Below are 56,689 nucleotides of genomic sequence, written 5' to 3'. Positions count from 1 at the left end.
GCGAGGCCGCCCACGACGCGCCCGACCTGCCCTACCTCGCACGCCGCCTGGAGACGAGCGTGAGCCGCAACGCCTCCCAGTATCCGGAGGTCCCGGGCTCGGACATCGCCGAACGTTTCATCACCGCGCTGCTCGCCGAGGTCCCGGATGATGAACCGGTCCTCCGGACCGTCACCTGCGGCCACCCGTCCCCGCTGCTGCTGCACCGCGGCGAGGTCCGGGAGTTGCAGCCCGCCGCTCCCTCGCCGCCGCTCAACCTGGGCAACATGGTGAGCGACGGATACCACGTCGACCTCGCGCCCTTCCACCCCGGAGACCAGCTCCTGCTGTACACCGACGGGGTCACGGAGACTCGCGATCGCTCCGGCGTGTTCTACCCCCTCGCCGAACGCATCCGCTCATGGGGCGACGAGGCGCCCCACCAGCTCCTCGACCATCTCCACCGCGACCTGATCGCCTACAGCGGCGGCGAACTCGACGATGACGTCGCTGCCCTCGTCGCGCGACGGCGCCCGAGCCTCGGAGCCTGAGACGAGTCTCTGACCAACGCAGGTTTCAAAGGACAGGGGCGCCATGCGGCCGTCCTGGTCCTGCCATTGCGCCTCCGACACCGGGCTGCTGAACCTCCTCGCCACCGGTATCACGGACGAGGCGGCAGCCAAACGGCTCGGAGTCTCCCTGCGCACGGTCCGACGCCACGGAGCAAAGGCCGCGAAAGAGCAGGGGGCCCTCACGAAGTACGGGGCCGGGACGGCTACGGCCGCGGGAAAACGTGCGTGCGTACGAGTCCTCAGCCGTGCCAGGATGCCGTCGGGAAGCGAGGTCTCGTGGACGGGTTGAGGCGATTCCGCCAGGCGCTGGTCGCGTGGGCGGCCGGTGGAGCGGAGGCCGGTGCGGCCGCCGCGGTGGCGCGGGAGCTGGCCGACGGCGGTGTGCGGACGATCGTGCTCGTCGAGGGGAGCAGTGATCAGGTCGCGCTCGAAGCACTGGCCACGCGCTACGGGCGCGACCTCGGTGCAGAGGGCGTCGCGGTAGTCCCGCTCGGAGGTGCGACGAACATCGGGCGTTTCCTGGACGTGTGCGGTCCTGACGGGCTCGGCCTCCCGCTGGCAGGCCTCTGCGACATCGGCGAGGAGCGGCATTTCCGGCGTCATCTTGGGCGGGTCGGGCTCGGGTCGAGTCTCACGCACGCCGAACTGGAGACATTCGGGTTCCATGTGTGCGTCGCCGACCTGGAGGACGAGTTGATCCGCGCCGTGGGGGCCGAAGGCGTGCAGCAGGTGATCAAGGCCCAGGGCGAGATGCGCCCCTTCCACACCTTCCAGGGCCAGCCGGCGCAGCGGGAACGGCCCGTGGAACACCAACTGCGGCGCTTCATGGGCACGCACAGCGGTCGCAAGGCGCTCTATGCGCAGGCGCTGGTCGCGCACTTGGACCTGGAGCGCGTTCCTCGGCCGCTGGAGCGCCTTCTCACGCACGTCTGACGCGGCGAGCGCCGGCGGGAACACAGCGCGCAGCCGGCCGGATGACGGTTGCTGCGCAGGCATCCCCGTACCTCCCCCTGTTCTCCTCTCAAAAGCGCGAGCGCACTTCTGTGCCGTCATGATCTCAAAGGGCCCAAAATCTCAGAATTGGCTGCATGTGAAGGGCGTGATGGGCTTCAATCGAGCCATGAGCTTCAGAGCAGGGCCTGGGCGAGGGGCAAGATCCTTCTTGTTGAGGCTGGGACTCGCTGCCTTCATCGGCATTCTCGCGTTCGTGACGGTATGGACCATCGAGGTGGGGCAGGGGTCGAAGGATCCCTCACTCATGGCATCACTCTGGAGCATCTTCCTGAGCGTGGCAGCAATTGTTATCACTCTGATTCAAATGCTCATTGCAGCTCGACCGGACCTCAGTGCCGAGGGCGTGAAACGTGCCGCAGACAACCTGGCCGCACAAGTAGGAAGGCTGGAAGGCGAACAACGATCACGTTGGCTCGGTGGAGATGTCATCCCCATCGACGTAGAATTCGTTCTGGCCCATGATATGGGCCGTCGGCTCAGCGATGCGGGCCCTTCTGGAACACTGGAAACCATCTACACGTACTATCGGAATCTGACTCCTCGGCGGATGCTCATCACAGGTGCCGGCGGCTCAGGAAAGACAGTCCTCGCTGTTGACCTCCTTCTCCTGATGCTCGACGAGCGGGCCGCAGAGGGTGCGGTACCGGTGCGATTCTCCCTGTCGGACTGGTACGGGACAGAAGCTTTGGGCGATTGGATCTCCAGCAGAATATCCAGCGATTTCAAGATCAATCTATCCGTTGCAAAGAAACTCGTCGAGATGGGCCTGATTCTGCCCATTCTGGACGGTCTGGACGAGATGTCTTCGGAAGGCGCCGAATCAACTCGGGCAGTGTCCGCGATCACTTCTATCAATAGGTTCAGGATCGGACGACAGAGTGCGCCTCTTGTAGTCACCTGTCGCAAGGATTTTCTCGACGAGTTGGCGTCGAATTACGGAGTGCACATCCTGGATGTTGCGCCGGTTGTCGTGCAGCCGCTGACCGCGAGCCAGGCCGCAAGCTACCTCCACCGGAGATTCAATCACTGCCTGGGAAAATGGCACGGTGTGATCCAGCGCCTGACGACCGACCCTCACGGCGTCCTGACCCAGTCCCTCTCCACCCCATGGCGACTCACCCTGGCGTCGACGGCATACACAGAGAGTGCCGACAAGAACCCCGATGAATTGCTTTGGGAGACAACGGATGAAGACATAGGGCGCCATCTGATGGCCCGCTACGTCGACGCTGTCACCAGCATCCACGAAAGAAGCAAGGGAATCACTTACCAGCCCCGCAAAGTGATCACGTGGCTGGGGAACATTGCGGTGCATCTCAACAACACAGGCACCTCCGACATCAGGCTGCACGAATTATGGAAGATCACCGGTCGCCGGGCACCACTCGCGGCCGAATCCGTAATCGTTTCCGTTCCAACTATCGCCCTGACATACCTGGCCTGCGTAATTTTTGAAATCGCTGTGCCGATCTGGGGGGTTCTCCTGGCCTGCGCGGGATTGATCACCCTGACGTACAGGTCAATGGATTCCAGCACGATCGAGCCGCAGCATGCCACCTGGAGACAGTTGCGACACCGATACGGAAGTCGACAAGCTTCACTGATTGCAGCCGCGATATTCCTTCTCTTTTTCGCAGCAGAACTCTTACTGACCAAGAATATGGCATCTTTCCCTTTCACGGCAGGCATCAAATACCAGCCCTACGACCTGCTTGCCTGCGCCACGATCCTGGCGCTTCTCGTTGCGGCATTGACGCCTCTGTTCTATGCCGCCTTCACAGATGAGTGGAACGTCGAGGTCGCGGATCCCACGGCTCCGATCAAGGCAGAGCTTCGACAAAACCTCTTGATCGGGTTCATGGCGGGTGCCTACGCTGCTCTATTCCTAAGATTGCCGCACGATTTCGTGCGGACCTTGATCGAGATTTCCGGTCGGCTCAAACAGGACCACGCCAAGAATCTTCATGCCAGCAACTACACGCCCAAAGGACTCGCCTCGGTGATCGAGGAGCGAAGTGCATACTTCCTCGACAAGTACGCCATTCCACACCTCTCTCGCTTTCCGGGTGGATTTCCCTCACGATGGCCAGGAATTGCGATCTGGTTCATTCTCGCAGGAATCATTACAGCATTTCTCGTCACTTACGCCGGCCGCCGCTATGTTGCCATGCGCCTGGTGGGGTGGAGGATTCTTCCCACCCGACTCTCACCATTTCTCTCGTGGAGCTATGACGCTGGGCTACTACGTAGAGCAGGTGGCGCGTTTCAGTTCAGGCATCGGGAGCTTCAGGAGTGGTTCGCGCACCAGTCTCACAACCCCTGTCGTTGAGCGAGAGGACGAGAAGACGTGGATGTGTATGAGGCCGTGGACAGTCGCCGGGCCGTGCGGGCGTTCAGCGACGAACCGGTGCCCAGAGAGATCCTCGAACGAGTGCTGGCGGCAGCGACGCGGGCTCCGTCGAGTGGGAACCTCCAGCCGTGGCATGCGTACGTCGTGACCGGCGAGCCCTTGGCCGAACTGAAGAGGCGCGCAACGGCCAGGGCGCTGGCGGGAGATCCGGGTGATGAGCGGGAGTATCCGATGTACCCGGCCGAACTGTCCTCGCCGTATCTGGACCGCTTTTCCGCCGCGGCCGCCCAGCGCTACAAAGCGCTGGGAATCGAGCGCGACGACCTCGAACGGCCCAGAAAGATCGCTGCCTTGAACTCGGAGGCGTTCGGTGCGCCGGTCGTACTGTTCTGCTACCTCGACCGGGCGATGGGGCCCGGACAGTGGGGGGATGCGGGGATGTACTTGCAGACGGTCATGCTGTTGCTCAGGGCAGAAGGGCTGCACAGCTGCCCCCAGGTGATGTGGACGATGTATCGCAGGACTGTCAGCCGGATGGTCGGTGCCGATGACGGGCTCGTCCTCTTCTGCGGTGTCGCGGTGGGATTCGAGAAGGAAGGCGTGCCACGGCTGCGTACCGGGCGGGCGGACATGACAGAAACAGTGAGCTTCATCGGAATGTGACCGCACGAGCGCACCACGTCCCCTGCTCGCGAGGCGACGGTGCGACGGTGCGCACCGAGTTTTGAGACACGCTTTACGCGACGCATGCAACTGCGGCCCCCACTCTCACTGTCTGACAGAGAGTCGGGCCCGTCAGGGCCGGGGAACGAGAGAGCGGGGCAGGGCGTGGGACGGCGCAACGGCAGCATAGGGATCGCACTGGTCACGGGTGCGATGCTGGTGGGCGCGAGTGCCTGCGGCGCGGGCGGCAGTGACAAGGCGAGCGGGGACGACTCAAAGGCGTCGGGCAAGCCGAGTGCGAACGCCTCTCCGTCACCGACGAAGCCCGCGGGCCCGCCGATGCTGCTGGAGACGATCACCCCGCAGACGGGAACCACGGTCGGCGTGGCCATGCCGATCTCGGTGGTCTTCACGAACCCGGTGTCGGCAAAGGCACGGGCCACGGTGGAGAAGCACATGAAGGTGAGCGCCTCGCAGCCGGTGGCCGGCGCCTGGCACTGGTTCGGCGACAGGCGCGCCGACTGGCGACCGAAGGCGTACTGGCCCTCCGGCACGACGGTGAAGATCGACGCTGACATGAAGGGCGTCAGCAACGGCAACGGGCGCTACGGCGTGCGCACTTACACGCACACCTTCAAGGTCGGCGACGACGTGCGCGCGGATGTCTCGGTGACCGGCCACACCATGAAGGTGACCCGCAACGGCAAGCAGTTGCGCACCCTGTCGATCAATGCGGGCAGCCCTCAGTATCCGACGTGGAACGGCACGATGGCCGTCATCGACAAGCAGGAGAAGGTCCATATGACCTCCTGCAGCGTTGGCATCAGCTGCGACAAGGGCAGCCCCAACTACTACGACCTGACGCTGCCCTGGGACGTCCATCTGACCCAGTCCGGCACGTACGTGCACTATTCGACCGGCGACCCCAATCCGGGCAGCGGCAGCGCCCGCGGCTCGCACGGCTGCGTCCACCTGTCCATGTCGGACGCCAAGTGGTTCTACGGCCAGGTCAAGCAGGGCGACCCCGTCACCATCACCGGTTCGTCCCGTGCCAAGGCCCCGGCCGACAACGGCTACGCCGACTTCAACCTGGGCTGGGACGAGTGGCTCGCGGGCAGCGCGTCCGGGGAGGGGACGACCGCGACACTGTGATGCGGTGCGGTGGCAGCGCGGGTCAGCACTCGATGTCGTCGACCGCGAGGCCACCGTCGTACGCACCCTTCGGGCTGATCGGAAACGGTTGGCCCTCCGGCGCGCGCCGCTCGTCCAACCGCTGGTCGAGGTCGGCGAACAGGGCACTGAACTCCCGCATGAGCGCCACCGGCTCGCGTGGCCGGTCCGCTACTGGCCGGCGGCAATTCCCGTGAGGATGAGATCGATGCCGGCGAGGAACTCTGCTCGGTCGTCGTGCTTGCGCAGTTGTTCGGCGACACTTCGGGTGAACGCGTACTGGTCGGGATCGAGTTCTGTCCATGCGGTCGCCACGGCGTCGAGGAACTCGGTCCGGTTCGTGTCCGGCTGGTGCGCTCGGGCGTTGGCGGCGTTCTGGCCCGCCACTCCGAGGATGTAGCTCATCAGCGCCGACGCCGCAGTGAACTGGGCGGCTTCGGGCACTTGAAGTGCCTGGACCTGGCGACCGATGCCTTCGAAGACTTGGAGCATCGGCGACTGCGAGGGCGCGCGGGCGAGCTGGGTGCCGACCCATGGGTGGGCGTCGATCGCGTCGAACAGGCCCAACGCGAGCCCACGAATCGCTTCCTGCGGCGTCGCGTCGGTGTCGGCGGCGGCGATGGAGGTGGTGACAACAGCGTCGGTGGCCGCAGCAAGCAGTTCGGTCTTGCCCGTGACGTGCCAGTAGATCGCCCCTGGGCCGGTCGCGAGCCGTTCGGCCAGTGCGCGGAACGTGAGACCGCCCTCGCCCACCGTGTCGAGGAGTTCCACCGCAGCGCGGACGATGCGCTCCCGGGAGAGCGGTTCCTGCCGTCGTTCCGGACGACGCGCCCTGGTTGCCATGCCTCCATCCTAGCCATCCTGGAACATCGTTCCGGCTTGACAATACGTGGAACGCCGTTCCAGTCTAGGCACTGGAACGATGTTCCAGGATGGCTAGGATTCCCTGCCGGGTGTCCGCCCAGCGGTCCGCGATCAGGAAGGAAGCACCATGACCACTCCGGTCACGATCATCGGCGCGGGGCTCGGAGGACTGACGCTCGCCCGTGTCCTCCACGTCCACGGCATCCCTGCGACGGTGTACGAAGCGGAGACATCGCCGACGACTCGCACCCAGGGCGGCCTGCTCGACATCCACGACTCCAACGGGCAGCTCGCGCTCAAGGCGGCAGGGCTGTTCGAGGAGTTCCTCGGCATCGTCCACGAGGGCGCCGAGGCGTCGCGGGTACTCGACAAGGACGGAACCGTCCTGCTGGACGAGCCCGACGACGGCACCGGCGGGCGTCCGGAGGTGCCCCGCGGCGCTCTGCGGCAGATCCTGCTCGACTCGCTGCCCACCGACACGATCCAGTGGGGACGCAAGGTCACCACGGTCCGGCCCCTCGGGGGCGGCCGGCACGAGGTGTCGTTCGCGGACGGAGCGACCGTGACGAGCAGCCTGCTGGTCGGCGCGGACGGAGCATGGTCGCGGGTCCGTCCGCTGCTGTCCGACGCCAAGCCCGAGTACGTCGGCACGTCCCTGATCGAGACCTACCTGTTCGACTGCGAGACCCGCCACCCGGCCAGCGCCCGAGCCGTCGGCGACGGCTCGCTCTTCGCGCTCGCCCCCGGCAAGGGGATCTCCGCCCACCGCGAGCCGGACGGCGTCCTGCACACCTATGTGACACTCAGCAAACCGCAGGAGTGGATGGACGCCATCGACTTCAGCGACGTCGGCGCGGCCACGGCCCGCGTCGCAGCGGAATTCCACGGCTGGGCCCCGGAACTCACCGCCCTGATCACGGACGGCGAGACCGCCCCGGTCCCGCGCACCATCAACGCCCTGCCGATCGAGCACCGTTGGGACCGCCTGCCAGGCGTGACGCTGCTCGGCGACGCCGCCCACCTGATGGCCCCGTCCGGTGAGGGAGCCAATCTCGCCATGTACGACGGCGCCGAACTCGGCAACGCCCTCGCCGCGCAACCGGACGACATCGAGGCCGCGCTCACCGCGTACGAGGAGGCTCTCTTCCCGCGCAGTGCCGCCGCTGCCGCCCAGGCTCTCCAGGTCCACAAGCTGTGTCTCGACGACAATGCCCCGCACAGCCTCGTCGGTTTCTTCACCAACTACGGGCAGGCTGGGTGAGCCACGGCCACTCCTGCACGGGCCGATCAACCGGGCCGGACGCCCGCAGCACGCCAGGGTGCCCTCCCGGGCAGCGGCCACAAGGTAATTCGCAGGCAATGGGCCCGACACCCGATCTATCGTGTCCGCTGCCGTCCATGCCGGGACGGGTTCGACAGGAGGAGCAACGGAGTGCCGGACGTGTACAAGATCATGCTGGATGCCGAGTTGAACAAGGCATTCGACGTGTGGTCCGGCTATCTCGACGCCCGCACCGGCGAGGATCCTCAGGCTCGTGCCCGGCTTCGCTCCACCCTGGAGGCGGCCCGCGCGGCCGTCGCTGAAGGCGATCCCGCGTCCGCACGCGCCTTGGTCGCGGACATGTACGACGACGCCCGAGAAGTCGGCCTTCCCTGGGCACCCATGGCGCCGAGCCCCTGCGAGGCGGACAAGCAGGCGCGCGACTATGCCAGGACGAACTTCGGCGGGTGCTTCCCGCGCACGTGCGCGAGGAACTCGAGACCATCGCGATCTTCCTGAGAGTCACCGGCCGCCGCCGCCAGTCCGCCCCCGGGCTCGACTGCAGCACCCGCCAGGACATCCTCTACACCACCGCCCGCGCCGGGATGGCCCTCGATCTCGCACACCCGACCGCAGCGCGACGCGAACTCGAATGCCTTGAGGCCATTGCACAACGCTGGGGCGTTGAACGTTGAGAACCGGGTGACAGCGCCGTCGCGCACAAGGGCAACTGCATAGCGGCATAGGACCGGTTAGGAGCAGCAGCGGGCATCGCCTTGTGCACGGCTCGGGTCAGGGCAGCGATGGCCGGCAGCCCTGCTCGACGAGGCTCCAGACTTCCTCGGGGGTTTCGCGGGTGAGGGCGATGGTGGCCAGGGAGGCGCAGGTGTCGTGGTGGAGGCGGCGGATGCGGGCCCGGACCTCGTCGAGGGCTGCGGGGGCGACCGAGAGGCTGTCGCAGCCGATGCCGATGAGGAGGGGTGTCACGAGGGGGTGTGCGGCGGCGTCACCGCAGACGGAGACCTGACGACCGTGGCGGTGGGCGGCGGTGACGACGCGGGCGATGGCGTCGAGGACGGCGGGGTGTGCCGCCATGGCGGGGGTGGCTGTGGGGTCGCGCCGGTCCAGGCCCAGGATCTGGCAGGTGAGGTCGTTGCTGCCGATGGAGAGGAAGGCGGCTTCGCGAGCGAGGTCGTCGGCCGCGGCAACGGCTTCGGGGAGTTCCACCATGATGCCCAGGGGTGGCATCGGGACGCCGGCTTCGGTGGCTGCTGCCTTGAGGAGGCGTCGGCAGGCGTGCAGTTCGTCGACGCTTGCGACCATGGGGATCATGATGCGCAGGTCGGTGTCGGCTCCGGCGTTCAGCAGGCTGCGGAACTGGTCGGCGAAGGCGTCCGGTTGGGCGAGCATGAGGGGGAGGCCGCGGCCGATCCGTGCGCCCTGGCGGCGGGCGAGGAACGGCGGGAGCTTGTCGTCGGCGAAGTCGAGCGTACGGGCCGTGACGACCTGCCCGGTGAGAGCGCGCAGGACGGGGACGAGGGTGGCCGCGTGCTGATCGCGGGTGGGCCAGGCGCGATGGTTGAGGAAGGGCAGCTCGGTGCGGAGCAGGCCGATGCCTTCGGCGCCCGTGGTCAGGGCCGCGCGGGCCTCGGCCGGGGTGGCCACGTTGGCCCGCAGAACGATGCGGTGCCGGTCGAGTGTCTCGGCGGGCAGATGACGCTCTTCGGCGAGGGCGAGTCTGCGCGCTCGGGCGGTCTCCATTGCGTGCAGGGCCCTGGCGCGTTCGTCGTCGCCGGGGTGGGCGACCGCGCTGCCCTGATCGGCGTCGAGCAGGATCTCCTGCCCGTCCGGCAGTTCGAGCAGCTGGGGGTCCACGGCCAGGAGGAAGGGTATGCCGAGCGAGCGGGCGACGATCGCGGCGTGGGAGTTCGGGCCGCCGGTCACGGAGATGGCCGCTGTCACCGTCTGGCCGGGTTCCAGCAGGTCGGCGGCGCCGACCTCATGGGCGATCAGGACGAGGGGCTGGTCGGGGGCGGGGCTGGTGTCGCCGTGGAGGTGGGCCAGGACGCGGCGGCCGACCTGCCGGACGTCTGCGGCGCGTTCGGCGAGGGTGGGGTCGTCCAGGGCGGCGATGGTTCCTGCGTACGCGTCGATGGCCTGCCGCACGGCGACGGGTACCGGGTGGCCTCCGTCCGCTCGTTTGACGGCCTGGTCGCGCAGATCCTGGTCCTGGGCGATGTAGCTGTTGACCTCCATGATGTCGGCCTGCTCGTCCTTGCCCTGTTCGCGCAGCGAGGCGGACAGGTCGAGCAGACGGGTGGCGACGGCGTCGAAGGCGTCGGTGATCTGCCGCGTGGGGTTGCCGCTGGTGCGGTGGGGCAGCGCCGTTCTGGCGGGCGGCCGGTCGGTGCGGTGGACGAAGCCCAGGGCTGTGCCGGGTGCGGCGGCGTGCCCGGTGTAGGTGCGACGGCCGGTCATCGGTCCCCCAGCGTCTCGGCGAGGGCGCGGAAGACGAGGGCGGTGGAGGCGGCGCCCGGGTCCTGGTGGCCGATGCTGCGGGCGCCGAGGTAGGAGGCACGGCCCTTGCGGGCCTGCATCGGGGTGGTGGCGCGCATGCCCTCTTCGGCGGCTTCGGCGGCGGCCAGGGCCGCGGCGGCCATCCCGGCTCCGGCGTCGGCCTGTTGCTGGAAGGCGGCCAGTGCGGGGGCGTAGGCGTCGATCATGGTCTTGTCGCCGGGCGCGGCCGCGCCGAGCTTCTGGATGCTCGCAAGGCCGGCAGCCAGTGCGGCGGCCAACTGCCGTGTGTCGGCGGCGGGGAGGTCCAGGGCCTTGCCCATGGCGCGGAAAGCGCCGCCGTAGAGCGGCCCGGAGGCGCCACCGACGGTGGAGATGAGGGTGGTACCGGCCTTGACCAGTACGGCCCCGACGGTGTCCGGCTCGTAGTCGGCCAAGGCCGTGACGGCGGCGGAGAAGCCGCGGTGCATGTTGGTGCCGTGGTCGGCGTCGCCGATGGCCGAGTCGAGCTGGGTGAGGTGGTCCTTGTGCTTGTCCACGGCGGCTGCGATGGCCTGCACCCACGTGCGGGCGAGGTCGGTGTCCACGGAGTCTCCGTTCGTGGTCGGTACGGGGTGGGTCGGCGGTGAAGTGAGCCGGGGGCGGGGCAAGGGCGCGAGGGGTGCGGTCCGGGCGGGCGGTCGGCAGCGGGAACGCTCCGGCCCGGCCCTCGCGTGTGGCGCGGCCCCTCCCCCGGCTCGGTTCAGATGCCCCAGCGCAGGGCCGGGGTGTTCACGGGAGCGTCCCACAGGGACAGCATGTCGGCATCGGCCTTGCACACGGTGAGGGAAACGCCCGCCATGTCCAGGCTGGTCACATAGTTGCCGACGAGAGTACGGGCAACGAGCACACCCTTGTCGGCGAGCGTGGCGGCAACCTCGTTGAAGACCACGTACAACTCGATGAGCGGGGTGCCGCCCAGGCCGTTGACCATGACGATGGTCTCGTCGCCGGCCGTCAGTGGCTGATCGGTGAGAATCGCGTCCACCGCGGTCGCCACGATCTCCTTGGCGGACCGGAACTTCTCGCGGCGGCGGCCGGGTTCGCCGTGGATGCCGACACCGACCTCCATCTCGTCCTCGGGCAGGTCGAAACCGGGCTTGCCGGAGGCCGGGGTGGTGCAGGCGGTCAGTGCGACGGCGAAGGACCGGGAGGCGGCGTTCACCCGCTTGGCCATCTCCGCCACGGCGGCGAGGTCGGCGCCCTGTTCGGCGAGCGCTCCGGCGATCTTCTCGACGAAGACGGTGGCTCCGGTGCCTCGGCGCCCGGCGGTCCAGGTGGAGTCCTGGACGGCGACGTCGTCGTCGACCAGGACGGTCTCCACGGTGATGCCTTCCTCGGCGGCCAGTTCGGCGGCCATCTGGAAGTTGAGGACGTCGCCGGTGTAGTTCTTCACGACGAACAGCACGCCCGCGCCACCGTCGACGGCCTGGGCCGCCGCCACCATCTGGCCGGGCACGGGCGAGGTGAAGACCTCGCCGGGGCAGGCGGCGTCGAGCATGCCCAGCCCGACGAAGCCGCCGTGCAGGGGTTCGTGTCCGGAACCGCCGCCGGAGACCAGGGCGACCTTGCCCGGCTTGGTACCCACGGCGCGGGAGATCACCTTGTTCTCCGCGTCGACCTTGAGTCCTGGGTGGGCGGCGGCGATCCCGGACAGCGCCTCGGCCAGCACCGCCTCGGGGGCGTTGATGAACTTCTTCATGACAGGGCTCCTCAAGCGGCTGCGACCGGCTCGGTCGTTGCCTCGGTGACGGTGGCGACGCCGCGGCGGGCGTTCAGGGCGACGTACAGGGAGCCGGCGGCAACCGCGCCGAGCACTTCGGCGGCCAGGTAGACCGGCAGTTGGTCCCAGTGGACCGTGCCCCCGAACAGCTGGCCGGTGATCATCGGACCGAGCGTCCTGGCAGGGTTGATGGACGCCGCCGTGGCCGGGGCCACCGGGATGATGATCGCGAACACGCCGAGGCCGATGGCCAGACCGGCGAAGCCGCCTGACGCGCGGCGGTCGATGGCCCCGAAGACGATGAAGGCGAGCATGAAGGTGCCTACGGCTTCGGCGAAGAACGCTTGGCCGGCGCCGACTCCACTGCCGTAGGCGGCGATGCCGAGGCCGACGTCGACCGCCTTCTTCCCCAGCACCCCGACGATGGCCAGCGCGCCCAGCACCGCGCCGGCCACCTGGGCCGCGACGTAGCCGGGTACGTCCCGCCAGGGCATCTTCCTTGTCGCGGCCAGTGCCAGGGTGATGGCCGGGTTGATCTGGCAGCCGGATACATGGCCGATCGCGTAGACCATCGCGATGACCACGGTGGCGAACGCCAGCGAGATCATGCCCAGGTCGGCGAAGGTGAACGGGGCCTTGCCGTTGACGATGAGTGTTGCGGGGACCGAACCGACGCCGATGAACACCAGCATCGCGGTGCCCAGCATCTCGGCCACAAGCTTTTGTGGGTAGGTGTTTTCTTCCATGAAAGGCGCCCAGCGCCGAAGCGGCGGCTCGGGCGTCTCACCTCCTCCGCGTGGAGCGGGCTGTGAAGGGAGGTGGCCGCCAGGTGGTCGGGGTCGGGCAGCCTGGCGGCCGCTCAGGGGGAAGCCGGGCAGCTTTGAGCATCCGGCGGCAGGTTGTTCACTGGCGGGTTGTTCGCTATGGATGAACGTTGTTCCGGAAATTAAGGGGGCGTTTCCGGCCTGTCAAGAGGTTCGGCAGGCACCGGGCGCATCAACAAAAAGAAGAAGGCCCCACGGCGGCGAGCCGAGGGGCCTCGATCAGGGGCGGCGTGCCGGACGGAGCACGACCGCCACCGGGCGAATCCGGCTGGTCAGGTCATCGTGGTGCGTGCGGCCGCGCCACGAGGGGCACCCAGGTCGCGTGAGAGGTTGCGGGCAGTCTCCCGGACGGCGACCGCAAGCTCCTGACGTGCCGATTCGGCCAGCAGCCGCTCGACGGGGCCGATGATGCCGAGAGCGCCGACCACCTCGCCGGAACGGTCGAAGACAGGGGAGGCGATGCCCGCGTCCCCGATGGCCGACTCCTGGTCCTCGATCGCATACCCGGTCCTGAGGACCTCCTTCAACTGACCCGCCAGCACCTCCGGGTCGGTGATGCTGGCGCCGGTGAGCACGGCCGGCTCGGCCGCGAGCAGTCGCTGCCGCTCGCCGGCCGGAACGAAGGCCACGATGGCCTTGCCCAGGGCACACGTGCTCCACGGAATACTGGCGCCCACCTCAAGGATCTGCACCGCGCCCTCGGGCCGGAAGGCATGGTGCACCACCAGGACGTGGTCACCGTTGATCACGGCGACCCAGACCGCCTCGTTCGCCCGGTTCGCAAGCTGGTCCGCCCAGGTCAGCGAGCGGGTGCGCAACTCCTGCGTGTCCAGGTAGGCGTTGCCGAGCTGCACCAGGTCCGGGCCGAGCTGGTACTTCGAGCTGTGCCGGTCCTGCACCACCAGCCCCTCGGCCTCCAGCGTGCGCAGCAGCGCATGCACGGTCGGCTTGGCCACGCCCAGGCGGTCCGCCAGCTCGGTCACGCCCAGCCGGGGCCCGGTGGACGCGAGCTCCCGCAGGATCTGCACCGCCCGCTGTACCGCCTGCACCATCGAAAAATTCTCCTTGATTCAGCATTGATGAACAGCGTTCCGAGATTTAAGGTAACTGTTCATGAGCGCATCTGTCGGCATCGTACTCGTGTCACACAGCGCCGAGCTCGCCTCGGGCCTTCGCCTGCTGGTGCAGCAGATCGGCTCCGACACCGTCCCCCTCGCCACGGCCGGAGGCACCGACGACGGCCGGATCGGCACCAGCTACGACCTCGTCCTCGCCGCCATCCGCAGCGTCGACCGCGGCCAGGGCGTCGTCGTCCTGCCCGACCTCGGCAGCTCCGTGCTGACCGCCCGCACCGTCCTGGAAGACCACCCCCGCCCCGACGTGCTTCTCGTCGACGCGCCCTTCGTCGAAGGAGCCGTCGCAGCCGTCGTCACCGCCGCATCCGGTGCCGACCTGAAGACCGTCACCGAGGCCGCCAAGGAGGCCCGCCATGTCCACAAGCTCTGACTCCACCACCACCGGCGCCACGACCGCGTCCAAGCACGAGACGGCTGTCATCCTGCCCGCCAACCTCCATGCCCGACCCGCAGGCCAACTCGCCCGGGCCGCAGCCACATTCACCAGTGCCATACAGCTGGAGTATGCCGACCGGACGGTCAATCCGACCGGTGTCCTCGCCGTCATGGGTCTGGGCGCCACGGTCGGCAGCACCGTGACCGTCCGCGCCGAAGGCCACGACGCCGAACAGGCCGTCACGGCATTGGCCGAGATCCTCGCCGGCGCCGAGTGACCCGACGCCACCAACGGCACAAAACCCGCCGCCGCTTGCGACATGAGAAGCAAAGACCAGTGGAGGTGGCCGAGAGTGAGCGCCTCTGCGACGAGCACCCCTGACGCCCATGCAGCCCTGCCCTTGCGGGTCGAGCACCTCTGCGCGCTGCCGCACATCCCTGAGGCCGTCTCCGCAGCACGCCGCCGGGCACGCACTGTCCTCGCCCAGTGGCGCGTGCCCACCCCGACAGTCGACGACGCCCTCCTGGTGATCTCGGAGCTGACCACCAACGCGATCGCCCACGCACTGCCACCGGCAGTACTGCGGTTGTCCCTGCCAGGGGCCGGCAGCCGCCGCGCCCTCCGGATCGAGGTCACCGACGCGGGGCCGGTACCTCAACGACCCCCACCACACGACGATCCTCACCCCGCCGAGCGCAGGGAAAACGGTCGCGGGGCCGACATCGTCGCGGCCCTCTCCGCACAACACGGAATATCACGCCACCCCGAGAGGACTACTCGATGGGCGGATCTCGCCTTGGGAACTTGACGGCCTGGGCAGACCTGCCGCGCTCGCAGGCCGCCCATACTCTCGCCACGGATCTCAAGGACGCCGGCCGATGGGCGCGGTTCCCGGCGCCGCACTCTTCTTGGGGTGGTGCCGGGGCACCACGTCCTGGGGGAAGGTGAGCTGCCGGCTCATCCACTGCAGGGTGCCGGGCATCTCCCGTACCCAGGTCGGGAAGTTGTGACTGCCCTGGTCGGGCTGGATCGACGCGACGCGCATGGGTGCCTTGACGGCCTTGATGAAGGCCAGCGTCTGCGGGTAACCCCGCTCGCCGTGTTTGCTCTCGGCGACCAGGACGGAGACCTGCGGTGCGGGCAGGTGCTTCAGCCGCCACAGCAGATCGTGCTCGTTGACCCGGTTGACGCGACCCGGCCCGCTGCCGAAGAGGTTGCCGGTCGTGGGGTCGTCCTTGACCTTGTAGTCGGGCGACAGGGCGCCGGCCGTTGTGTACACGCCGGGATTGCGCATCGTCAGCTGCAGGGCGCAACTGCCGCCGGACGAATAGCCCATGACGCCCCAGGCACTGGCGTCGTGGCCGACCCGGTAGGCGGACTTCAGGGCCTCCGGGAGGTCCTTGGCCAGGAAGGTCTCGGTCTGCGGTCCGCCCGGCACATCCACGCACTCCGTGTCGCGCGGCGGAGCGATCGTCGGCCGGATCATCACCATGATCGTCGGCTGCATCCGGCCGCTCTTCTGCAGCTCCCCGGCGGTCTGTGACACCCGCAGGTGTTCGGCGAGATTGAAGATGCTGCCGGGATAGCCGCTGAGCGTCACGATCACCGGGAAGCGTTGCCTGGCGTACGCCTTCTGAAAGTACTGAGGTGGCAGGTAGACGAACGCGGGGTCGACCACGCCCGTGCGGCGGCCGATGACCTTCACGGACTCAACCCGGCCGTTCACCGCGGCAGGACCGGAGGGCAGTCCGCTGACCCGGTTCAACTGCTCGCTGGTGGCGGGCTGCACCAGCGCACCCTTCGCCGTGGGGCCGTTCCCCGTGCCGTGGCCGATGGACGCCTGCGTCACGCCGACGGGTGCGGTCTCGGTGTCGCCGAAGAGCTCGCCCCACGATCCGAAGAACTGGTACGACGAGTTCAGCCAGCATGCGAAGGCCGCGATGATCGCCGCCTGAGTCACTCCGATGGCCGCCAGTCGTCCGAGCACGTGCCGCAGCCCGCGACTGGCAAGCTGTGGCCACAGCCAGACCAGCAGAGCCACACAGACGGCGGCCACGGCCGCCGTGACGTACACGGTCGCTTCGCTGGTCAAACCCATGCCACTCGATCCCTGGTGTTCTTGCCTGTGCAGTTTCCTTCACCCAGAAGGAGGGCTACAGACACGTCCACGTTCCTCAACGAGGGCAAAGCTCTGCGGTTCCATGCGGAAGCCCTATTGCCCGTCAAACCCCCTGAGAGAGTGGAGCGGCGACAAAGACCATGTTGCGCCGGTCCTCGCCGCCCTCACGGTGACGTCTGCGCTCAGTAGCAGCCGAACCGAAACGGGCCGGCATGTGACCATGGTCTCCGTTTCACCGGGAACCGAAATCAGCAATGACTCGTCCGCAGGTCCGAAGCTCGGCACCTGAATGGCGAGTTGGCAAGCGGCGTCCGAATGGTGAGATACGCTGGCGTCGCATCGGCTGATGAAATGGTTCTCCGAACTGCAGGAGCGGACCCATCCGCCGCACCCCGTCGTGCCTTTTCGCATGCCGGCGATTCACATCTTCAAGCAGGAATTGATGCCCGTTCAACCATTGGCGGAGCTCATACGCTTCGCACGCCACAACTCGCCGTTCTACCAGCACCTTTACTCGCACCTCCCCGACCATGTGGCGCACCTCACGGATCTCCCGATAGTGCCTCAGGCGGATTTCTGGCGGGCCAACTCACCCCGTGACAACAGGCTGCTGACGGCTCCACTGCACGAGGCGGTCGTATTCCGCAGCGGCGGCACCACGGGGTCCCCCAAGTTCTCCTACTACACTCGCACGGAATGGCGGGAATTCACCGCCGTATTCGGGGCCGGACTCGTCAACGCGGGCCTTCGACAGGGCCACCGAGTGGCCGACCTGTTCTACGCGGGCGACCTCTACGCGAGCTTCAGCTTCGTCCTCGACTCACTGCACCGCTCCCCCGTGGCCAACGTGCGTCTGCCCCTGGGCGGCGCGGCGCCCTGGGAATCCATCGTGACCACGCTGGAGGAGTTCCGCGTTCAGGTGGTCGCCGCGACGCCGACCACACTGTGCTCGCTCGCCGAGCGCCTCACCGCCGCCGGCCTGACGCTGCCCGACGTGGAACTGCTCTTCTTCGGCGGAGAGTGTCTCTTCGGCGACCAGCTTCCGCTCCTGAGGGCCGCGTTCCCCAATGCCGAGCCCCGCTCGCTCGGCTATGCCAGCGTGGACGCGGGCCTGCTCGGCGAGGCCGTGCCCGGCGGCGACCCCCGGGTCCACCGCGCGTTCGCCCCGTACACCATCGTCGAGATCGTCGACGACGACACCGAGCTGCCCGTCGAGCGGGCCGGGGTGCCGGGTCGGCTCGTCGTCACCGATCTGCGCCGGCGGTTGATGCCCGTACTGCGCTATCCGGTCGGCGACCGGGCGGAGTGGGATGACCCCGACGCCGGAGTCTTCCGCATCCTCGGCCGTGCCGAGGAGGGAGTTCGGGTCGGTCCGGTCTCCCTCTACACCGAGGACGTCCACGCCATCGTGCGCGCCGCCGACACGGACGGCGAGGTGACTGGTCTGCAGCTCGTGGTACGCCGCCGCGACGGCCGGGACGGTCTGGTACTGCGGCTGGCAACCGGCGAACCCAAGGACGCACAGGGCGCGTTGGGGGCTGCCATCGCCGCTGCTGTGCTCGCGCAACGCCCGGCCTATGGGACTGCGGCCGCGGCGGGGCACGTCGATCCGCTCACCGTCGAATGGGTGCGGCACCGTGATCTCGCCGTCAACTCCCGTTCCGGCAAGCTGGTGCGCGTCGTCGACGAGCGGCCGTGCGCATGAACGCGACCGAGCCACGCGGCAGGCGTCTGCCGCTCGTGCTGCGCAACTCGTCGTTCGGCAGAGTCTGGACCGCTCAGCTCCTCACCCAGGCCGCCGGCCGGATGTTCCAGGTCGGCGCGGTCTGGTGGCTCGTCGGCTTCGCCGCCGAAGGCGATCAACGGGGTCTGGAATCGGGGCTGTTCCTCACGGTGAGCACACTTCCCGCCGTCGCGCTCGCCCCCGTCGTCGCCCGCGTCGTGGCCCGCCACCCGCACCGCACGGTGCTGGCCGGCGCTGCGGCCGTCGCGGGCACCGTCGCCGCGGCGGCCGCACTCGCGGCGTACGCCGGGGAACTGCCCATGGCCGCGGTGTACGCGGTGGGTCTGGCGCTGGCTTCCTGTCAGGCGCTGTTCGACCCTTGTCTGACCACATCGGTGCCCGAACTGGTCGCAGACGCCGACATCGAGGCGGCCACCGGATTCGAGCTGTCCACCCAGTCGATGGCCGGGCTCGGCGGTGGTCTGCTGGGACCGCTCGCGGTCGACGCGGGTGGGCTCGCGGGAGTCGTCGCCACTTGCGGCCTTGCCTATCTGCTCGCCGCGGTGCTGGTCGTCTCGGCCCGCTTCGCACATGCCGGAATGACCAAGGACGGCCCCGGGAGCACACGCGTCGGCCCCGGCGCGGCGCACGGCACGGCGCCCGCGCGCCGAACGCTGCGCCAGGTCCTGGCCGGTCTTCCCTTCATTCGCCGGGTGCTGGTCTGCTTCGCCGCCGCCAACCTGTTCACCACCGCCGTCTACGTCGTCATGCCCCTCTACACGCGCGGGGTACTGCACTCCACCGGCTCGACCGTCGCCGCGCTGGAGGCGGCGCTCGGCGCGGGCACGCTCGTCGGGTCCTTCACCGGAGCCCGTGTCCCCGGACGGCCGACGACCGTCGGCAGCCTCTGCCTGGCCGTGATGGCCACGGCACTGTGCCTGCCGGGCCTGGTCGCCACACACACGGTGGCCCTGGGCTCGATGACCGTCGCGGGCTGGTGCGTCGGTGTGATCGGTGTCCGGTTCGTCGGGCTGTTCCAGCGGCTCGTTCCCGCCGCCGACAAGCCGGGCTTCTTCGCCGTCATGCAGGCGCTGCTCGGCGCCACGTTCCCCGTGTCCTCTTTCGTCTTCGGCGCGCTCGGCGACCATCTGACGGCTCGTACGCTCTGCCTCATTCAGGGCGCCGGTCTGCTCCCCGTCGCGGCAGCCCTGTGGTGGCTCGGCAGCCGGACGGGACCCGACGGACGGCGCACGTCCCCCGGCATCGCGGCAGCGCACCCGGCCCCGATGGGAGAGGCGCCATGAGCGCGACCCTCGCCCCAGCCGGGGTCCGGGACATCGCAGAACTGCGGCAGCTGTACTTCGACGTGTACGGACACGGCTACCCGGTGCCGCTGGGCAGCGACCCGGCCGTGATGCGCCGGCTGCTCACCGACGGCACCGTTCACTGGCTCACCGCCCGCACGCACGGCGGGGACATCGTCGGGGCGGCCGTCGTACAGACCGACCCGGGCAGCCGTATCGGCAAACTGGTCGGACTCGCCGTACACCCCTGCCACCGGGGCGGCGGACTGGCCTCCCGGCTCACCGGCGCGGTCTGCGACGCGGCGTTCGCCGCCGGACTGCTCGACTCGGTGTTCGCCACCGTGCGCGTCGTCACCGAGGGCCCGCAGCACGTCGTCGTGCGCAACGGATTTCGGCCGCTGGGCCTGCTGCCCAACGCGGTCGAGGTCGATGGCTGCGAGAGTCTCGCGCTCTTCGCCCGGTACGCCGACGGCGTGTTGCAGCGACGGGCCCTCGTGCAGCACGTACCCGAACCTCTGACGGGGCTGCTGGCCGCCGCCTCCACCGGTATCGGCATCGACTGCGCCGGCACGGGTCGCGTTCCTGTGCGGGGCGGGTCGCGTACGACAGCGGGTGCCGGGCCGATCGAGGTGATCGCCGCCCCGGCGTTCGTACGCCGACGTTTCCTGGAACGCTTCCCCCACCCCGGCGACCGCTTCTTCCCTCTGCACACCCCCAACACGGTCCTGGTCGCCCCCGACGGCGGATTCGAGGCTTACGCCGATCTCGACCCGGTGGCGGGCAGCTGTGCCCTGGTCGCCGTCCATCCGCGTGCGTCCGCGCTGACCGGGGCTCTGGAGTCGCTGATGACCGCGGTCACCCAGGCGGGGGCGGACTACGTGGAAACCCTGCTGCCCCTGTCCGACACCGAGGCCCTGGAGATCTTCCTCGCCTCCGGATTCGTACCGAGTGCGGTCTACCCGGCGATGCGCCGCGTCCAGGAACGCCTCCACGACTATGTGGTGCTCTCCCGCACCAGCCGTCAGATCGACTTCCGGAGAGCGGTCGTCAGCCCACTGCTCCAGCCCTACCTCAGCGCCTATCTCAGCGCCTGGGCCTCCACCTATCTGCCCCTTCACGAGGTGTCCCGATGAACCCCCATCTCGCTCCCGTCGAAGTCCCCGACCCGGCGGCGCTCGGCCACGTGCAGCGGCTGTGCGACCTGCCCGAGCCGTACGCCGCCGGCACCCACGCCGACGAACTGTTCGCCGCCGCCATGGCCGAGGCCAACGCCTGGCACGCCGAGTGTTCCCCGTTCTTCGCCGCCCTCCTCCAGGACCCGCCGGAGACGCCCGCGCCCACCGTCGGGCTCGGCGTGCGCACGCCGCTGGTGCCCGCCGCCTTCTTCAAGCGCCACGAGGTGCTCTCCGTGCCCCGTGACGAGGTGTTCCTGCATCTGACCTCTTCGGGAACGACGGGACAGAAGTCGCAGATGTTCTTCGACCGGTGGACGATCCGGTCGGCCCAGCGCATGGTGGCCCGGATCTTCGATCACTACGGCTGGATCACCCCCGATCGACCGGTCAACTACCTGCTCTACAGCTACGAGCCCGCACCGTCGCTGAGACTGGGCACGTCGTTCACCGACAACTACCTGTGCGACTTCGCCCCCGCACGGCACACCACACACGCACTGCGGCACACCGGATCCGGGCACGAGTTCGACGTGCACGGCTGCATCGCGGCGCTCCAGCGCTACGCCGAGGACGACTTCCCGGTCCGCATCCTCGGCTTCCCGGCCTTCCTCCACTTCACCCTGGAGCGGATGAGGGTGATGGGGCTGCCGCCGCTGCGGCTGCCCGAGGGATCGCTGGTGGTCCTCGGCGGCGGCTGGAAGGGCCACGCGGACCGCCGGATCGGCAAGGACGACTTCCGTGCCGAAGTCACCGAACGCCTCGGCATCCCGGGCGCGCGGATCCGCGACACCTTCGGTTCCGTGGAGCACTGCGTGCCGTACGTCGAGTGCGCCCACCACCGCCTGCACGTACCCGTGTGGTCCCGCGCGGCGGTCCGCGACCCGGCCACGCTGCGCCCTCTGCCGTACGGGGAACGCGGCTTCCTGCACCTGGTCAGCCCGTACATCACCTCGGTTCCGGCGCACAGCGTCGTGATGGGCGACGTCGCCTCGCTGCATCCGGGTGAGGAATGCCCCTGCCCGCTGTCCACCGACTGGTTCACCGTGCACGGCCGTGCCGGGGTGAGCCGCAACCGCAGTTGTGCGGTCGCCGCTGCCGAGCTGATGAAGGGAATGTCGTGACCACCACCTCCCCACTCCACCTCTGGCAGGGCGAGTTCGTCGACGACGCCGAGGCCGCCCGGCGGATGGACGGGCTGTGCGAGTCGGCCGGGCGCATCCTGGCGCGCCCGCTGCCCACGGAGGTCGTACTCGGTGCCTGCGCCGCGGTCGGCGAAGAACTGGGCGACCCGGGCTCCGCCCTGTACCGCCGACTGGCCGGGCAACTGCCCGCCGACGAGGTCACGGCCACCCTCGCCGAGCTGGCGACCGCCCTCACCCGGCAGGCGCTGGAACGCAAGCTGCGCCGGGAGCTGGGCGGCCCGCGCCCGGAACGGCTGACCCGGCCCAACGCCCGCGAGACGGTCTACGAAGCCTGGGCACCCGTCGGCGTGCTGGTACACATCGCCCCCGGCAACGCCGCCTCCGTGGCCCCGCTGAGCGTCGTCGAGGGCCTGCTGGCCGGAAACCTCAACATCCTCAAGACGAGCGCCTCCGACACGGCGCTCGCCCTCGACCTGCTCGCCGCGCTCGGCGCCGCCGACCCGACCGGGCTGATCTCCGAGCGGGTCATCGCCCTGCGCTTCCCGTCGTCACGCCGGGAGTGGCTCACGACCCTGTGCGACCAGGCCGACGCGATCGCGGTCTGGGGCGGCGACGACGCCGTGAGCGCGGTGCGCGAACTCGCGCCCCCGGGCTGCCGGGTCGTCGCATGGGGGCACCGGATCTCCTTCGCCTATCTGACCCGGGACGCGGCGCAGGACGACGCTCTGCTCGACGCACTGGCAGCGGACGTCTGCCGCCTCGAACAGCAGGCCTGCTCCAGCCCGCAAGTGCTGTATCTCGACAGCGAGGACACCGACGAGACCTTCGCCTTCGCGGGCCGTTTCGCCGAGCGGCTCGCGAAGGTCTCCGGGGCCCTGCCCGCACCGCCGCCCGGCCCGGCCGAGCAGGCGGAGATCACCACCGTGCAGCGGCTCGCCGAGCTCGAACAACACCTCGGTCTCACACGTGTGTTCGCCGCCGAGGACGGTACCTGGCGCGTGCTGGCGGACGCCCGCCCCGCGCTCGACGCCTCTCCCCTGCACCGCAGCGTCTGGGTAAAACCCCTGCCCCGGCATCGGATCACCACGGTGCTGCGGCCGATGCGCCGCTATCTGCAGACCGCCGCGATCGGTGGCGACCGGGCGGACGTGGCCGCACTGTCGCGTGCGATGTTCGCCGCCGGCGTCACCCGGGTCACTCCGGTCGGTGCCATGCTGGAGGGCTACGACGGTGAGCCCCACGACGGTGTCTACGCCCTGCAGCGCTACAGCCGCCGGGTGAGCCTGCGCGCGCCGGGCACGGACTTCGGCACCGTGGCATGCGTGGACGACCTGGTCGAACCCCCGGTTCTGCCCGCGGCGCCCGGCGGGCCGTTGCTCGGCAAGGAGGAGGTGCAGCGCGCGCTCGGCTCGCTGGAGTCGCGTCACGCGCACCTGTACTTCCGCAGCGGCGGCTCCACGGGGGCGCCGGCGCTGTCCGTGTTCACCTGCGACGACTACGACAACCAGATGCGCGCCGCGGCCGACGGACTGATCGCTGCGGGCTTCGACCCGGCACGCGACCGGGCGGCCAACCTGTTCTACTGCGGCGGGATGTACGGCAGCTTCATCAGCTTCTTCTCCATCCTGGAACGGCTGAACGCCACCCAGCTCCCCATCGCGGCGGGGCCCGACCACGCCGCGGTCGCGGAGGCGCTGGTCGCCCACCGGGCCGACACCCTCTTCGGCATGCCGTCCTATCTGTGGCAGCTGTTCCACGCCGAGGGCGACCGGCTGCGTGCCTACGGAGGCATCCGGACGGTGTTCTACGGCGGTGAGCACTTCACAACCGAGCAACGCCGCGTGCTGACGCAGGAGTTCGGCGTCGAGGTGATCCGGTCCGCCGCCTACGGCAGTACCGATCTGGGCCCGTTGGGCTACCAGTGCGCCTCCTGCGACGGCTCGGTCCACCATGTGCTGACCGACCTGCACACGCTGGAGATCCTCGATCCGGACACCGACCGGCCGGTTCCGCCGGGCGAGCCGGGACGCCTGGTGTTCACCTCCCGCGCACGCGCGGGACAGCGACTGGAGCGCTATGAGATCGGCGACCTGGGACGCGCCGTGGACGGTCCCTGCGGCTGTGGCAGCCACGTGCCCCGGCTCGAACTGCTCGGACGTCACGGCGACGTCGTACGCATCGGCACGTACTTCGTCAATTACCGGCGCATTCTGCGAGCGGCCCAGGAACGCCTCGCCTACCCCGGCGAGGTCCAACTCCTCGCCGAATCCGGTGCCGACCGCGAACGGCTGACCGTCCGGCTCGACGAGCGGTACGCGCAGGACCCCGAGACGGCGAGGGAGGCTCTGGTGGCCGAGGTGCCCGAACTGGCCTCGGCACTGGCGGAGGACCTCCTGGCCTTCACCGTCCAGACCGTACCCACGGAGACGTTCGAGCGCACGGCCACCAGCGGGAAACTGCGCACGGTCATCGACCTGCGGTCGGCGTAGCCGACGAGGCGGCGGGCGGCCATACATCGCACGAGGCGCGGTGGTGGCCGCCCTCCTCATCTGGCAGCCCATCCGAAAGGACACCTCTATGGCCTGTCCGGCCGATCATGGACGTAGGCGGTCAGGCATGATGCCTCAGTGAGCATCATCGTCGAGTTCTTCGTGGCGCCGGATGACGCGTCTGCGGCTTTGGCTCTTCGGACAGGGCCAGGACGTGCCGAGTCGCTCTCCTTCGGCAACTTCGATCCCGAAGGGTCTGTGGTCGAGTGGGAGTGCCTTCTTGCAGGGGGCAGCTTCGAGGAACTCGTCGAAGCCGGCGAGCCTCGTATCGTCGCCGACCAGGACAATGACGGGTGCGTCGTCTTCGCGATCTCGCCTCGCCTGGCTGCCGCACTCGCCGATGCCGAGCGGTCCGAGTTGCTGGATGTCGCCGTCTCGTGGGCCGCGCAGCGCGCGGAGGACGGCGAGGTCATCGACACGGAGATCGCCGCAGTGATCCTGAGCGATCTGGCCGCTCTTGTCAGCAGCGCCCGACGCCAGGGCCAGAATGTCTGCTGCTGGGTCGCGTAGGCGCTCACGTTCGGAGCCGGATCGCGACAGACCGCGGTAGCAGTGCCGAGGAAGACGTAGCCGCGCTTGTCGACCGCCGCCTGCACGTGGGAGAAGCCGCAGCCGTTCTCGTACACGATGACGGCATCCGCCGTCTTCAGGTCCTCGAACTCGTCGGCCTCGTCGGCCCAGGCACGTGAGTCGTAGCCGCACAGGCGGGAGGATGTTGCCGTCACATCTCGACTCAGGCCAGGGCGCAGGCCATGTATTGACACCGGCTCCTCGGCCTGAAAGCCTCCATGCGGGAAATCTGACAACGTTGTCCCCAGACTGGTGACAACGTTGTCAAGACCCGCGCTGCTCCGCCCCGGAGCACCCCGAAGCTGCCGGCGGGCCGAACGAAGGAGTTCTGATGAGTCAAGGCCGTGGCGGGCTCCGCACCGCGGAGTCCTGCTCATGACCCAGGCACCGCCCTTGCTGGAGATGCGGGGGATCACCAAGACGTTCCCCGGTGTGAAGGCGCTCGCCGACGTCAACCTGGTCGTGCGGGAGGGCGAGATCCATGCGCTCTGCGGGGAGAACGGCGCCGGCAAGTCCACGCTGATGAAGGTGCTGAGCGGCGTGCACCCGTACGGCAGCTACACCGGCGAGATCCGCTACCGGGGTAGCGAGGTCCGCTTCCAGGACATCCGGGCCAGTGAGCAGGCCGGCATTGCGATCATCCACCAGGAGCTGGCGCTGGTGCCCGGCATGTCGATCACCGAGAACATCTTCCTCGGCAACGAGCCGCGCAGACGCGGTGCGATCGACTGGAAGGCCGCTCAGCGCCGGGCGCTGGAGCTGATGGAGCGTGTCGGGCTCCAGGAGGACCCCGACACGCTGATCAAGGACATCGGCGTCGGCAAGCAGCAACTCGTGGAAATCGCCAAGGCGTTCGCGAAGGACGTGCGACTGCTCATCCTCGACGAGCCGACCGCGGCGCTCAACGAGACCGACTCCCAGCACCTGCTCGATCTGCTGCGCGGCTTCCGGGAGCGGGGCATCACCTCGATCATCATCTCGCACAAGCTGAACGAGATCGAGGCGGTCGCCGACACCATCACGATCCTGCGCGACGGCCGCACCATCGAGAGCCTCGACGTCAAGGCCGACGGCGTCGACGAGGACCGTATCGTGCGCGGGATGGTCGGCCGTGAGCTCAGCAGCCGGTTCCCCGACCACGTGCCCGGTATCGGCGAGGTGTTCTTCGAGGTCCGCGACTGGACCGTGCGGCACCCGAGTTCGGACGACCGGCTCGTGTGCAAGGGTTCGTCCTTCAACGTCCGGCGCGGCGAGATCGTCGGCTTCGCCGGCCTGATGGGTGCGGGTCGTACCGAGCTCGCGATGAGCCTGTTCGGCCGTTCATACGGCACATACCTGTCCGGCCGGGTCTTCAAGGACGGCAAGGAGATCCAGCTGAAGTCGGTGGCGTCCGCCATCCGGCACGGCCTCGCCTATGTCAGTGAGGACCGCAAGTCGATCGGGCTCAATCTGCTGGACGACATCAAGACCTCGATGGTGTCCGCCAAGCTGTCGAAGATCGCCAGGCGCGGGGTCATCGATCCGGTGCGCGAACATCGCATCGCCGAGGAGTACCGCGGGAGTCTGAGGATCAAGACCCCCAGCATCGACGAGGGTGTCGTGAAGCTCTCCGGCGGCAACCAGCAGAAGGTCGTCCTGGCGAAGTGGATGTTCACCGATCCGGACCTGCTCATTCTCGACGAGCCGACACGCGGCATCGACGTCGGGGCCAAGTACGAGATCTACGGGATCATCCAGCGGCTCGTCGGCCAGGGAAAGGGCGTCGTCGTCATCTCCTCGGAGCTGCCGGAGCTCATCGGACTGTGCGACCGCATCTACACGGTGTTCGAAGGCACCATCACCGGCGAGGTGGACCGCCGTGATGCCGACCCGGAACTCCTGATGAAGCAGATGACCGCTACGAAGAAGAGCCCAACCTCATGAGCCGAATCAAAGAGCTGCAGAAGAACCTCTTCGGAGGCACGACCTCCAACGCCCGCCAGTTCGGGATGATCTTCACTCTCGTGGCGATCGTCCTGCTGTTCCAGATCTGGACCGCAGGCCTGACCCTGACCTCCGGCAACCTCATCGCGGTCGTCAGCCAGTACTCCTACATCCTGATCCTGGCCATCGGCATGCTGATGGTGATCGTCGCCGGGCACATCGACCTCTCGGTCGGCTCCGTTGCGGCATTCACCGGCATCGTCGTCGCCAAGGCGATGCAGGAGCACTCGCTGCCATGGCCGGTGGGCATCCTGCTCGGCCTGCTCGTCGGCGCGCTGATCGGCGCGTGGCAGGGGTTCTGGGTCGCATACGTGGGAGTGCCGGCGTTCATCGTGACCCTGGCCGGGATGATGCTGTTCCGCGGCGGCAACCAGTACATCGGCAACGCCGACACGGTGCCGGTGCCCGCCGGGTTCCGCAAGATCGGTGCCGGCTTCCTGCCCGAGGTGGGACCGGACACCGGATACAACAACCTGACGCTGCTGCTCGGTCTGGCCGCCTGTGCCGGCATGGTGTGGCGCGAGTGGAGGGCACGTCAGACCCGGCGTGAGATGAAGGCGGACGTCGCGCCGCTGTGGATCACGGTGGTCCGCCTGGCCGTGATGCTGGGTGTCATCGTCTTCGCCACGCTGCGCTTCGCCGGCGGCCGCATCGGCACCAGCCTGCCGATCTCCGGCATCATCCTCATCGTCCTGGTGCTCGCCTACTCGTACTACACCCGCAACACCATCGGCGGACGGCACATCTACGCCGTGGGCGGCAACGCCCGTGCGGCCGAGCTGTCGGGTGTGAAGCTCAAGCGGGTCAACTTCCTCGTCATGATGAACATGTCCGTCCTGGCCGCCCTGGCCGGCATGATCTTCGTCGCGCGGTCCGCGGCTTCCGGCCCGCAGGACGGTCTGAGCTGGGAACTCGACGCCATCGCGGCCGTCTTCATCGGCGGCGCGGCGGTCTCCGGCGGCCTCGGCACGATCAGCGGCTCGATCGTTGGTGGTCTCGTCATGGCCCTACTCAACAACGGTCTGCAACTGGAGGGCGTCGGCTCCGACATGGTCCAGATCATCAAGGGCCTGGTCCTCCTCCTCGCCGTCGCGTTCGACGTGTACAGCAAGCGTCAGGGACGCTTCTCGATCATTGGATCGCTCATGGGTCCGTTCCGGAAGGAGGAGCCGGCCACCCCGGTCGAACCACCGGCTCCGAGCTCCGACCCCGACAAGGCTCCGGTCGCAGGCTGACCGTCAGGCCCCGACCGAAGCCGCCGTACACCACGGCGCTCGACCTCCGCACCACTGCAAGCTCGACCTCCGCACCACTGCAAGAAGGGCTCATCTCACCATGCGCAGAATCATCACCAGAGGCATCGCCGCGGCCGGCGCCGTCGCATTGCTCGCCCTGGGCACGGCATGCTCCAACGAGCGTGAGGGCTCCGGCAGCTCCGGCGGCAATCACGCCAAGGGCTTCGCGCAGGACTCCCTCATCGGTGTCGCGCTGCCGGCCAAGACGTCGGAGAACTGGGTACTCGCCGGTGACCTGTTCACCGACGGCCTCAAGAAGGCGGGCTTCAAGACCGACGTACAGTACGCGGGCGCCTCGACCACCGTCGCCGATCAGCAGTCGCAGATCTCCTCCATGGTCACCAAGGGCGCGAAGGTGATCGTCATCGGAGCGACCGACGCCTCGCAGCTCGCCACTCAGGTCGCGCAGGCCAAGCAGGCCGGAGCGACCGTCATCGCCTACGACCGGCTCATCACCAACACCCCCGACGTCGACTACTACGTCGCGTTCGACAACTTCAAGGTCGGTCAGTTGCAGGGACAGGCCCTCGTCGACGGCATGAAGGCGAAGAAGCCGAAGGGGCCGTGGACGATCGAGATGTTCTCCGGGTCGCCGGACGACAACAACTCCAAGGTCTTCTTCGATGGTGCGATGAGCGTGCTCAAGTCCTACATCGACAAGGGCGACATCGTTGTCGGCTCGGGGCAGAAGGGCATCAAGCAGACCGCGATCCAGGGCTGGAAGGCCGAGAACGCGCAGCAGCGCATGGACTCGCTGCTGACCTCGACCTACAACGGCGGCAAGAAGCTCGACGGCGTTCTGTCGCCGAACGACACCCTCGCCCGCGCGATCATCACCTCGGTGAAGGGCGCGGGCAAGCCGGTCCCGGTCGTCACGGGTCAGGACTCCGAGGTCGAGTCGGTCAAGTCGATCATGGCCGGTGAGCAGTACTCGACCATCAACAAGGACACCCGCAAGCTCGTCGCCGAGACCGTCGGCATGGTCGAGTCCCTGCAGAAGGGCGACAAGCCGAAGATCAACGACACCAAGTCGTACAACAACGGCACCAAGGTCGTCCCGGCCTACCTCCTCCCGCCGGTCATCGTGACCAAGGAGAACGCGGCCGAAGCCTACGCCGGCGACCCCAAGTTGGCTTCCCTCACCAAGTAGAGGCAGGGCGAACACCCGCACGCGCCCCGGAGGACGAATCCGGGGCGCGGTGTCGCATGCCCCTCCTCCCCCGTCCCCCGGCAACCGACCAAGGCCGCCCGAGCCTCACTTCGTCCGGTTTCTGCCTTTGTCGACCGCCGGCCAACCCGGTTCGCTCGCTGCGGAGTCGAGTACGTCCGCACTCGGCGCGACGTCGCGCCATGAGCCGGAGGTGTTGATGCGCAGGTACGCGGTCGCCGCCATGGCTGCCCTGGCACTGCTCGCGGCCGTGCTGCTTCCCGGCCCCGCGCACGCGGGTTCCGTCGAGCCGACGCCCGGGACGAGGCTGACCGATGACCGGGGCAGAGTGCTCACCCTGCGGGGCTGGAACGTCGGGGACAAGGCACACCGCGGTGCCGACGCGCTGTCCGCGATCACCGAGCGGCACTTCCGCGACATGGCGGCGCAGGGCTTCGACTTCGCCCGGCTGCTGGTGTTCTGGGACGACCTCGAACCGGAACCCGGCCGCTACAGCCGACAGTACCTGCGCAAGATCGAGCAGCTACTGAACTGGGCCCACCGGTACCGGATCCATGTGGTGATCGATGCTCACCAAGACGTGTTCGGGCCCCGTTTCGGACATCGCGGAATCCCCGAGTGGGCGACGCGCACGGACGGGCTGCCGTTCACACCGCACCCGGACGACTGGTTCTCCGAGTACTTCGAGCCGGCAGTGCAGGCCGCGTTCCAGCACCTCTACCAAGACGCCGACCTGAGGAGGGCGCAGGCCCGTATGTGGCGGTTGCTTGCCGAACGGTTCGGCGGGCACCCTGCGGTTCTCGGCTACGACCTGATCAACGAGCCGATGGGGCGCATCAACGCGGACGAGGACCTGCCGACCGCCGCGAGGCGCATCGAGTCCCGACAGCTCACCCCGATGTACAACCGCATTGCCGACGCCGTCCGGCAGGTCGACACGGACGGCTGGCTGTTCGTGGAGCCGACGCCGATCGTGGGCGAGGGCGTGCCGACAGGTCTGGGCCGGATCGACGACCCGAAGGTGGTGTACGCCCCGCACCTGTACAACGCGGCCATGGAGGCGGGCGGGGACTACGACCCGGACAGTGGCTGGCTGGAGGCTTACGAGACCGCCGTGGTCGACTATCCGCACGAGCACGGTATCCCGGTCGTCGTCGGTGAGTGGGGGCCGTTGAACGGCGACCTGCCCCACATGGGCCGCTTCTATGACGACGCCCTGGCGTCCATGGACCGCTACAGCGGCGGCTGGGCAGGTTGGGAGTGGTGTTACGGCGGGGGGTACTGCGCGATGGACGTGAACGGCCGGCTGCGCCCCAACAAGGAGCGAACCGTCCGTCCGTACGCCCGGGCTGTTGCGGGCGAGGTCCAGGTCGACAGCTACAGCCCGGCCACACACACCTACCGGCTCAGCTACGAACCACAGCGCGGCAGCACGACCGAACTGTCCCTGCCCCCGGCTCCGGTGGGCCGGCGGGTCGTGGTCATCGGCCCGGCGACTGCCCGGCCCGCCGTCGTGCCGGCGGGGAAGGCCGCGACGGTCCGGGTCACCGCGCGGGCTGCCGACGAAAGTGGCGTGACGGTGGTTGTCACACCCATGCCGACTTCGTCGTCGTCCGAGCGTGGGCCGGGTCAGTACGCGGAGTTGACGTTGTCGATGGAACCGTAGCGCTGAGCGGCGTAGTTGGCGGCGGCGGTGATGTTCGCCACCGGGTCGGTGACGCTCTGAGCGGTGCCGGCGACGTGGTAGGCGTTGAAGGTGGGCTGGATCACCTGCAGAAGGCCCTTGGACGGGATGCCGTTCTGCGCGTTGACGTCCCAGTTGTTCTGGGCGTTGGGGTTGCCGCCGGACTCACGCATGATGTTGCGGTGCAGGCCGTCGTAGCTGCCGGGGATGCCCTTCGCCTTCATGATGGCCAGCGACTGCTTGATCCAGCCGTCGAGGTTCCCCGCGGTGCCGGTGGTGCCCTTGGGGTCGGTGTTGCTGTCGCGAGAGGGAGCCGTGACGCTGTGGGCGGCCTGCGGTGCTTCGGCGGCCTGCGCGGAGGCCGGCATCAGCGTGAGAGCGGCGGCCGCGGCGCCGGTGGTGGCGAGGCCGGTCAGGGCGAGGGTGCGCAGGCGGGCAAGGCGGCGGGGGGCGGTGATCGCGGTCATGAGAAGGGACTCTCCTGTAGGACGTCTTAGAGGCGCCGGCCGGTATCGGTCGCGGCCTGTAGGGCGTCGGGGCGAGGGCCCCGTGCTGCCGTGCGAGTGCTGGCCGGCCCGGCGATGTACATCCGGTCCGTCCCGCAGCTTGCGGCGACGACAGACATGGTTAGCGGCGGGCGGAAGCGGGCGCAAGAATGTGACGTACTACCCGACTAAGGAGAAATGTCCGAAATTGGCCATTCTGGCGGCTTTAGAGCCTGCTCATGGCAGGGCGACTCTACGATGCCGGGTAGGACGTGATCTGGGTCCTATGGGTGGCATCACGCTCCAGGCGCTCCTCCGGCACTCTCCAGGCCCCGGAAAGGGCCGACCCGACAGCGGCGACCGTGTCACGCTGCGTCACAGTGCGAGCACCCGGGTGTCGGCATCCTGGGTTCAGCCGTGCTCGGCGAAGGCTGCGGTGATTGCCTCGCGATCGGCACCGCCGGCCAGCAGGAGCCGGAGGAGGATCCGGGCCTTGTACGGGTCGAGAAGGCCGCCGTTGATGAGGCCGCGGCGTTGCAGGTCGGTCTCCGAGCCGATGGCGCCGTAGGTGTGCCGCAGAACGGATCCGCTGCCGGTGCGGGAGGTGAGCACGACGGGCATGCGTTCGGCCAGAGTTCCCAGGAGATCGGCGAGTTTGCTCGGGACATGCCCGACTCCGAAGCCGGCGATGACCAGTCCATGGCTCGCCCCGGCGATGGCGGTGAGGATGTCCGCGTCCTCGTCGAGGGTGACGGTGTGCAGCGCGACCCGAGTCTTGTCCAGCGCTTCAGGCCGCGGGTACGGCGCGCGGCGGCGTGCGGGGGCCATGAGTACTCGGGCGTGGCCTTCGATGACGTGACCGATCGGGCCGGTGTTGGGCGAGGCGAAGGTGGCGGTGCTGGTGCTGTGGGTTTTGCGCACCCAGCGGGCCGCGTGGATCTCGTCGTTGAACACGACCAGCGCTCCCAGGCCCCGGCTCGCGGAAGAGACGGCGGTGCGGGCGGCGGCGAGCAGGTTCGCCGGGCCGTCGTGTCCCGCGAGTGTCGGGTTGCGCATGGCCCCGGTCAGCACGAACGGCTCGGCGTGCGGCCAGACCAGGTCGATGAGAAACGCGGTCTCTTCCAGAGTGTCGGTCCCCTGGGTGACCACCACCCCGCAGGCCCCGGTCCGGACCGCCTGCGACGCGGATTCCACCAGGGTCAGGACGTGCGCGAACGTCAGATTCGCGCTGGGGACTGCCTCGATGTCGTGGATGTCCAGGGCCGTTCCGAGCTGGTCGAGCCCGGGCACGGCCGCGGCGAGGTCGGCTCCGTTCAACCGGCTGACCACCGGTCCGCCTTCGACGCCCGGGGTGTGACCAGTCATCGATATCGTGCCGCCGAGCGTGAACAGTGCGACGCCCATACTCCTGTGCCTTCCGCTCGCATGCGGGCAACGGCTGATTCCTGCCCTCGGCAACCTATCGGGAGGGGATCACGCTTGCCGATCTTGTGACAGAGCGTCAGGCGTTCCAGCGCCGGTGACTGTGCCGGTGTCACGGTCACCGGCCAGCCGTAGTGTCACAAGGGCCGCGATCCCGGCCGTGATGCCGAAGGTGACAGCGGCCGGGACGTCGTCGCCGAGCTTTGAGAACACATACACAGGCCCCCACACGGTGGCGGTGTCGTCCATCGTCATGTGCAGCACTTGGCTTGCCAGCAGACCCAGCACGGTTGCGCACACCGCGCCCGCCGCCATCGCCGGCACCGTGGTCCGGGTGAGCAGGCCGGGCAGCAGCCGCAGCGCCCACCACACCACGGCCAGCATGACCACGTCGGCGACCCGGTACAGCAGCCAGTCGCCGAGCGGCGTGGTCGTCGGGCCCGTCCAGCTGCCGAGCAGCAGCCACTCACGCAGCAGGTCGCCGGGCTCGGACCACAACCCTGCGCCGCTGAACGAGGTCTGGATCCAGGCCGCCACCGATTGGTACGAAAGGAACACCAGCGACACCGCGATCACACCGGTCCCCACACTCGCGGCCAGCCGGGCGGCACGCGGCGGCACACTGCGACGGGGCAGTGGCTCCTCACCCCTGGCGGCCACACTCGCCACAAGCACCGTGAGCGGGGCGGTCATCAGCGAGACGAACACCACGACCGGCCCGCTCGACGCGATCACACCCGCCAGCTGCGGCAGGAACCGATAGCTGCCGTGCCCCCGGGACGCGATCAGCCAAGGCGCGGAGACCGTCACGGCCAGTGTTCCGGCCACCGGGCCCCAGGCCCACAGCGCGAGCAGCGTGGCCGGCGTACGGCCCTGCGTCGGCGGAATCCTGCGGACCAGGAGCAGCGCGCCGGCCAGGAAGAACACGAAGACGGCCACGAATCTGATCTGCAGCGCGGTGACGTACAGACCGGCGTACTGGGTGCCGCCGCTCAGAGCCGTGCCCTCGCCCCCGCTCGTGCCCGCGTCAACAGGCCCGTCGGACAGCAGCGTCATCGGGGGGTCGTACGACCAGGGCGCAAGCCATCGCCGGAGTTCGCTCGCGGACTGCACATCGAACACGCTCGTGCTGCCGCGCAGTTGCAGTGCCAGATCACTCGCCCCCGCCCACCACAGCAACAGCGTGATGAGCAGGCCTCCGACCAGTGCCGGTATCAGCGCGCGCCGATATGCCATGTGTCTTCCCCCGCCTTGGCCCTGCATCCGTGAATGATTCGATGAGCCGAACAACCGAAGCGTAACGAGGGCCGTTGGCCGTCTGTCCGCGAGGATGAGGTCCCGACAACACACGGGCGGACAGGCGCGCCACCGGCACAACTCGCCGTCCCGCACCGAGACTGCAGAGAAGGAAGAGGGACCCTTGACCGCATACCTGTTGCGCCCGATCGGTCACGTCGAGTCGCCGCTCAAGGACCGGGCGGCCGCACCGCGCCAAGCCGACGAGGGAGCACCCGACGCCTGGCTCGTCCTAGACGACGAGTACGCCTCCGCCGTGGACGGCCTCACCCCGGGCACCGACGTACTGCTGCTCACCTGGCTCGACCGTGCCGACCGCGACACGCTCGCCGTCCGCCCGCGCGGCGACACCACCCGCCGTATCACCGGCGTCTTCGCCACCCGCTCACCCGACCGTCCCAACCCGATCGGCCTGCACACCGTCCACATCCTGTCCATTGCCGGCCCACGCATCCACGTCCGCAACCTCGAAGCCCTCGACGGGACTCCGGTCCTGGACATCAAGCCGGTTCTCACCCCCGATCGCTGACCCATCGTCCCGTCGGCTCGAACCGGAGACGATGACGCGATCCTCCCAACTGGTGCTGCGTAGCGGCTACGATCGGCCCATGACGTCACATCGGGCGGATGCCGCGTAGGTCCCCGTACAGGGTGCGGGGCACCGTGCCCGACCGGCGCAGCGAGGGTGCGGTGAGCACGCTGCTCATCAGCGCGTGTCCTGGGCCGTCGGCATGTGCCGCCGCGCACACGTACCTCTTCGTCGATGGCCTCGACGTGGTGGCGCGCAGCGACAGCTGCATGGCCGGCCGCAGCCCAGGGCGACTGCTCCGCCCGGGCGGACCGCTCTATCCGACGGACATGCCGCGGACGGTGGATGTGGCGCGCGAGGAACTGCCCGAGCCAGGGCCGGGCGGCCTGACCATCCGGATCGAGCTCCGGGGCGAGACGATCATCTGGTCCGACCTGATGTACCCGGGCCCCGACGGCAGGCCCATCGAGGAAGCTCGCTTCCGGCTGGAGCAGTACCTGGGCGAGGTCGAGCGAGCATACGCGGCGCTGAAGGACGCGTAGAACCGCCTGGCGTCCACGATCCACGGTCCCCGTGGGAAGCCTGCGAACGGGACATTCAGCACCGCGACCGACCAGCACGGATGCGCGACAGATGCTGGTGTTCCGGCGCTCTGGAGCCGGCGCCGGGGCTGTCGGTCGCACAGCGGCCGTCTCGGAACCACACTAGTCAGTGGGGCGCCCCGTTGGACGCGTGTGACTACGACGGAAGGACAGACCATGACCATGGACACGTCCCCCGGCCCCCTGCGGGTCCTGGTCTTCGGCGCGGCGCTGCGGGCCGATTCGGCCAACGCCCGCCTCGCCTCCCTCGTGGCCCGGCTCATCTCCGACACCGGCGCCACCGTCGACCTCGCCGCCATGCGCGACTTCGACATGCCCTTGTACGACGGTGACGTGGAAGCCACCGAAGGGCTGCCGCCCGGCGCCCTCGCCCTGCGCGACCGGCTCGAACAGAGCGACGCCGTCGTCATTTCCTCGCCGGAGTACAACGCCTCCTTGCCGGGAGTGCTGAAGAACGCGATCGACTGGGTCTCCCGAGTCCGGCCGCAGCCGTTCAAGACCAAGCACGCGATGCTCGTCTCCGCCTCGCCGTCCCTGGTCGGCGGGAACCGCGGGCTGTGGGCCCTGAGGATTCCCCTGGAACACCTGGGCACCCGCGTCTACCCGGACATGTTCAGCCTGGCCGACAGCTACCAGGCCTTCGCCGAGGACGGAACGCTGGCCGACCTGGGGCTGCAGCAACGTCTCAGCGAGACCGTGTCGGGATTCCTCAGCCTCGTCGAAGCGGATGTGCGCTACGTCTGCCTGGAACGCCGGTGGTACGAGTTCCTGGGAGACCGCACCGAGGCAGCCATCACCCAACGGGCAGAAGCCTGACGCCCTGCCAAGTCTCTCCCGTCCCATGTCACAGATCGCCGGGCTGTCTTGTCTCAGGAAGCGAAGGCAGACGCTTACGGCTGGAGGGTGATGGTCATGCGGGTGTTCGTGGCGGGCGGCAGCGGAGTTCTGGGGCGGCGGTTGGTGCCGCAGCTCCTGGCCCGCGGCCACCAGGTGACGGCTACGACCACGAGCGCGGCGAAGCTGGGAGAGCTGGCGCAGCTGGGCGCGGACGGTGTGGTGATGGACGGTTTGGATGCGGCATCGGTCGGTGAGGCAGTGGCCAAGGCCCGACCGGAGGTGATCGTGCACCAGATGACCGCGATCTCGATGGCGCACGCCGGCAAGCCCGATATCAAGCATCCGGACCGGTGGTTCGCCACGACCAACCGGTTGCGCACCGAGGGTACGGATCACCTGATGGCGGCGGCTGAGGCGACGGGTGTGTCCCACGTCGTCGCGCAGGGTTACGCCTCGTGGAACGGGATCCGCGAGGGCGGTTGGGTGAAGACCGAGCAGGACCCGCTGGACCTGCTTGAGGGGACTGCGGCGCACGTGGGGTTGAAGGCGTTGCTTCATGTCGAGGACGTGGTCCTCAAGGCCGGCGGTGCGGTCCTGCGCTACGGCGCCTTTTACGGGCCAGGGGCCATCGACGACCAGGTCGAGCTGGTGCGCAAGCGGCAGTACCCGCTCGTGGGGCGCGGCACCGGCTACAGCTCGTGGGTGCATCTCGATGACGCGGCGAGCGCCACTGTTCTGGCCGTGGAGCAGAAGGCGAGGGGCGTGTTCAACATCGTCGACGACGAACCGGCTCCGGCGAGCGAGTGGCTGCCCCACCTGGCGGCGTGCGCGGGGGCGAAGCGGCCGATGCGGGTCCCGGTCTGGCTGGCCCGGCTGCTGGCTGGGGATCAGGCGGTGGTGATGATGACCGAAGGGCGCGGTTTCTCCAACTCCAAGGCCAAGCACGAACTGGGCTGGCAACCGCACTACCCCTCCTGGCGCCAGGGTTTCCAGGCAGAGCTGGCGTGAACCGGGCCGAGGAGTTCCAGGAGCTGCGGCCCCTGTTGTTCTCGATCGCCTACCGAATCCTGGGCAGTGTGAGCGAGGCGGAAGACGCCGTGCAGGAAGCCTGGTTGCGCTACGAGGCTTCCCCGACGCCCCCCATCTCCGCCAAGGCGTACCTGTCCGCTGTGGTCACCCGAATCTCGATCAACACGCTGCGCTCGGCTCGCGTCCGACGCGAAGAATATGTCGGGCCGTGGTTCCCCGAGCCGCTGCTGACCGACCCGTACGAGGATCCCGAGCGCTCGGCCCAGCTCGCCGACTCGGTGTCGATGGCGGCCCTGCTCCTGCTCGAACGGCTCACCCCGCTCGAGCGCGCGGTGTTCGTGCTGCGGGAGGTGTTCGAGTTCGGCTTCCCGGACATCGCCTCGGCGGTGGGCCGCTCGCAGGCGGCTTGCCGTCAGCTGGTGGTGCGGGCGCGCCGTCACATGAACGCAGGACGACCCAGGTTCGAGGCCGACCGGCACGAGCGCGAGGAACTCGCGATGCGGTTCTTCGACGCCTTCGCCGATGGGAATGTCGAGGCGCTGCGGGAGTGGCTCGCCGCCGACGTGCGGATGGTCGCGGACAGCGGCGGCAAGGCCCCGCAGTGGGCCAGGGGCTTCTTCGGCGTCGGCCATGTGTCCCGGGTCCCGCTCCTCCCGCCGTTCGTGCGGATCGGCGGCGTGGTGGAACCACGCCAGGTGAACGGCCAGCCAGGCGCGATCTTCCGCGACCGGGACGGCAAGGTCCTCAACACCTGGACGCTGGACATCCTCGACGGGCGGATCCAGACGATCCGTACGGTCAGCAACCCCGACAAGCTCGGGCACGTGGGTCCCGTGGCGGATGCCTGGGCGGTCCTGCGCGAAACACAGCGGGCACGCATCCCGGATACGGCACAGCCAACTCGCTTACGTATCACATGACATCCGTGCAAAATCATGGGAGCGTCCAGTCGGCGATCACCGTCGAAGGGAGTCGGTCTTGCGGGTAGTCCTGTCCTTCTGGGACGGCGGGGAAGGTCATCTGGCTCGGGTGGCCCATCTGGCCACGCTCCTGCAAGAACGCGGCGACCGTTGTCTGATCATCTCCAGCAGGGCGAAGGCCGTCCGGGTGCGCGCGCTCGCTCCTGATGTCGATATCGCCGAGGTGGACAACCGGCCGGGTGGGCGGCGGCCTTCAAAGCCCCTGCCGGTGTATTCGCACGCCTTCCGGCACGCGCAGCGGCGCCTCGCTCTGGGCTTCGACGACCAGGACTTCGTCACCGCCAACACCGCCCGAGTGCTTGAGGTTCTGCGAGCGTTCCGTCCCGATGTGGTGATCAACGACTACCACGACACCCTCCGGACCGCGGCGGACGCGGCCTGCGTTCCGGTCGTCTCCCTGGCGATGGCGCACGGTCTGCGTTCAGGGCCCTCGCTCGGTGCGTGGAAGCTGCACGAGTTGGGTGACCGCCCTCTTCCGGACTGTCTGCGGAGCTTCAACCACAGCCGTGCGCAGTGGGGTCTGCCTCCCTACCAGGACGAGCGGGAGACCTTCGAGGGAGACCTCAATCTCATACCGAGCTGCCCCGTGCTGGACCCGCTTCGGCAGCGCACGAACGACGTCCATACAGGCCCCGTCATGACGCCGCCGACACCACCGAGCCGCCGAACGCGTCGTAAGCCGCTCGTCGTTTCCTACCTGGCGGAGGGGAACAACCGGCCGGAGTCGACCTACCCACGGGCACTCGCGGCGGCGGTGAGAGCCGAGCGCAACGTCGAGTTCGCCGTTCTGGGGGGTGAGCAGTACTCCCGCTACTTCCGTAGCGGTGACGCGTTCCTCGGCATGGTTCCGGCACAGCGGTATCTGGCTCTGCTCGACGAGGCGGATCTGGTGATCACACATGGGGGCACCACGTTGGTGCACGCGCTGGAGCGGTCGGTTCCCGTGTTGTGCCTGCCCTGGACGTCGTCCGAGGCCGCCTGGGCGGTACGGGCCGAACAGCACGGTGCGGGGATGCTGTACCCCGCCTACCGCCGTCCGCTCGAATGGCGGATCGACGACGCCGTCCATCCGTCGACACCGCTTGCCGGACACTGGTCCTTGCAGATCACCGCGGCGGGGCTGCTGAACAGCGTGCGGCAGATCCTGGAGGAGCCGGGGTACCGGCGCGCCGCGGCCGATCTGGGGGAGCAACTGTCGGCCGCCCGGCGCCGCTTCGATCTCGTCGACCTCGTGCGGAGCGCCGGTCGCTAGGACGAGTTGTCACAGGCCCCTCGGTCGTCGGGCCGTGGGGAAACGGGGGTGTCTCGCGTGCTTCGCTCTCGTGGGGAACTGTCTGTTCTGGCAGGGCGGCTGCGGGAGCAGGCGCACCGTCCCGTCCCTGGAGCGGAATCCTCGCTGGCCGAAATGCTGGGTGACCGGCTCCTGTTGGCACTGCGTTCGCACAACACACCATCGACCCTCTACTACGTTCACGCCGACGGCGAGACGTATGTGGTCAAGGTGGAGTTCGGGCGCGCGCAGACCATGCGGGACGAGATCCAGTGGTACCAAGACGCGGCACGAAGAGGTCTCCCGAGACGTCTGTTCATCACCGGGCACAGTGGCCCGGGCCTGTCGTTCCTGCTGCTGAAGTGCTTCGGTGACGGCTCCACGGTGGACGATCTCGCGCTGGCCGGCGCGTCGGCCGGTGAGCTCGGGCGTCACGTCACGCGCGCCCTGGACAGCGACATCGAACTGTTCCACCTCACACAACGTCACGCCGGCCCGGCGCAGGTGCACCGACTGGCTGAGCGGCGTCTTGCGCGGCGGCGACGGCAGGCAGGGGCGTTTCCGTTTCTGCGGACGCTGTTGGACGCGGCTGTCGTCACGATCAACGGGGAGGCAATGCCTGGTGTGGCACGGTGTCTGAGCCGCGTCTTCGAAGATCCTCGCCTGGTGGCCCACTTGACGCCCGACCGGGTCGGGGTGACGTTCGGAGATCTGCACTGTGGCAACATCCTCGTCGATGGCGGATCCACCGAGGTGGTCGATCCCCGAGGCGGCCCCCTGCTGCCGATCACCTATGACTACGGCAAGCTCGTGCAGTCCCTCGAAGGAAAGTACGGCGCTGTCATGGCGGGCCGGTACGTGCTGCGCCGGACAGGCGAAACGGAGTACGAGTTCGCCACGGAGGACGTGCCGGGTTACACGGATCTCGGTGTGCTGCTGGCGGCGCGCTGCGATGAGCGCCTGTATCTGCAGTCCCTGTATCAGGCTGCATTGCACTTCGTGGCCATGCTGCCCCACCACTCCTCGGCGCAGGAGGAGACCACGGCCCTGTACCTGTGTGGCGTCTCGCTGTTCGACAAGTTGCTCGCGCAACTTGCGTAGTACACAGTCGGACTGGAGCTCCTCATGCCTGTTCTTCGCGCTGCCGCAGCCGGTCCAGTGCGGTGCGGACCGACCGGGTGTCGGGGTGGTTGTCTCCCAACACCCGGGACCGGCCGGCCGCCGCGCTCTCCAGCGCTGACACCGCTCCGGCGACATCACCCGCCTCCGCTCGCCACCGGCCCAGTTCCGCATAACTGACGAGGGTGTGCGGATGCTCCGTGCCCAGCACACGCAGCCGGTCCGCCAGCACGGCCGCCAATCCTGTCAGGGCTGCCTCCAGGTCACCGGCCTCCGCCTGCCAACGGGCGAGCTCATGGCGGGTCGCGAGGGTGTCGGGGTGATCGGCGCCGAGGATACGGATACGGTCCGGCAACACGTCTTCGAGGCCCCGCACCGCCGCCTCGGGATCTCCTCCGTGTCCGCTCCACCTCGCGACCTCGTGCCTCGTGGTGAGCGTATCCGGATGCTCCGGACCGAGGACCCTCAGCCGGTCGATGAGAAGCGCCTTGAACCCGGCAGCCGTGTCGATCGTTGCGTCGGCCTCGCCGCTCCAACGCGCCAGGTTCGCCCGGGTGTCGAGCACGTCCGGGTGATCGGGCCCGAGCACCTTGATCCGGTCGCGCAACAGGTCGCTGAACGCTGCGGCGGCACCCCTGGCGTCCCCGGCCTTGCCCCGCCAGTACGCGAGGTTGCTCCGGGTGGCGAGGGTGTGCGGATGATCGGCACCCAGGATCCGGGTCCGGTCGACGAGGAGCTGATCGAGGGCTCGTGCCGCGCCCGCGCTGTCGCCCGCTTCCCCCCGCCAGTAGGCCACGTTGTTACGGGTGTTGAGCGTATCGGGATGGTCCGGGCCGAGGACCCTGAGACGATCCTCCAGAAGTGCCTCCAGCGCCTGTGCCGCCCCCGCCGCGTCTCCGGCCTCTCCACGCCAGTAGCCGAGGTTGTTGCGGGCCTTGAGCGTGGCGGGATGATCGGCACCCAGCGCCCCCAGCATGTCCTCGAAAACCTCTTCAAGGCCTTCTGCCGCAGCGGTGGCGTCACCCGTTTCGCCGCGCCAGCGGGCAAGTGTCGCACGGCTCGCCAAAGTGTCGGGGTGCAACCGGCCCAGCACGCGTTCTCGTGTGGCGAGAACCTCCTGTGTCGCGGTCAGCGCGCCACCCGCGTCTCCGGCGTGTCCCCGCCATCGGGCCAGATCCTGCAGACTGGCCAAGGTACTGGGATGTTCCGTGCCGAGCAGCCGGGATTGTGCCGCCGCCACCTGCCGCAATGTGCGCACGGCGGCTGCGGGATCTCCGGCGTGGCCCTGGGCCCGCCCGATCCTGGCCCGGGCTGCCAGCATCTCGGGATGGTCGGGGCCGAGGAGGCGTGAGGCGGATGCGGCCATCTCCGTCCAGTAGCCGATCGCCGCGGCCTGCAAGCCGGCGTCGAACAGGCTGTCACCGGCGCGGTACAGCAGGCGATACCGGTCCGACGTCCACAGATGGTCCCCCGCCAACCGCGACAGTGCGTCGACATTCGCGCGCAGCACGGCCACCAGATCGGCGTCGAGGTAGGTGTGGGCCGGCCAGATTTCGGCAAGAGCGTCTGCCGCCGCGTCCGCGGCCTGCGCGAGGTCGCGCGGCTCGGCGGATTCCCGTACGGCGCGGGCGGTCACCGCGTGCACGCCCACGGCGCGTGGGCCGCCCGCCGAGTCGATGTGCAGCAGGCCGTAGGAATGCAACGCCAGACATGCCTCCCAGACGTCGTCCGGAGACGGCAACGAGACGGCTTCGCCGCCAGGGTTGGCTCGCGCCGCATGTGCCGCTGCCGCCCCGGTGTCCCACACCCGCACCGGATGACCCGCCGGATCGAGGTGGGCGGCCATCTGCATGACTTCACGGGCGGCGCCTTCGGGAGGCAGAGCGGCGGCGGCTTCCAGACCGAGCGTGAGGGTGATCGCCACGGGACGCCCGTAGGCCTCGGTGTCCGCCCACCCGGGCAGCAATTCCGCCAGGGACACCGACTGCTCCACATAGCGCTCGAGGTAGTCGGAGCAGGTGAAGCGCTGTTTGCGGATCAGGTAGGCGGCGGCGTGGGAAAGCGCCAGCGGCAACTGCCCGAGCGCCTCGGCGAGATCGTCGACCGAGCCGTCCAGTAGATGGCCGAAGCCTGCCGAGGACAGCCGCTGACGCAGATAGGCCGCCGACTCCTCCGGCCGGAACGTCCTCACGTCGATCACGCTCCTGCCTCCGCCGCTCAGCGCGGGATGCTTGCGCCGGGTCGTGGCGACCACGTGCCCCCTGCCGCCGGGCCCGCGCGGCCAGAGGTCGTCCACGTCGTGCATGTCGGCGATGTCGTCGAGAACGACGAGCCACGATTTCGTCCCGGCCATCAGCCAGGACAGCAGGACTTCGGCGTCGTGCACCACATCGTCCCCCGTGGTGCCAGGGATCGCCAGGCGACGTGCCGCCTCCGCGTAGGTCAGCTGGATGGTCTCGCGCGCCACGGCGGTCACCCAGATGACGACGTCCCTCCTGTCGCCCTGCGGATCGAGCGCCCGATAGGCGAATGAGGCGGCGAGCTGGGACTTGCCGGTGCCGCCTCCCCCGACCAGCACCTGGGTCGGTACCACGCCGGTGGCCGTCGATGGCCCGGAGACCAGCTGGTCACGTAACCGCGCACGGGGCTGGAACGCCGAAGCCAGAGCCGGAAGAGCGCCGATGACGACGGGCCAGGGATCCGCGGTCGAGGGAACGCCGTGAATGTTGATCTGGGTGTTCCCGCCCGAGCTGTTGACCTGGGAACCGTGGGCGATGTCCGCGGTGAAGGCATGCGGCGCGGAGGCCGGCGGACCGGGGGCCGATGCCGCGCGGTCACCGTCGGAGGAACCCGGGCGGGCCCTGCTCGTTCCAGACGCCATGCTCGTCGAGCCTTCGACACTCGGTTGTCCGCGGACCGCTGCCGGTTTCCCGTTTCCCCGCGTACGCCGGGGCGGCAACGCTACTCGCCGGTGAGCGCGGGCCACAAGGGCACGCGGAGGCGCACGGCAACTCGACGGCAGTGACTTTCCCGATCCGCATGCCTCACCGCCCGGGCTCGATCCCGATAACATGGCGTCCGGGACTTGGCGTTGCGTCAACCGGGGGGCCGGCATGGAACTTGAAGCGGCGTCAGTGGTGGTGGGAGCGCTCGCGGCCGGAGGCGCTCAAGGGCTGCAGGATGCGGCGAGTGCAACGGTGCGGGACGCCTACTCCCGGCTGCGTGACCTGGTGGCGGGGCGGTTCCGGGGGCACCGCCGGGCGGAGGCCGTGCTCGACGACTATGTCTCGGACCCCGAAACGTGGCGCACACCGCTCGAAGTCTTCCTGCGGGAGACCGGAGCGCTGAGCGACCCAGCGGTTCTGGAAGCCGCGCAGCAGCTCATGGCGCTGCTTGATCCGGCAGGCACCGCAAAGGGTCAGTACACCGTCAACATCCACAACTCGTCGGGCCTTCAGGTGAACCACCAAGGCGGAAACGTGCAGGTGAACACCTTCAACGGCTGACGGCCGGCGATGGGCGGCACGGTGGCGGTCGTGGGTGCCGGCTTGTCGGGTGCGGCGGCGGCATGGCTCTTGACGCGGCGGGGGTTCACGGTCGAGGTCTATGAAGCGGCGCACGTGGTGGGTGGTCATGTGCGCACGGAGTGGTTCCGCGGTATCCCCTACGAGCCGCATGGGGCCCACATCTTCCACACCAACCACCGTCGCGTGTGGAACATCGTGTCGCGCGCCGTCGCATTCGCTCCGTATCGGCATCGTGTTCTCACCCGGCTTCGCGGTCACCTGGTCTCCTGGCCACCGCAGAAGGCCGAGCTGTGCGCCCTGGCGGATTTCGCCGACATCGCGCGGGAGCTGGCGCATCGTCCCGGCACCGTGGATGCGTCCGACTTCGAGTCGTACTGCATCTCCGTGCTTGGACCGACGCTGTACGCCGAGAGTGTTCGCGACTACACCGAAAAGCAGTGGGGGCGAGATCCTCGTACCCTCTCGGAAGCCGTTGCCAAGGGGCGCGTGGAGCTTCGGGACGACGGTTGCGTCGACTTCTTTCGGGACACCTACCAGGGTTGGCCACGCCGGGGATACGGGGAACTCGTCGAGGCACTCCTCGGCCGGGCGGTCGTGCACCTCGGGTGCAAAATCACCGTCGGCGATCTTCCGGGGATGACGCGCGCGGGCCAACCGGTCATCGTCACCTCGGCGTTGGACGACTTCGTCGGCGAACCCGGCGCTCTTCAGTGGCGAGGGGTACGGCTGCAACCGGTGTACATGCCCGAGACCACCCTGGCGCAGGGCGCGATGGTCATCAACGAGCCCGCCGCAGCCATCCCATGGACACGGTCCATAGAGACGAAGTGGGCGCTCAGGGAACTGCACGACCGACCGGGCACCGTCGTGCTGCGGGAATATCCGGGTGCGCGGGCCAAACACTATCCGGTGCTCGACTCGGCGGGCGAGAACCGGCGGACGCAGCGGGAGCTGGAACATCGGCTGCGCGGCCTGTCCAGGAACCCGATCCATCCAGCCGGCCGGTTGGCCACCTACTCTTACATCAACATGGATGCCGCCATTCTCAGCGGATTGCGGGTCGCGGAGAAGATCGCAGCCCAGGAAACCGGCTAGAAGAGCGTTTTGACCCGCCGCCCAGGGCGAGAACGGCCAACTGGCGGCTGTCACCGCCCGTCGGTTCCCACCCGCGGCAACGGGTCGAGAAGCACACCGGGGTTCAGGATTCCCGCCGGGTCGAGTGTCCGTTTCGCGGCACGAAGTGCGAGAGCGAACGGCTCCGGACGCTGGCGGTCGTAGCCCGGCCGGTGGTCACGGCCGACCGCGTGGTGGTGGGTGACGGTCGCACCGAGGTTGCCCAGGATCTCCATCGCGGCTGTTTTGATCCGGTCCCACATCGCGACTTCCTCACCGCGCCGCCCCGGTGCGATGACGGTGAAGTACGGCGCGGGCCCGTCCGGATAGACATGGGTGAAGCGACAGTTGATCGTGCCCTCGTGGCCCGTCACCTCTTTGACGACTTCGGCCAGTTGCCCGCGCACCGACTCGTACAACTGCGGGACACGGTCCCAGGTGCAGGCTGTTTCGAACGTCTCGGTGACCACGCTCATACGGGCGAGCGCATCACGGAGATACGGCATTCTCAGGAACGCCGAACGCCACGTGTGCGCCGCGGCGTCCGCGGAGCCCGGCACCGTCGGCGCGGGCGAGCCACCATGGTCGCGGGCCAGGGTGACGAGTTCCGCCAGGCGTCCCTCGACAGGGACATGGGCCGATTCCACGCCGAGGACGAGCGCGCTGTGGCCGTCCCGTGCGACACCGGCCAGGGCGGCCTCCCCGGGGTCGAGCAACCGGCAGTTGGCCGGGTGCAGACCCGACTGCGCGACGGCTCGCACGGCGTCCATGGCCTTGTGGACGTCATCGAACAGCACCGTGGCCGACGCCTTGTGACGCGGACGCTCCTGCAGCCGCATCCAGGCCTCGGTGATGACACCGAGTGTGCCCTCGGAGCCCAGGAACAGCCGGTCCGGGGACGGACCGGCTCCCGAACCGGGCAGGCGCAGCGACTGATTGACCCCGACGGGCGTCACCACGCGCAGCGACTCCACGAGGTCGTCGATGTGGGTGTACAGCGTGGCGTAGTGGCCGCCGGCCCGTGTCGCGAGCCAGCCACCCAGAGTGGAGAACTCGAAGCTCTGCGGGAAGTGGCGCAGAGTGAGTCCGTGCGGCCGCAGTTGGGCCTCCAGACCGGGGCCGAGCGCGCCGGCCTGGATCCGGGCGGCCCGGCTGACCCGGTCGATCTCCAGCACCTGGTCGAGGGAGGAGAGATCCAGGGACACCACACCGCGATGCCGGTCCGCGCGGTACTCGACGCCACCGACGACCGAACTGCCCGCGCCGTAGGGGACGACGGCCATGTGCGCGTTCGCCGCCCAGTCGAGGACGTCGATGATCTCCTGCTCGCTTCGGGGACGGGCGACCAGGTCGGGTGCTGTGGCGAGGTCGCCGTTCAGGGCGCGGATCACATCGCGGTACGCCTTGCCGTATGTGTGCGAGGCCCGGTCCCGGGGCGCGGACGACATCACGGGGGCGAGTGCGCCGGGCGGGTCGATGCGCACCTTCGGGAGTGCGAGCGCGGAGACATCGGGCACCGGCAGCGGGCTCTGTGCCGCACCGGGGACCAGCGCTCCGAGGGCGATGCAGTCCGCTTCGGGCAGTGCCTGGTCCGCAGCGCCCCAGCCCCACCAGGAGCGGAGCGGGGACGAGTCATGGGTGGTCGCGGGTGGTGCGCTTCGGTCGGCCATATGAATCGACCCCTCAGTAATTTACCGCTCGGTAATTTCCGTAACGTATAGTCCGCGCATGACGACTGCAAGGGCCTCGGCCGCGCCGGATCCGGTCGGCAGTTCGGAAGGGAGCCGAAGCCGCGGCGCCGGGACCAAGGGCGTCCCGCGGGCCCGGCGGGAGGAGCAGATCCTCGGCGCGGCCCTCGAGGAGTTCGGACGGCACGGACACGGCGCGGCGTCGATGGCCGAGATCGCCCGCCGCGTGGGCGTCACCAAGCCGATGCTCTACACCTACTTCGGCTCCAAGGACGGCCTGCATGTGGCCTGCCTCGACCACATCGGCCCCCTTCTCCTCGCAGCGATGCGCGGAGCCGTGGAGGCGAGCCCGCCCAAGGACCGGCTCCCCGTCACCGCACTCACAGCGGTCTTCGAGGCTCTGGAAGAGCGGCGGCACGCATGGTTCGTCCTCTACGACCGGACACTGCCGCACGATTCCGAACCATGGCGCGCAGCCCGACGTCACCGTGAGGCCATCGACGAACTGGCGATCTCGGGCACTGCCGCACTGCTGCACGACCAGGGCAACCTCGACCCCCTGGACGCGGACGCCCTCAAACATGTGTGGACGGGTACGGTCAGCGCGCTGGTCGGCTGGTGGGTCTCCCACCCCGAGCTGTCGGCACAGGACATGGGCGCGCGCTGCGAACGGCTGCTCTCCGCCATCCGGAACCACTTCTGAGACAGGCCTCCAAAGGGTTGATGGTCCGGCATTCCCGGGAGACATCTCGTTTGACATCCGACGCCTCCCGACAGGAATATATCTGCGTGACGCAGAGAATGTGTCGCGAAGATGCATGCGGCGGCATCGAAAGGCCCAGCCCCTCGCCGCCTACCGAACATCCTGAAAGGACTGGTCGAAATGACCGTTCTCGTCACCGGAAGCCGCGGCGCCGTCGCCCAGGCCCTCATCCGCCTGCTGCGCGAGCGCGGACTTCCCGTCCGGGCCGCCTCCCGCACACCGGACGGCCCGGACGTCGTTCACTGCGACCTGAGCGACCCGTCCACCTTCGCCACCGCCCTCAAAGGCACAACCTCGGTCTTCCTCTATGCCGAGCCGTCGCGGATCGAAGAGTTCACCGAGGAGGCCACAGCCGCGGGCGTCGAGCACGTCGTACTGCTGTCCTCCTCCGCCGTGCTCTCCCCGGACGCCGAGAGCAGCCCGGTCGCCAAGTCCCACCTCGACGTGGAGAAGGCGCTCGACGCCTCCTTCCTGCACACGACCGCACTGCGTCCCGGAACGTTCGCGGGCAACGCGCTCACCTGGAGCCGGAACCTGCGGTCGGGGCGGCCGATCAGCCTGCCCTGTCCCGGTTCCCACAGCGACCCGATTCACGAGGCCGATATCGCCGAGTCCGCCCTCGCCGTACTCACCGAACCCGCCCTGGGCGGACGCCCGTACACCCTGACCGGCCCGGAATCACTCACCTTCACCGAGCAGATCGGCATCCTGAGCCGGGTGACGGGCCGTTCCGTCCCCGTGCGGGCAGTGACCCGCGAGGAGTGGAAGCAGGAGACCGCCGGGCACATCCCGGCAGCGTTCGCCGACGCGCTGATGGACTGGTGGCAGTCCACCGACGGCCGCCCGGTCGAACTCACGGCGGCCGTGGAACAGTTGACCGGACATGAGGCCCGAACCTTCGAGATCTGGGCACGGGACCACGTCGGCGACTTCAGGGCGTAACCGGAAGAGATGGCCCTTCCGCCTCCCGGCTGCCCCTGCTCACACGGGGCCGACAGGACCCTGGTCCTGCACCGTCCCCGAGGCCGGTTCCACAGGGGACATCGCGGCCGGGCTCGGCCCTGACAGGGAGCGGCGCCGGCCGATTCAGGCGGCGACCGTTTCGGTGCAGCGGGCGGTGAACGGGCCCAGAACCACGAGAATCAGCACGTAGGCGGTGGCGAGCGGGCCGAGCCTGGGTTCGATGCCGGCGGTGACGGCGAGTCCGGCGATGACGATGGAGAACTCGCCACGGGCGACCAGGGTGCCACCTGCGCGCCAACGGCCCTTGGCCGAGATTCCGGCTCGCTTGGCCGCCCAGTAGCCGGCCCCGCCTGCCGGACATCCCGCCCTGGCGCAGGTTTCTGCCCCTCGCCCTTCTCCTGGCCGCGGCCGGAGCCAGCCTGCTGCGAGCCGTCGACATCCCCGGACCCGCCCGCCTGATCGCCTTCCCCTGCAACATCGCCGCCATCGCCCTGGCCGAACGAGAGATCCGCAAGCGCCGTGCCCGCGCCTCCGCGGCAGACTGAACCGCAGGCGGGCTACAGGTCGTTGCCCGCGTAGGACAGGTTGAAGCTCTTGTTGGTCAGGGGGAAGTCCGGGACGATCGTGTCCGCCAACGCGACCGGAAGCGCGGGCCAGTTGAAGAAGGACGGGTCGACCGGCTTGACCCGGGCAAGGGTGGCGTCCGGGGTGAGTTCGACCCGGGTGGCGATGGTGCCGCGCCAGCCCTCGACCAGGCCCACTCCGGTGCCGGGGCCCGCACCGGGGGGCGGCTGGGCGGCGAGCACCGCCCTGGGGGCGGTCAGTCCGTCGGCGAACTGCTCGATCAGGGCGAGAGAGGTCTCGATCTCCTCGGCGCGGACGAGGAAGCGGGCCAGGACGTCACCGCCGTCGTGGACGGGTACGCCGAACTGCGTGCCGTATGCGGTGAAGGGGTGCGCCACGCGGGCGTCGTCGGCGATGCCGCTGGCCCGGGCGACATAGCCGAGGCAGCCGATCTCACGGGCGGCGGCGGGGTGCAGGATGGCCGTTCCGGTGAAGCGGTCACGGACGGTGGAGTGGCCGAGGGCGAGGTCGGCGATCTCCCGGATGTCCTTGCCGATCGCCTTCAGCTGGGCTGGATCGGGCAGGGCGAGCAGGGCCGCGCCGCCGGGCACGACGCCGCCGCGCAGCAACCGGTGGCCGGTGATCTCCCGGTTGAGGCGCAGGAGTTGTTCGCGCACTCGCTGGGCATGGGCGTTGAGGATGCCGTGGCCGACGTCGTTGCAGAGCATGCCGAGGTCGGCGACGTGGTTGTGGATGCGCTCCAACTCCAGGAGCATCGCGCGGGCGCGCTGTGCCGCTTCCGGCACCTCGGTGCCGGTGGCCTCCTCGACGGCCAGGCAGTAGGCGAGCGAGTGGCCTACTGCCGTGTCGCCGCTGATGCGCTCGGCCAGCGGGAGGCCGGCGGCGATCGACCGGCCCTGGAAGAGTTTCTCGATGCCCTTGTGGACGAACCAGAGGCGGGCCTTGAGCTTGAGGATGGTCTCGCCGACGACGGAGAAGCGGAAGTGGCCGGGTTCGATCAGGCCGGCGTGCACGGGACCGACGGGGATCTCGTACACACCGTCGCCTTCGACCTCCAGGAAGGGGTACGGCCCTTCCTGTTCGCTGAAGGTCGGCGCCGGTCCGGCGTCGGGACGCATGGGGTACCAGCCGCGCGGCCAGTGGAAGTGGCGGACGAGACGGCGGGGCAGTGGATGGTCGCGGGGGACGATGCCGAACAGGTCGCGCATCTCGCGCTCGAACCGGCCTGCCGGGAAGGAAAGAGGGGCAAGCGTCGGGACTTCGGGGTGGTCGGGGTGGAGGCGGACGTGGAGTTCGGTGCGGGTGTCGGGCGGGCCGGAGGTGAACAGATACACCACGCGTGGCCCGGTCTCGTCGATGTGCGCGGAGACCAGGGCGAGTCGGTGGTTCTTGCTGAGCAACTCCTCGGCGTGCCGGGGCAGCGCGGAGGGGCTCACTTGGTACGTCGTACGCATCGCTTCAGTGGCCTCCGATCACTTGGGCGGCGGCGTCCAGCAGGTCGGTGAGCGGGCCGGTGGCCACGCCCAGGGCGGCGCAGGCGGCCAGGCCCAGCATCAGGGGCCCGACGGCGGACGGGTTCTCCTCGGCCGGAGTTCCCGGTCCGAGCAGCATCCGGGCCGTGCGGGTGGCGAGCGCGGCGAAGGCGACCAGCACGAACAGCAGGGCCGCCGCCATGGCCCAGCGCAGGCCCGCCCCCGCGGCGAAGCCGGCCCGGGCGATGCCCAGTTCGGAGGCGAAGAGACTGAACGGCGGGAAGGCCATCAGCGCCACCACCGCAAGCCCGAACGCTCCGGCCGTCCGGGGCACTTGGGCGATCAGCCCGCGCACGCGGCCGATCCGCGCCGTGCCCGTCACCTGCAGAATGCTTCCGGAGGCACAGAAGGCGACGGACTTGGCGAGCCCGTGGCCGGCGATGTGCAGGAGCGCGGCGGACAGGGCGAGCGGGCTGCCGATCGCCGCAGCCAGGGAGATCAGGCTCATGTGCTCCATGGACGAGTAGGCGAGCATCCGCTTGTAGTCGCGCTGAGCGAGCAGGAGTCCGGCTGCCAGGGCGAGGGTGAGCAGGGCGATCCCGGCGAGCAGGACGCGCGTGAAGTCCGGGCCGAGGGCCGCGTCCGCGATGACCCGGTAGCGCAGGACTGCCGCGAACGCCACTGACAGCAGGACCCCGGACATCAGTGCGGAGACCGGCGCCGGGGCCTGGCTGTGGGCGTCGGGCAGCCAGGCGTGCAGCGGGACCAGGCCGGCTTTGGCGCCGAAGCCGAGGACGACGAGCGTGATGCCGAGCCGGGTCACCGCCGGGTCGAGGCGATCGGCACGGGCGACGAGGGTGGGCCAGTCGAGCGCCCATGCCTCGGCGATGCCCGCCTGTCTGGCCGCGTAGTAGATCAGCACGGTGCCGAGGAACGCGAGCGCGATGCCGGCCGAGCAGATCACCACGTACTTCCAGGCGGCCTCCACGGAGGCACGGGTGTGGCGGTGGCCGACGAGGAAGGCGGTGACGATGGTGGTGGCCTCGACCGCGACCCACAGCACGCCGAGGTTCGCGGTGACGAGGGCCAGGCACATCGCGGCCAGGAACGCCTGCACGAGAACGTGGTAGCGCCACGCGGCCTCGTCACTCGTCCGTCCGGCGGCCCGCTCGCCTCTCAGATACGCGGGGGCGGAACCGCAGGCGATCAGTGCGACGGCTCCGACCACCAGCAGCATCCACGCGGTCAGCGCGTCCGCGCGCAGCAGACCGGAGTACGCCGACCTCGGTCCTTCCCCGACGACGTCCGCCGCGAGCACGCTGCCGCACGCGAGGATCACGGCGGGCGAGACGAGCCCGACCCGGTCCAGCGGGTGGCGCTTCGAGGCCTTGTCGGGCCGCGGTGCCTGCGCGACCAGTACGGTGCCCCGTGCGGATGCTCGTTGCAGGGTTGCGGGGAGTGCCGGGGAGCTCGAGCGGATGCGCAGACCGGCAAGTGCGTACGCGCCGGCGACGGCCAGTGGCACGGTGGCGGGCGCGGTGAGGAGCAGCGCGGAAGCAGTAGGGCTCATCAGTCGTGCAGCTCCCGCAGGTCGTCGATGTCGGTGGTGCCGAACGCCGCCCGCATCCTGGTGGTGAGGATCTGCAGCACCAGCACCGCCAGGAGTACGTCGAAGGAGACGCCGAGTTCGACGATCAGCGGCACCCCGGAGGTGGCCAGGAACGCCGTGGCGGTGATGCCGTTGTCCAGCAGCAGGAACCCGACCACCTGGGCGAGCGCCCGGCGCCGCGTGACCAGGACGAAGAAGCCGATCAGGACGACGGCGAGGCCGACCGGCAGGGCGCGGGTGGCGGGTGTCGGGTTCAGCTCGGTCAGCGGTCGGGCCACCGCGTAGGCCAGCAGTGTCAGCAGGGCGGCGGTCAACAGGGAGGCGGCGACGTTGACGAGGGGCTGTGTCTCGCGTGTCTCCGCTCCCCCGTCACCGTGCCACCGCCGGTCCTGGGTGAGCGCGGCCAGGGCGCGCCGCATGAGATACGGCAGGAGGCCCGCCCGGAGGGCGCCGATGCCGAGTCCCACGGCGATCAGGTCCCAGCGTTCCTCGTGCGCGCCGAGCAGGACGGCGATCGCGGCGAGCGCGATGCCCTGCAGAGCGAAGACGCGGACGATCGAGGCCAGTTCGCGTCGCCACAGCACGATCACGGCGGCCAGCAGGAAGGCGCCGCAGGCCAGATCGAGGAGCTGGGTGTAGAGGCTGCTGCTCATGACGCTCCGCTCAGGAAGTACGAGACGGTCACCGCGAGCAGGGCCAGCAGGAAGGAGCCGGCGAGCAGTTCGGGCACGCGGAACAGCCGGACCTTGGCCCAGAACACCTCGGCCGCCGCGAGCACCCCGCCCAGCACACAGACCTTCACCGCGAACAGCACCAGCGCCACGGCGAGGGCCGCCCAGGAGGCGTGGGTAGCGATGCCCCAGGGCACGAACAGGGCGGAGAGCAGGCCGAGCAGCAGGGTGAGCCGCATCTGGGCGCCGAGTTCGACCAGCGCCAGGTCCGGACCGGCGTACTCCAGCACCATCGCCTCGTGGATCATGGTCAGTTCGAGGTGGGTGGAGGGGTTGTCCACCGGGATCCGCCCGGTCTCGGCGAGCACGGCGACCGCGAGGGCGGCCGTGGCCAGCAGCCCGGCCGGGGAGGCGAGGCGGGCCGGTTCATGGACCGCGCCGGTGACGATGGCGGGGATGTTGGTCGTCCCGGCCGGTATCGACAGGGCGAACACCGAGAGCAGGAGGGTCGGCTCGACCAGTGCGGCGACGGTCATTTCCCGGGAGGCGCCCATCCCGCCGAAGGCGGTGCCGGTGTCCAGCCCGGCCAGGGCGAGGGCCATGGTGCCCAGCGCGATCAGTGCCACCACCAGGATGAGGTCCGCGTGGGAGCTGACCGGGGTGTCGGTGGACAGCAGCGGTACGAGGGCGGTGGCCACGACGGTGGTGGCGACCAGCAGCGCGGGGGCCGCACGGAAGGCGGGCCCGGTCCCCACGGGGGTGATGGGCTCCTTGCGCAGCAGCTTGCGGGCGTCCCGCCAGGGCTGGAGCACCCCCGCACCGGCCCGGCCCTCCAGGCGGGCCCGCACCTGCCGCATCCACCCGGTCACCAGGGGCGCCCCGGCGCCGACCACGACGATCTGACCGGCCACGGCAGCGTATCCGACAGCACTCATCTGTTCGCTCTCACCAGCCCACCACCAACGCCACCAGCAGGACGACCAGGCCGGCGAAGCCATAGCCGAGATAGAGGTGGACACTGCCGCTCGCCAGGCGCCGGGCTGCCTGTCCGGTGCCCGCCAGGGCGGACAACACTGGTTCGTACAGCCGGTGTTCGATCCGGTCGGGCACCCGGCGCTGGAACCGCACCCGCTCCACCAGGTAAGTCGACTCGCGCACCGGCGTGACGTTCAGGTCCTGCTCGGGGGCGAGGACGTCGTCGAAGACCCGCTGCAGCGGTTCGGCGAACGAGGTCGCGGTGTATGCCATGCGCGCCGTCGGCGCCCCGCCACCGCAGTCCCACAACCGGGCGTTCACCCGGCGCCGACGGCGTCCGTAGAGCCGGGGCAGTCCCGCGGCCAGCATGAGTGCGGCGCCGAGGGCGGCCACGACCCACACCGGTGACAGGGAAGCGGAGATGTCGGCGAGCCGCACCCGCACTCCGCCGCCCGACACCGCGCCGGTGCCCGGCAGCCCGACCGCGCTCACGGCCCGGTCGAGGCCGTCGCCCAGCAGCCCCGGCACCAGCGCGAGCGTCACGCACGCGGCAGCGAGCAGTCCCATCCCGGCGATCATCAGGGGCGGCGCCTCCCGCGCGTCCTGCGCCGACGAGCTGCGCGGCCGGGCGAAGAAGCCCACTCCGAGCGCCTTGACGAACGCGACGGCAGCGACGCCGGCCGACAGTGCGATCAGCGCCACCGACAGGGGCAGCACGACCGCCACCGCAACGCCCGGGACCTGCAGTCCGTGGATCAGGGATTGCAGCAGCAGCCACTCACTGATGAACCCGTTGCCGGGCGGCAGCGCCATCGCTCCGAGTGCGGCCAGCGCGAACAGTCCGGCGGTGGCCGGCATCCGCGAGCGCAGACCGCCCAGCTGGTCGAGGTCCCGCCGGCCGGTGGCGCGCAGCACGGATCCGGCCGCACAGAACAACAGGGCCTTGAACGCCGCATGGTTGACCACGTGCAGCAGCGCCGCCGCCAGCGCCAGCGCGGCCAGCGGCTGATTGCCGTAGGCGGCGAACAGCCCGCAAGCCCCGACTCCGATCAGGACCAGGCCCATGTTCTCGCTCGTCGAGTACGCCAGCAGCACCTTCAGATCGGAGGCGATCGCCGCCTGCAGGATCCCGTACACCGCGCTGGCCCCGCCGACCGCCATCACTGCCAGCCACCACCAGGCCGGACCGCCGCCGAGCAGGTCGAGGCCGGTGCGGACGAGGCCGTAGACGCCGAGATTGACCATGGCTGCGCTCATGAGCGCCGAGACGGGGCTGGGTGCTTCGGGATGGGCCCGGGGCAGCCAGGCGTGCAGCGGCAACGCGCCCGCCTTCGACGTGAACGCCAGTCCGACCAGCACGAAGACCAGCCCTCGCATCGCCGGCGACACGGCGTGTGCGCCCGCTCGCAGTGCGGTGAAGGTCTCGCCGCCCGCCTCGGCGGCGAACAGCGCGAGTCCGGCGAGCAGCAGCACCAGGCCGAGGTGTGTCATCACCGCGTACCAGACGGCGGCCTGCCGCACCGAGGCCCGCTCGCGGTGTTCGGCGAGGACCAGCACCAGCGAGGCGACCGCCATCAGCTCCCACAGCAGCAGGAACGTGGACACCGACGCGGCCACGGGCACCAGCACCAGGGTGAGCGCGAACAGCGGCAGCACCGCCTGCGCCGTCCGCGAGCCGAGTCCGTGCGGACCGTGCCCGGCCGCGTAGCCGATGCCGTACACCGCGACCGCGGCCACGACGGCCCCCGCCACCGCCATGAACAGGCCCGCCAGCGCATCCACCGCCGCATACGACCCGGCCAGCGGCAGCAGCCCGGGAAAGACGGCCGACCAGCGGCTTCCGCCCAGGGCAGCCACACCCGCCGTACCGCCACCGACCCCCACGCCCGCGGTCAGCACTCCCACGACCGGCACGCGCAGCCGATACGGCAGCCCGAACCCGGCCAGCGCGCCCGTGCCGCCCAGTGCCGTGGCCGTCGCCAGGGCGGCCGGGATCACGCTCACCGGCCCGTCACTCTGCGCAGCGCCGCCACGATCTCGCCCGGCTCCGGCGGGCACCCGGGCACGGCAAGGTCCACCGGTACGACATCGGCGACGGCGCCCTCGACGCCGTACCCGCCCGCGAACTCCCCGCAGTTGATCGCGCAGTCCCCCACCGCGATCGTCAGCCGCGGCTCGCCCATCGCGGCCACCGTGCGCCGCAGCGGCTCTGCCATGTTCCGGGTCACGGGCCCGGTCACCAGCGCCACGTCCGCGTGCCGGGGCGAGGCCACCAGCCGGGCCCCGTAGCGCTCGGCGTCGTACACCGGGTTGAAGGCCGCGGCGATCTCGATCTCGCAGCCGTTGCAGGAGCCCGCGTCCACGCACCGCACCTGCACCGATCCGCCGAACGCCGTTGCCTGGTCCGGGACTTCACCCTCCGGGGGCGGCGGTGCGGGCTCGGCCACCCGACCGGTGGTGCGGATCTTGCGCAACAGGCCCATGAGCCCCTCCCTGACACGGTGAGGACTTGTCTGCGAGTGACCAACGCGCCATCCCGCGAGTGAAGTTACGGTAC

At 69.3% G+C, this 56,689-nt stretch carries 51 protein-coding genes and 1 pseudogene (1 of these 52 running past the window's edge); 32 read left to right on the top strand and 20 right to left on the bottom strand.

Annotation, left to right across the window (positions count from 1 at the left end; all coding sequences use genetic code 11):
• The 5 genes from ACFY1J_RS30575 to ACFY1J_RS30555 all read left to right on the top strand — a co-directional run.
• Positions 1–530: the 3' portion of a PP2C family protein-serine/threonine phosphatase gene (locus ACFY1J_RS30575; RefSeq protein ID WP_390711047.1), read on the top strand. The gene continues 535 nt to the left of window position 1, outside the view; the window shows 530 of its 1,065 coding nt (coding positions 536–1,065); its start codon lies off the left edge, out of view; its stop codon occupies positions 528–530.
• Between the two features lie 297 nt (positions 531–827).
• Positions 828–1,484, top strand: coding sequence for a TOPRIM nucleotidyl transferase/hydrolase domain-containing protein (locus ACFY1J_RS30570; RefSeq protein ID WP_390711048.1), 657 nt, complete (start codon positions 828–830; stop codon positions 1,482–1,484).
• 187 nt (positions 1,485–1,671) lie between these two features.
• The gene (locus ACFY1J_RS30565) at positions 1,672–3,894 is read left to right on the top strand and encodes an NACHT domain-containing protein (RefSeq protein ID WP_390711049.1); all 2,223 of its coding nucleotides are present in this window, start codon (positions 1,672–1,674) and stop codon (positions 3,892–3,894) included.
• Positions 3,895–3,912: 18 nt separating this feature from the next.
• Positions 3,913–4,578: a nitroreductase gene (locus tag ACFY1J_RS30560; RefSeq protein WP_390711050.1), complete on the top strand. Its 666-nt coding sequence runs from the start codon at positions 3,913–3,915 to the stop codon at positions 4,576–4,578.
• A gap of 213 nt (positions 4,579–4,791) precedes the next feature.
• A complete protein-coding gene (locus ACFY1J_RS30555) occupies positions 4,792–5,730 on the top strand; it encodes an Ig-like domain-containing protein (protein WP_390711242.1) in 939 nt (312 codons plus the stop codon).
• 22 nt (positions 5,731–5,752) lie between these two features.
• On the opposite strand, the gene ACFY1J_RS30550 is transcribed toward ACFY1J_RS30555, so the two are convergent.
• Together ACFY1J_RS30550 and ACFY1J_RS30545 are read right to left on the bottom strand one after the other, a co-directional pair.
• Complete coding sequence (locus ACFY1J_RS30550) at positions 5,753–5,890, bottom strand: hypothetical protein (protein ID WP_390711051.1); 138 nt, start codon at positions 5,888–5,890, stop codon at positions 5,753–5,755.
• Between the two features lie 29 nt (positions 5,891–5,919).
• Complete coding sequence (locus ACFY1J_RS30545) at positions 5,920–6,591, bottom strand: TetR/AcrR family transcriptional regulator (protein ID WP_390711052.1); 672 nt, start codon at positions 6,589–6,591, stop codon at positions 5,920–5,922.
• A gap of 148 nt (positions 6,592–6,739) precedes the next feature.
• Between ACFY1J_RS30545 and ACFY1J_RS30540 the strand changes: the two genes are divergently transcribed.
• The 3 genes from ACFY1J_RS30540 to ACFY1J_RS30530 all read left to right on the top strand — a co-directional run bounded on the left by ACFY1J_RS30540 (position 6,740) and on the right by ACFY1J_RS30530 (position 8,568).
• Positions 6,740–7,873: an FAD-dependent oxidoreductase gene (locus ACFY1J_RS30540; RefSeq protein WP_390711053.1), complete on the top strand. Its 1,134-nt coding sequence runs from the start codon at positions 6,740–6,742 to the stop codon at positions 7,871–7,873.
• A gap of 180 nt (positions 7,874–8,053) precedes the next feature.
• The gene (locus ACFY1J_RS30535; protein WP_390711054.1) at positions 8,054–8,392 is read left to right on the top strand and encodes a hypothetical protein; all 339 of its coding nucleotides are present in this window, start codon (positions 8,054–8,056) and stop codon (positions 8,390–8,392) included.
• The gene (locus ACFY1J_RS30530) at positions 8,356–8,568 is read left to right on the top strand and encodes a hypothetical protein (RefSeq protein WP_390711055.1); all 213 of its coding nucleotides are present in this window, start codon (positions 8,356–8,358) and stop codon (positions 8,566–8,568) included. The genes ACFY1J_RS30535 and ACFY1J_RS30530 overlap by 37 nt, the downstream gene beginning before the upstream one ends.
• Positions 8,569–8,665: 97 nt before the next feature.
• Here the strand turns inward: ACFY1J_RS30530 and ACFY1J_RS30525 are convergent, their stop codons facing one another.
• The 5 genes from ACFY1J_RS30525 to ACFY1J_RS30505 all read right to left on the bottom strand — a co-directional run bounded on the left by ACFY1J_RS30525 (position 8,666) and on the right by ACFY1J_RS30505 (position 14,025).
• Positions 8,666–10,351 carry a phosphoenolpyruvate--protein phosphotransferase gene (locus ACFY1J_RS30525; protein ID WP_390711056.1) on the bottom strand — a complete coding sequence of 562 codons (1,686 nt, stop codon included), beginning with the start codon at positions 10,349–10,351 and terminating at the stop codon, positions 8,666–8,668.
• Entirely contained in the window at positions 10,348–10,974 is a 627-nt protein-coding gene (gene dhaL, locus ACFY1J_RS30520; protein ID WP_390711057.1) for a dihydroxyacetone kinase subunit DhaL, read from the bottom strand. The genes ACFY1J_RS30525 and dhaL overlap by 4 nt, the downstream gene beginning before the upstream one ends.
• A 155-nt stretch (positions 10,975–11,129) precedes the next feature.
• Positions 11,130–12,128, bottom strand: a complete 999-nt coding sequence (gene dhaK / locus ACFY1J_RS30515) for a dihydroxyacetone kinase subunit DhaK (RefSeq protein WP_390711058.1) — start codon at positions 12,126–12,128, stop codon at positions 11,130–11,132.
• An 11-nt stretch (positions 12,129–12,139) separates the two neighbouring features.
• Positions 12,140–12,895 carry an MIP/aquaporin family protein gene (locus ACFY1J_RS30510; RefSeq protein WP_390711059.1) on the bottom strand — a complete coding sequence of 252 codons (756 nt, stop codon included), beginning with the start codon at positions 12,893–12,895 and terminating at the stop codon, positions 12,140–12,142.
• A gap of 350 nt (positions 12,896–13,245) precedes the next feature.
• The gene (locus ACFY1J_RS30505; protein WP_390711060.1) at positions 13,246–14,025 is read right to left on the bottom strand and encodes an IclR family transcriptional regulator; all 780 of its coding nucleotides are present in this window, start codon (positions 14,023–14,025) and stop codon (positions 13,246–13,248) included.
• Between the two features lie 61 nt (positions 14,026–14,086).
• On the opposite strand from ACFY1J_RS30505, the gene dhaM reads away from it, so the two are divergent.
• From dhaM to ACFY1J_RS30490, 3 genes are read left to right on the top strand one after another with little or no spacing between them, the layout of a single operon-like run.
• On the top strand, positions 14,087–14,479 hold the full coding sequence (gene dhaM, locus ACFY1J_RS30500; RefSeq protein WP_390711061.1) for a dihydroxyacetone kinase phosphoryl donor subunit DhaM: 393 nt from the start codon (positions 14,087–14,089) through the stop codon (positions 14,477–14,479).
• A complete protein-coding gene (locus tag ACFY1J_RS30495; RefSeq protein WP_390732329.1) occupies positions 14,463–14,762 on the top strand; it encodes an HPr family phosphocarrier protein in 300 nt (99 codons plus the stop codon). Before dhaM ends, ACFY1J_RS30495 begins: the two co-directional genes overlap by 17 nt.
• Before the next feature lie 42 nt (positions 14,763–14,804).
• Positions 14,805–15,293 (top strand): ATP-binding protein, encoded by a 489-nt coding sequence (locus ACFY1J_RS30490; protein WP_390711063.1) that lies wholly within the window; start codon positions 14,805–14,807, stop codon positions 15,291–15,293.
• A gap of 54 nt (positions 15,294–15,347) precedes the next feature.
• Here ACFY1J_RS30490 and ACFY1J_RS30485 read toward each other — a convergent pair whose 3' ends face one another.
• Complete coding sequence (locus ACFY1J_RS30485) at positions 15,348–16,583, bottom strand: alpha/beta hydrolase (RefSeq protein WP_390711064.1); 1,236 nt, start codon at positions 16,581–16,583, stop codon at positions 15,348–15,350.
• A 463-nt stretch (positions 16,584–17,046) separates the two neighbouring features.
• On the opposite strand from ACFY1J_RS30485, the gene ACFY1J_RS30480 reads away from it, so the two are divergent.
• The 10 genes from ACFY1J_RS30480 (at position 17,047) to ACFY1J_RS30435 (ending at position 31,179) form a co-directional block, all read left to right on the top strand.
• A complete protein-coding gene (locus ACFY1J_RS30480) occupies positions 17,047–18,309 on the top strand; it encodes a phenylacetate--CoA ligase family protein (RefSeq protein WP_390711065.1) in 1,263 nt (420 codons plus the stop codon).
• Positions 18,306–19,631 (top strand): MFS transporter, encoded by a 1,326-nt coding sequence (locus tag ACFY1J_RS30475; RefSeq protein WP_390732328.1) that lies wholly within the window; start codon positions 18,306–18,308, stop codon positions 19,629–19,631. The genes ACFY1J_RS30480 and ACFY1J_RS30475 overlap by 4 nt, the downstream gene beginning before the upstream one ends.
• Positions 19,628–20,764 (top strand): GNAT family N-acetyltransferase, encoded by a 1,137-nt coding sequence (locus tag ACFY1J_RS30470; protein WP_390732327.1) that lies wholly within the window; start codon positions 19,628–19,630, stop codon positions 20,762–20,764. Before ACFY1J_RS30475 ends, ACFY1J_RS30470 begins: the two co-directional genes overlap by 4 nt.
• The gene (locus ACFY1J_RS30465) at positions 20,761–21,927 is read left to right on the top strand and encodes an acyl-protein synthase (RefSeq protein WP_390732326.1); all 1,167 of its coding nucleotides are present in this window, start codon (positions 20,761–20,763) and stop codon (positions 21,925–21,927) included. The genes ACFY1J_RS30470 and ACFY1J_RS30465 overlap by 4 nt, the downstream gene beginning before the upstream one ends.
• Complete coding sequence (locus ACFY1J_RS30460; protein WP_390732325.1) at positions 21,924–24,437, top strand: acyl-CoA reductase; 2,514 nt, start codon at positions 21,924–21,926, stop codon at positions 24,435–24,437. The genes ACFY1J_RS30465 and ACFY1J_RS30460 overlap by 4 nt, the downstream gene beginning before the upstream one ends.
• A gap of 138 nt (positions 24,438–24,575) precedes the next feature.
• Entirely contained in the window at positions 24,576–25,007 is a 432-nt protein-coding gene (locus ACFY1J_RS30455) for a hypothetical protein (RefSeq protein WP_390711069.1), read from the top strand.
• Positions 25,008–25,442: 435 nt separating this feature from the next.
• Complete coding sequence (mmsA, locus tag ACFY1J_RS30450) at positions 25,443–26,990, top strand: multiple monosaccharide ABC transporter ATP-binding protein (protein ID WP_390711070.1); 1,548 nt, start codon at positions 25,443–25,445, stop codon at positions 26,988–26,990.
• Positions 26,987–28,285 (top strand): multiple monosaccharide ABC transporter permease, encoded by a 1,299-nt coding sequence (mmsB, locus tag ACFY1J_RS30445; RefSeq protein WP_390711071.1) that lies wholly within the window; start codon positions 26,987–26,989, stop codon positions 28,283–28,285. The genes mmsA and mmsB overlap by 4 nt, the downstream gene beginning before the upstream one ends.
• 100 nt (positions 28,286–28,385) lie before the next feature.
• Positions 28,386–29,495: a substrate-binding domain-containing protein gene (locus tag ACFY1J_RS30440; RefSeq protein ID WP_390711072.1), complete on the top strand. Its 1,110-nt coding sequence runs from the start codon at positions 28,386–28,388 to the stop codon at positions 29,493–29,495.
• A gap of 217 nt (positions 29,496–29,712) precedes the next feature.
• The gene (locus ACFY1J_RS30435) at positions 29,713–31,179 is read left to right on the top strand and encodes a cellulase family glycosylhydrolase (RefSeq protein WP_390711073.1); all 1,467 of its coding nucleotides are present in this window, start codon (positions 29,713–29,715) and stop codon (positions 31,177–31,179) included.
• Here the strand turns inward: ACFY1J_RS30435 and ACFY1J_RS30430 are convergent.
• From ACFY1J_RS30430 to ACFY1J_RS30420, 3 genes are all read right to left on the bottom strand, one after another.
• A complete protein-coding gene (locus ACFY1J_RS30430; protein ID WP_390711074.1) occupies positions 31,143–31,664 on the bottom strand; it encodes a transglycosylase SLT domain-containing protein in 522 nt (173 codons plus the stop codon). The two genes, ACFY1J_RS30435 and ACFY1J_RS30430, sit on opposite strands and share 37 nt — an antisense overlap.
• 429 nt (positions 31,665–32,093) lie before the next feature.
• Positions 32,094–33,086, bottom strand: a complete 993-nt coding sequence (locus ACFY1J_RS30425; protein ID WP_390711075.1) for an asparaginase — start codon at positions 33,084–33,086, stop codon at positions 32,094–32,096.
• A 69-nt stretch (positions 33,087–33,155) separates the two neighbouring features.
• Positions 33,156–34,340 carry a hypothetical protein gene (locus ACFY1J_RS30420; RefSeq protein WP_390711076.1) on the bottom strand — a complete coding sequence of 395 codons (1,185 nt, stop codon included), beginning with the start codon at positions 34,338–34,340 and terminating at the stop codon, positions 33,156–33,158.
• Between the two features lie 184 nt (positions 34,341–34,524).
• On the opposite strand from ACFY1J_RS30420, the gene tsaA reads away from it, so the two are divergent.
• The 7 genes from tsaA to ACFY1J_RS30385 all read left to right on the top strand — a co-directional run bounded on the left by tsaA (position 34,525) and on the right by ACFY1J_RS30385 (position 40,748).
• The gene (tsaA, locus tag ACFY1J_RS30415; RefSeq protein WP_390711077.1) at positions 34,525–34,929 is read left to right on the top strand and encodes a tRNA (N6-threonylcarbamoyladenosine(37)-N6)-methyltransferase TrmO; all 405 of its coding nucleotides are present in this window, start codon (positions 34,525–34,527) and stop codon (positions 34,927–34,929) included.
• A 134-nt stretch (positions 34,930–35,063) separates the two neighbouring features.
• The gene (locus ACFY1J_RS30410) at positions 35,064–35,471 is read left to right on the top strand and encodes a hypothetical protein (RefSeq protein WP_390711078.1); all 408 of its coding nucleotides are present in this window, start codon (positions 35,064–35,066) and stop codon (positions 35,469–35,471) included.
• Positions 35,472–35,687: 216 nt separating this feature from the next.
• Positions 35,688–36,347: an NADPH-dependent FMN reductase gene (locus tag ACFY1J_RS30405; protein WP_390711079.1), complete on the top strand. Its 660-nt coding sequence runs from the start codon at positions 35,688–35,690 to the stop codon at positions 36,345–36,347.
• A 90-nt stretch (positions 36,348–36,437) separates the two neighbouring features.
• Positions 36,438–37,376 carry an NAD-dependent epimerase/dehydratase family protein gene (locus ACFY1J_RS30400; RefSeq protein WP_390711243.1) on the top strand — a complete coding sequence of 313 codons (939 nt, stop codon included), beginning with the start codon at positions 36,438–36,440 and terminating at the stop codon, positions 37,374–37,376.
• On the top strand, positions 37,373–38,317 hold the full coding sequence (locus ACFY1J_RS30395) for an RNA polymerase sigma-70 factor (RefSeq protein WP_390711080.1): 945 nt from the start codon (positions 37,373–37,375) through the stop codon (positions 38,315–38,317). Before ACFY1J_RS30400 ends, ACFY1J_RS30395 begins: the two co-directional genes overlap by 4 nt.
• A 58-nt stretch (positions 38,318–38,375) precedes the next feature.
• Positions 38,376–39,629: a glycosyltransferase gene (locus ACFY1J_RS30390; protein ID WP_390711081.1), complete on the top strand. Its 1,254-nt coding sequence runs from the start codon at positions 38,376–38,378 to the stop codon at positions 39,627–39,629.
• Between the two features lie 57 nt (positions 39,630–39,686).
• Positions 39,687–40,748, top strand: a complete 1,062-nt coding sequence (locus tag ACFY1J_RS30385) for a phosphotransferase (RefSeq protein ID WP_390711082.1) — start codon at positions 39,687–39,689, stop codon at positions 40,746–40,748.
• A gap of 22 nt (positions 40,749–40,770) precedes the next feature.
• On the opposite strand, the gene ACFY1J_RS30380 is transcribed toward ACFY1J_RS30385, so the two are convergent.
• Entirely contained in the window at positions 40,771–43,647 is a 2,877-nt protein-coding gene (locus ACFY1J_RS30380) for a tetratricopeptide repeat protein (protein ID WP_390732324.1), read from the bottom strand.
• 232 nt (positions 43,648–43,879) lie between these two features.
• Here ACFY1J_RS30380 and ACFY1J_RS30375 point away from each other — a divergent pair, with 232 nt between their 5' ends.
• Together ACFY1J_RS30375 and ACFY1J_RS30370 are read left to right on the top strand one after the other, a co-directional pair.
• On the top strand, positions 43,880–44,272 hold the full coding sequence (locus ACFY1J_RS30375; protein ID WP_390711084.1) for a hypothetical protein: 393 nt from the start codon (positions 43,880–43,882) through the stop codon (positions 44,270–44,272).
• Between the two features lie 9 nt (positions 44,273–44,281).
• Complete coding sequence (locus tag ACFY1J_RS30370) at positions 44,282–45,388, top strand: FAD-dependent oxidoreductase (RefSeq protein WP_390711085.1); 1,107 nt, start codon at positions 44,282–44,284, stop codon at positions 45,386–45,388.
• A gap of 50 nt (positions 45,389–45,438) precedes the next feature.
• Here the strand turns inward: ACFY1J_RS30370 and ACFY1J_RS30365 are convergent, their stop codons facing one another.
• Positions 45,439–47,076, bottom strand: coding sequence for an FAD-binding oxidoreductase (locus tag ACFY1J_RS30365; protein ID WP_390711086.1), 1,638 nt, complete (start codon positions 47,074–47,076; stop codon positions 45,439–45,441).
• Positions 47,077–47,134: 58 nt separating this feature from the next.
• Between ACFY1J_RS30365 and ACFY1J_RS30360 the strand changes: the two genes are divergently transcribed.
• Positions 47,135–47,797 (top strand): TetR/AcrR family transcriptional regulator, encoded by a 663-nt coding sequence (locus ACFY1J_RS30360; protein WP_390711087.1) that lies wholly within the window; start codon positions 47,135–47,137, stop codon positions 47,795–47,797.
• A 180-nt stretch (positions 47,798–47,977) separates the two neighbouring features.
• Positions 47,978–48,799, top strand: coding sequence for an SDR family oxidoreductase (locus tag ACFY1J_RS30355; RefSeq protein ID WP_390732323.1), 822 nt, complete (start codon positions 47,978–47,980; stop codon positions 48,797–48,799).
• Between the two features lie 150 nt (positions 48,800–48,949).
• On the opposite strand, the pseudogene ACFY1J_RS30350 reads toward ACFY1J_RS30355, so the two are convergent.
• The 7 genes and pseudogenes from ACFY1J_RS30350 to ACFY1J_RS30320 form a co-directional block, all read right to left on the bottom strand.
• Positions 48,950–49,162, bottom strand: a pseudogene (locus tag ACFY1J_RS30350) (cation:proton antiporter); the annotation flags it as partial.
• A 215-nt stretch (positions 49,163–49,377) separates the two neighbouring features.
• Positions 49,378–50,841 (bottom strand): NADH-quinone oxidoreductase subunit C, encoded by a 1,464-nt coding sequence (locus ACFY1J_RS30345; protein WP_390732322.1) that lies wholly within the window; start codon positions 50,839–50,841, stop codon positions 49,378–49,380.
• Positions 50,842–50,863: 22 nt separating this feature from the next.
• On the bottom strand, positions 50,864–52,447 hold the full coding sequence (locus ACFY1J_RS30340) for a proton-conducting transporter membrane subunit (protein WP_390732321.1): 1,584 nt from the start codon (positions 52,445–52,447) through the stop codon (positions 50,864–50,866).
• A complete protein-coding gene (locus tag ACFY1J_RS30335) occupies positions 52,447–53,139 on the bottom strand; it encodes a hypothetical protein (RefSeq protein WP_390711091.1) in 693 nt (230 codons plus the stop codon). Before ACFY1J_RS30335 ends, ACFY1J_RS30340 begins: the two co-directional genes overlap by 1 nt.
• Positions 53,136–54,092, bottom strand: a complete 957-nt coding sequence (locus tag ACFY1J_RS30330; protein WP_390711092.1) for a respiratory chain complex I subunit 1 family protein — start codon at positions 54,090–54,092, stop codon at positions 53,136–53,138. The genes ACFY1J_RS30335 and ACFY1J_RS30330 overlap by 4 nt, the downstream gene beginning before the upstream one ends.
• Before the next feature lie 10 nt (positions 54,093–54,102).
• On the bottom strand, positions 54,103–56,136 hold the full coding sequence (locus ACFY1J_RS30325; RefSeq protein ID WP_390732320.1) for a proton-conducting transporter membrane subunit: 2,034 nt from the start codon (positions 56,134–56,136) through the stop codon (positions 54,103–54,105).
• The gene (locus ACFY1J_RS30320; RefSeq protein WP_390711094.1) at positions 56,133–56,615 is read right to left on the bottom strand and encodes an NADH-quinone oxidoreductase subunit B family protein; all 483 of its coding nucleotides are present in this window, start codon (positions 56,613–56,615) and stop codon (positions 56,133–56,135) included. Before ACFY1J_RS30320 ends, ACFY1J_RS30325 begins: the two co-directional genes overlap by 4 nt.
• Positions 56,616–56,689 lie beyond the last annotated feature (74 nt).

Origin of the sequence: Streptomyces sp. NPDC001406, from assembly GCF_042895285.1 — a bacterium.
GTDB lineage: Bacteria > Actinomycetota > Actinomycetes > Streptomycetales > Streptomycetaceae > Streptomyces.
This window is presented reverse-complemented; position numbering and strand designations above follow the sequence as displayed.

Bases quoted from the DNA above. Each gene is read 5' to 3' on its own strand.
- dhaK (WP_390711058.1), bottom strand. From the start codon at position 12,128: ATGAAGAAGTTCATCAACGCCCCCGAGGCGGTGCTGGCCGAGGCGCTG.
- ACFY1J_RS30365 (WP_390711086.1), bottom strand. From the start codon at position 47,076: ATGGCCGACCGAAGCGCACCACCCGCGACCACCCATGACTCGTCCCCG.
- ACFY1J_RS30540 (WP_390711053.1), top strand. From the start codon at position 6,740: ATGACCACTCCGGTCACGATCATCGGCGCGGGGCTCGGAGGACTGACG.
- ACFY1J_RS30335 (WP_390711091.1), bottom strand. From the start codon at position 53,139: ATGAGCAGCAGCCTCTACACCCAGCTCCTCGATCTGGCCTGCGGCGCC.
- ACFY1J_RS30340 (WP_390732321.1), bottom strand. From the start codon at position 52,447: ATGAGCCCTACTGCTTCCGCGCTGCTCCTCACCGCGCCCGCCACCGTG.
- ACFY1J_RS30505 (WP_390711060.1), bottom strand. From the start codon at position 14,025: ATGGTGCAGGCGGTACAGCGGGCGGTGCAGATCCTGCGGGAGCTCGCG.
- ACFY1J_RS30495 (WP_390732329.1), top strand. From the start codon at position 14,463: ATGTCCACAAGCTCTGACTCCACCACCACCGGCGCCACGACCGCGTCC.
- ACFY1J_RS30510 (WP_390711059.1), bottom strand. From the start codon at position 12,895: ATGGAAGAAAACACCTACCCACAAAAGCTTGTGGCCGAGATGCTGGGC.
- ACFY1J_RS30550 (WP_390711051.1), bottom strand. From the start codon at position 5,890: ATGCGGGAGTTCAGTGCCCTGTTCGCCGACCTCGACCAGCGGTTGGAC.
- ACFY1J_RS30380 (WP_390732324.1), bottom strand. From the start codon at position 43,647: ATGGCGTCTGGAACGAGCAGGGCCCGCCCGGGTTCCTCCGACGGTGAC.
- mmsA (WP_390711070.1), top strand. From the start codon at position 25,443: ATGACCCAGGCACCGCCCTTGCTGGAGATGCGGGGGATCACCAAGACG.
- ACFY1J_RS30465 (WP_390732326.1), top strand. From the start codon at position 20,761: ATGAACCCCCATCTCGCTCCCGTCGAAGTCCCCGACCCGGCGGCGCTC.
- ACFY1J_RS30470 (WP_390732327.1), top strand. From the start codon at position 19,628: ATGAGCGCGACCCTCGCCCCAGCCGGGGTCCGGGACATCGCAGAACTG.
- ACFY1J_RS30425 (WP_390711075.1), bottom strand. From the start codon at position 33,086: ATGGGCGTCGCACTGTTCACGCTCGGCGGCACGATATCGATGACTGGT.
- ACFY1J_RS30355 (WP_390732323.1), top strand. From the start codon at position 47,978: ATGACCGTTCTCGTCACCGGAAGCCGCGGCGCCGTCGCCCAGGCCCTC.
- ACFY1J_RS30480 (WP_390711065.1), top strand. From the start codon at position 17,047: ATGCCCGTTCAACCATTGGCGGAGCTCATACGCTTCGCACGCCACAAC.
- ACFY1J_RS30525 (WP_390711056.1), bottom strand. From the start codon at position 10,351: ATGACCGGCCGTCGCACCTACACCGGGCACGCCGCCGCACCCGGCACA.
- ACFY1J_RS30405 (WP_390711079.1), top strand. From the start codon at position 35,688: ATGACCATGGACACGTCCCCCGGCCCCCTGCGGGTCCTGGTCTTCGGC.
- ACFY1J_RS30545 (WP_390711052.1), bottom strand. From the start codon at position 6,591: ATGGCAACCAGGGCGCGTCGTCCGGAACGACGGCAGGAACCGCTCTCC.
- ACFY1J_RS30475 (WP_390732328.1), top strand. From the start codon at position 18,306: ATGAACGCGACCGAGCCACGCGGCAGGCGTCTGCCGCTCGTGCTGCGC.
- ACFY1J_RS30330 (WP_390711092.1), bottom strand. From the start codon at position 54,092: ATGAGTGCTGTCGGATACGCTGCCGTGGCCGGTCAGATCGTCGTGGTC.
- ACFY1J_RS30320 (WP_390711094.1), bottom strand. From the start codon at position 56,615: ATGGGCCTGTTGCGCAAGATCCGCACCACCGGTCGGGTGGCCGAGCCC.
- ACFY1J_RS30420 (WP_390711076.1), bottom strand. From the start codon at position 34,340: ATGGCATATCGGCGCGCGCTGATACCGGCACTGGTCGGAGGCCTGCTC.
- ACFY1J_RS30440 (WP_390711072.1), top strand. From the start codon at position 28,386: ATGCGCAGAATCATCACCAGAGGCATCGCCGCGGCCGGCGCCGTCGCA.
- ACFY1J_RS30490 (WP_390711063.1), top strand. From the start codon at position 14,805: ATGAGAAGCAAAGACCAGTGGAGGTGGCCGAGAGTGAGCGCCTCTGCG.
- ACFY1J_RS30375 (WP_390711084.1), top strand. From the start codon at position 43,880: ATGGAACTTGAAGCGGCGTCAGTGGTGGTGGGAGCGCTCGCGGCCGGA.
- mmsB (WP_390711071.1), top strand. From the start codon at position 26,987: ATGAGCCGAATCAAAGAGCTGCAGAAGAACCTCTTCGGAGGCACGACC.
- ACFY1J_RS30370 (WP_390711085.1), top strand. From the start codon at position 44,282: ATGGGCGGCACGGTGGCGGTCGTGGGTGCCGGCTTGTCGGGTGCGGCG.
- ACFY1J_RS30435 (WP_390711073.1), top strand. From the start codon at position 29,713: ATGCGCAGGTACGCGGTCGCCGCCATGGCTGCCCTGGCACTGCTCGCG.
- ACFY1J_RS30555 (WP_390711242.1), top strand. From the start codon at position 4,792: ATGCTGGTGGGCGCGAGTGCCTGCGGCGCGGGCGGCAGTGACAAGGCG.
- ACFY1J_RS30485 (WP_390711064.1), bottom strand. From the start codon at position 16,583: ATGGGTTTGACCAGCGAAGCGACCGTGTACGTCACGGCGGCCGTGGCC.
- ACFY1J_RS30430 (WP_390711074.1), bottom strand. From the start codon at position 31,664: ATGACCGCGATCACCGCCCCCCGCCGCCTTGCCCGCCTGCGCACCCTC.
- ACFY1J_RS30565 (WP_390711049.1), top strand. From the start codon at position 1,672: ATGAGCTTCAGAGCAGGGCCTGGGCGAGGGGCAAGATCCTTCTTGTTG.
- ACFY1J_RS30400 (WP_390711243.1), top strand. From the start codon at position 36,438: ATGGTCATGCGGGTGTTCGTGGCGGGCGGCAGCGGAGTTCTGGGGCGG.
- dhaM (WP_390711061.1), top strand. From the start codon at position 14,087: ATGAGCGCATCTGTCGGCATCGTACTCGTGTCACACAGCGCCGAGCTC.
- ACFY1J_RS30360 (WP_390711087.1), top strand. From the start codon at position 47,135: ATGACGACTGCAAGGGCCTCGGCCGCGCCGGATCCGGTCGGCAGTTCG.